This is a genomic window from Nostoc sp. (assembly GCF_036917515.1).
In the GTDB taxonomy this organism is placed as follows: domain Bacteria; phylum Cyanobacteriota; class Cyanobacteriia; order Cyanobacteriales; family Nostocaceae; genus Nostoc.
The window spans coordinates 1-57,671 of record NZ_JBALDE010000203.1; the positions used below are offsets into that span (position 1 = coordinate 1).

Annotated in this window: 42 protein-coding genes, 1 tRNA gene and 1 pseudogene (1 of these 44 running past the window's edge); 20 read left to right on the forward strand and 24 right to left on the reverse strand. The window is 41.4% G+C overall.

The annotated features are described in order from the left end of the window. From V7K89_RS26715 to V7K89_RS26725, 3 genes are all read left to right on the forward strand, one after another. The coding region (locus V7K89_RS26715) for a calcium-binding protein (RefSeq protein WP_335192599.1) at positions 1 to 661 on the forward strand (661 nt) is incomplete at its 5' end. A gap of 511 nt (positions 662 to 1,172) precedes the next feature. After that, on the forward strand, positions 1,173 to 2,069 hold the full coding sequence (locus V7K89_RS26720; RefSeq protein WP_335192601.1) for an RnfABCDGE type electron transport complex subunit D: 897 nt from the start codon (positions 1,173 to 1,175) through the stop codon (positions 2,067 to 2,069). Between the two features lie 18 nt (positions 2,070 to 2,087). Further along, the gene (locus V7K89_RS26725; RefSeq protein ID WP_335192603.1) at positions 2,088 to 3,464 is read left to right on the forward strand and encodes a DUF2330 domain-containing protein; all 1,377 of its coding nucleotides are present in this window, start codon (positions 2,088 to 2,090) and stop codon (positions 3,462 to 3,464) included. Between the two features lie 134 nt (positions 3,465 to 3,598). On the opposite strand, the gene V7K89_RS26730 is transcribed toward V7K89_RS26725, so the two are convergent. Next, positions 3,599 to 4,015 (reverse strand): diacylglycerol kinase, encoded by a 417-nt coding sequence (locus V7K89_RS26730; RefSeq protein ID WP_335192605.1) that lies wholly within the window; start codon positions 4,013 to 4,015, stop codon positions 3,599 to 3,601. 412 nt (positions 4,016 to 4,427) lie between these two features. On the opposite strand from V7K89_RS26730, the gene V7K89_RS26735 reads away from it, so the two are divergent. The 5 genes from V7K89_RS26735 (at position 4,428) to V7K89_RS26755 (ending at position 12,950) form a co-directional block, all read left to right on the forward strand. Further along, entirely contained in the window at positions 4,428 to 5,078 is a 651-nt protein-coding gene (locus tag V7K89_RS26735; protein WP_335192607.1) for a sigma-70 family RNA polymerase sigma factor, read from the forward strand. A 443-nt stretch (positions 5,079 to 5,521) separates the two neighbouring features. Further along, complete coding sequence (locus V7K89_RS26740) at positions 5,522 to 8,245, forward strand: CHAT domain-containing protein (RefSeq protein WP_442941770.1); 2,724 nt, start codon at positions 5,522 to 5,524, stop codon at positions 8,243 to 8,245. A 293-nt stretch (positions 8,246 to 8,538) separates the two neighbouring features. After that, entirely contained in the window at positions 8,539 to 9,507 is a 969-nt protein-coding gene (locus V7K89_RS26745; RefSeq protein ID WP_335192612.1) for a DUF1822 family protein, read from the forward strand. A 183-nt stretch (positions 9,508 to 9,690) separates the two neighbouring features. Then, positions 9,691 to 12,078, forward strand: a complete 2,388-nt coding sequence (locus tag V7K89_RS26750) for a CHASE2 domain-containing protein (protein WP_335192614.1) — start codon at positions 9,691 to 9,693, stop codon at positions 12,076 to 12,078. 71 nt (positions 12,079 to 12,149) lie between these two features. Next, entirely contained in the window at positions 12,150 to 12,950 is an 801-nt protein-coding gene (locus V7K89_RS26755) for a DUF928 domain-containing protein (protein ID WP_335192616.1), read from the forward strand. Positions 12,951 to 13,028: 78 nt separating this feature from the next. Here V7K89_RS26755 and V7K89_RS26760 read toward each other — a convergent pair whose 3' ends face one another. Then, the gene (locus V7K89_RS26760) at positions 13,029 to 15,134 is read right to left on the reverse strand and encodes a M3 family metallopeptidase (protein WP_335192618.1); all 2,106 of its coding nucleotides are present in this window, start codon (positions 15,132 to 15,134) and stop codon (positions 13,029 to 13,031) included. Between the two features lie 514 nt (positions 15,135 to 15,648). On the opposite strand from V7K89_RS26760, the gene V7K89_RS26765 reads away from it, so the two are divergent. Then, positions 15,649 to 16,602 carry a hypothetical protein gene (locus V7K89_RS26765; protein ID WP_335192620.1) on the forward strand — a complete coding sequence of 318 codons (954 nt, stop codon included), beginning with the start codon at positions 15,649 to 15,651 and terminating at the stop codon, positions 16,600 to 16,602. A gap of 434 nt (positions 16,603 to 17,036) precedes the next feature. Here V7K89_RS26765 and V7K89_RS26770 read toward each other — a convergent pair whose 3' ends face one another. The 4 genes from V7K89_RS26770 to V7K89_RS26785 all read right to left on the reverse strand — a co-directional run bounded on the left by V7K89_RS26770 (position 17,037) and on the right by V7K89_RS26785 (position 23,044). Continuing rightward, the gene (locus V7K89_RS26770; RefSeq protein WP_335192622.1) at positions 17,037 to 18,857 is read right to left on the reverse strand and encodes an ABC transporter ATP-binding protein; all 1,821 of its coding nucleotides are present in this window, start codon (positions 18,855 to 18,857) and stop codon (positions 17,037 to 17,039) included. An 88-nt stretch (positions 18,858 to 18,945) separates the two neighbouring features. Continuing rightward, a complete protein-coding gene (locus tag V7K89_RS26775; protein ID WP_335192624.1) occupies positions 18,946 to 19,749 on the reverse strand; it encodes a DUF6816 family protein in 804 nt (267 codons plus the stop codon). A gap of 164 nt (positions 19,750 to 19,913) precedes the next feature. Beyond that, positions 19,914 to 20,177: a DUF1579 family protein gene (locus tag V7K89_RS26780; protein ID WP_335192626.1), complete on the reverse strand. Its 264-nt coding sequence runs from the start codon at positions 20,175 to 20,177 to the stop codon at positions 19,914 to 19,916. 653 nt (positions 20,178 to 20,830) lie between these two features. Then, on the reverse strand, positions 20,831 to 23,044 hold the full coding sequence (locus V7K89_RS26785) for a phosphoketolase (RefSeq protein ID WP_335192629.1): 2,214 nt from the start codon (positions 23,042 to 23,044) through the stop codon (positions 20,831 to 20,833). A gap of 186 nt (positions 23,045 to 23,230) precedes the next feature. On the opposite strand from V7K89_RS26785, the gene V7K89_RS26790 reads away from it, so the two are divergent. The 4 genes from V7K89_RS26790 to crtO all read left to right on the forward strand — a co-directional run bounded on the left by V7K89_RS26790 (position 23,231) and on the right by crtO (position 29,225). Continuing rightward, entirely contained in the window at positions 23,231 to 24,613 is a 1,383-nt protein-coding gene (locus V7K89_RS26790) for a cytochrome P450 (protein WP_335192631.1), read from the forward strand. A gap of 477 nt (positions 24,614 to 25,090) precedes the next feature. Further along, positions 25,091 to 26,467, forward strand: a complete 1,377-nt coding sequence (locus V7K89_RS26795; protein WP_335192633.1) for a cytochrome P450 — start codon at positions 25,091 to 25,093, stop codon at positions 26,465 to 26,467. A gap of 98 nt (positions 26,468 to 26,565) precedes the next feature. After that, the gene (locus V7K89_RS26800; RefSeq protein ID WP_335192635.1) at positions 26,566 to 27,306 is read left to right on the forward strand and encodes an LmeA family phospholipid-binding protein; all 741 of its coding nucleotides are present in this window, start codon (positions 26,566 to 26,568) and stop codon (positions 27,304 to 27,306) included. Between the two features lie 224 nt (positions 27,307 to 27,530). Beyond that, positions 27,531 to 29,225, forward strand: coding sequence for a beta-carotene ketolase CrtO (gene crtO / locus V7K89_RS26805; RefSeq protein WP_335192637.1), 1,695 nt, complete (start codon positions 27,531 to 27,533; stop codon positions 29,223 to 29,225). Positions 29,226 to 29,469: 244 nt separating this feature from the next. On the opposite strand, the gene V7K89_RS26810 is transcribed toward crtO, so the two are convergent. Next, the gene (locus V7K89_RS26810) at positions 29,470 to 31,233 is read right to left on the reverse strand and encodes a trypsin-like serine protease (RefSeq protein WP_335192639.1); all 1,764 of its coding nucleotides are present in this window, start codon (positions 31,231 to 31,233) and stop codon (positions 29,470 to 29,472) included. Between the two features lie 640 nt (positions 31,234 to 31,873). Here V7K89_RS26810 and V7K89_RS26815 point away from each other — a divergent pair. After that, positions 31,874 to 32,617 carry a tetratricopeptide repeat protein gene (locus V7K89_RS26815; RefSeq protein ID WP_335192641.1) on the forward strand — a complete coding sequence of 248 codons (744 nt, stop codon included), beginning with the start codon at positions 31,874 to 31,876 and terminating at the stop codon, positions 32,615 to 32,617. 405 nt (positions 32,618 to 33,022) lie between these two features. Here the strand turns inward: V7K89_RS26815 and V7K89_RS26820 are convergent, their stop codons facing one another. Further along, on the reverse strand, positions 33,023 to 33,508 hold the full coding sequence (locus V7K89_RS26820) for a hypothetical protein (protein ID WP_335192643.1): 486 nt from the start codon (positions 33,506 to 33,508) through the stop codon (positions 33,023 to 33,025). A gap of 129 nt (positions 33,509 to 33,637) precedes the next feature. On the opposite strand from V7K89_RS26820, the gene V7K89_RS26825 reads away from it, so the two are divergent. Both V7K89_RS26825 and V7K89_RS26830 read left to right on the forward strand, forming a co-directional pair. Further along, positions 33,638 to 34,345 carry a TetR/AcrR family transcriptional regulator gene (locus V7K89_RS26825; protein ID WP_335192645.1) on the forward strand — a complete coding sequence of 236 codons (708 nt, stop codon included), beginning with the start codon at positions 33,638 to 33,640 and terminating at the stop codon, positions 34,343 to 34,345. A gap of 383 nt (positions 34,346 to 34,728) precedes the next feature. Further along, the gene (locus V7K89_RS26830; protein WP_335192647.1) at positions 34,729 to 35,601 is read left to right on the forward strand and encodes an SDR family oxidoreductase; all 873 of its coding nucleotides are present in this window, start codon (positions 34,729 to 34,731) and stop codon (positions 35,599 to 35,601) included. 357 nt (positions 35,602 to 35,958) lie between these two features. Here the strand turns inward: V7K89_RS26830 and V7K89_RS26835 are convergent, their stop codons facing one another. The 7 genes and pseudogenes from V7K89_RS26835 to V7K89_RS26865 form a co-directional block, all read right to left on the reverse strand. Next, the gene (locus V7K89_RS26835; protein ID WP_335192649.1) at positions 35,959 to 37,059 is read right to left on the reverse strand and encodes an LLM class flavin-dependent oxidoreductase; all 1,101 of its coding nucleotides are present in this window, start codon (positions 37,057 to 37,059) and stop codon (positions 35,959 to 35,961) included. Positions 37,060 to 37,301: 242 nt separating this feature from the next. Then, entirely contained in the window at positions 37,302 to 38,081 is a 780-nt protein-coding gene (locus V7K89_RS26840; protein WP_292871525.1) for a class II aldolase/adducin family protein, read from the reverse strand. Positions 38,082 to 38,518: 437 nt separating this feature from the next. Then, on the reverse strand, positions 38,519 to 39,052 hold the full coding sequence (locus V7K89_RS26845) for a putative molybdenum carrier protein (protein WP_335192651.1): 534 nt from the start codon (positions 39,050 to 39,052) through the stop codon (positions 38,519 to 38,521). Between the two features lie 385 nt (positions 39,053 to 39,437). Next, a pseudogene (locus tag V7K89_RS26850) lies at positions 39,438 to 39,659 on the reverse strand (IS630 family transposase); the annotation flags it as partial. A gap of 202 nt (positions 39,660 to 39,861) precedes the next feature. Continuing rightward, positions 39,862 to 41,706, reverse strand: coding sequence for a tetratricopeptide repeat protein (locus tag V7K89_RS26855; protein WP_335192653.1), 1,845 nt, complete (start codon positions 41,704 to 41,706; stop codon positions 39,862 to 39,864). Positions 41,707 to 41,830: 124 nt separating this feature from the next. Beyond that, positions 41,831 to 42,601, reverse strand: a complete 771-nt coding sequence (locus tag V7K89_RS26860; protein WP_335192655.1) for a WecB/TagA/CpsF family glycosyltransferase — start codon at positions 42,599 to 42,601, stop codon at positions 41,831 to 41,833. Between the two features lie 212 nt (positions 42,602 to 42,813). Next, a complete protein-coding gene (locus V7K89_RS26865; protein ID WP_335192657.1) occupies positions 42,814 to 43,881 on the reverse strand; it encodes a glycosyltransferase family 4 protein in 1,068 nt (355 codons plus the stop codon). 340 nt (positions 43,882 to 44,221) lie between these two features. On the opposite strand from V7K89_RS26865, the gene V7K89_RS26870 reads away from it, so the two are divergent. Continuing rightward, entirely contained in the window at positions 44,222 to 45,724 is a 1,503-nt protein-coding gene (locus V7K89_RS26870; RefSeq protein WP_335192659.1) for an acyl--CoA ligase, read from the forward strand. Positions 45,725 to 45,858: 134 nt separating this feature from the next. Here the strand turns inward: V7K89_RS26870 and V7K89_RS26875 are convergent, their stop codons facing one another. From V7K89_RS26875 to V7K89_RS26885, 3 genes are all read right to left on the reverse strand, one after another. Next, complete coding sequence (locus V7K89_RS26875) at positions 45,859 to 46,497, reverse strand: ThiF family adenylyltransferase (protein WP_335192715.1); 639 nt, start codon at positions 46,495 to 46,497, stop codon at positions 45,859 to 45,861. Between the two features lie 8 nt (positions 46,498 to 46,505). Continuing rightward, positions 46,506 to 47,336 carry a hypothetical protein gene (locus V7K89_RS26880; protein ID WP_335192661.1) on the reverse strand — a complete coding sequence of 277 codons (831 nt, stop codon included), beginning with the start codon at positions 47,334 to 47,336 and terminating at the stop codon, positions 46,506 to 46,508. 366 nt (positions 47,337 to 47,702) lie between these two features. Next, positions 47,703 to 47,870: a hypothetical protein gene (locus tag V7K89_RS26885; protein WP_335192663.1), complete on the reverse strand. Its 168-nt coding sequence runs from the start codon at positions 47,868 to 47,870 to the stop codon at positions 47,703 to 47,705. A gap of 167 nt (positions 47,871 to 48,037) precedes the next feature. On the opposite strand from V7K89_RS26885, the gene V7K89_RS26890 reads away from it, so the two are divergent. Further along, positions 48,038 to 49,114 carry an alpha/beta hydrolase family protein gene (locus V7K89_RS26890; protein ID WP_335192665.1) on the forward strand — a complete coding sequence of 359 codons (1,077 nt, stop codon included), beginning with the start codon at positions 48,038 to 48,040 and terminating at the stop codon, positions 49,112 to 49,114. Positions 49,115 to 49,449: 335 nt separating this feature from the next. Here V7K89_RS26890 and V7K89_RS26895 read toward each other — a convergent pair whose 3' ends face one another. The 4 genes from V7K89_RS26895 to V7K89_RS26910 all read right to left on the reverse strand — a co-directional run bounded on the left by V7K89_RS26895 (position 49,450) and on the right by V7K89_RS26910 (position 53,273). Next, positions 49,450 to 50,469, reverse strand: coding sequence for an AlbA family DNA-binding domain-containing protein (locus tag V7K89_RS26895; protein WP_335192667.1), 1,020 nt, complete (start codon positions 50,467 to 50,469; stop codon positions 49,450 to 49,452). Between the two features lie 41 nt (positions 50,470 to 50,510). Continuing rightward, entirely contained in the window at positions 50,511 to 51,944 is a 1,434-nt protein-coding gene (locus V7K89_RS26900; RefSeq protein ID WP_335192670.1) for a vWA domain-containing protein, read from the reverse strand. A 514-nt stretch (positions 51,945 to 52,458) separates the two neighbouring features. After that, positions 52,459 to 52,527, reverse strand: a tRNA-Lys gene (locus tag V7K89_RS26905). 374 nt (positions 52,528 to 52,901) lie between these two features. Continuing rightward, a complete protein-coding gene (locus tag V7K89_RS26910) occupies positions 52,902 to 53,273 on the reverse strand; it encodes a hypothetical protein (protein ID WP_335192672.1) in 372 nt (123 codons plus the stop codon). Positions 53,274 to 53,555: 282 nt separating this feature from the next. Here V7K89_RS26910 and V7K89_RS26915 point away from each other — a divergent pair, with 282 nt between their 5' ends. Further along, positions 53,556 to 53,702, forward strand: a complete 147-nt coding sequence (locus V7K89_RS26915; RefSeq protein WP_335192673.1) for a hypothetical protein — start codon at positions 53,556 to 53,558, stop codon at positions 53,700 to 53,702. A 46-nt stretch (positions 53,703 to 53,748) separates the two neighbouring features. On the opposite strand, the gene V7K89_RS26920 is transcribed toward V7K89_RS26915, so the two are convergent. After that, positions 53,749 to 53,949, reverse strand: a complete 201-nt coding sequence (locus V7K89_RS26920) for a hypothetical protein (protein WP_335192675.1) — start codon at positions 53,947 to 53,949, stop codon at positions 53,749 to 53,751. 334 nt (positions 53,950 to 54,283) lie between these two features. Here V7K89_RS26920 and V7K89_RS26925 point away from each other — a divergent pair, with 334 nt between their 5' ends. Continuing rightward, positions 54,284 to 54,433: a hypothetical protein gene (locus tag V7K89_RS26925; RefSeq protein ID WP_335192677.1), complete on the forward strand. Its 150-nt coding sequence runs from the start codon at positions 54,284 to 54,286 to the stop codon at positions 54,431 to 54,433. A gap of 247 nt (positions 54,434 to 54,680) precedes the next feature. Here V7K89_RS26925 and V7K89_RS26930 read toward each other — a convergent pair whose 3' ends face one another. Continuing rightward, positions 54,681 to 57,671: the 3' portion of a GAF domain-containing protein gene (locus V7K89_RS26930; RefSeq protein WP_335192679.1), read on the reverse strand. 1,680 nt of this gene lie beyond the right edge of the window; only the last 2,991 of its 4,671 coding nucleotides appear in the window; its start codon lies beyond the right edge, outside the window — the gene reads right to left on this strand; the stop codon is at positions 54,681 to 54,683.

Genomic DNA, 57,671 nt, shown 5'->3' on the forward strand with positions numbered 1-57,671 from the left:
TGTAGTTAGATTTCCGGGAAATTCCACTCTCACAGATACTTTAGTCAGCATTGAGAATTTAATTGGTACAGCTGGCAACGATACGATTGTTGGTAATGATGCCAATAATCTTCTCAGCGGTGGAGCAGGTAATGACTTCATAGATGGTGGCTTTGGCTTTGACACCATTGATGGTGGTGCTGGAACTGATACCACATCTTATGCTTTCTTTTCTGGTCCAATTGATGCCAATCTCTCCACTGGTGTAGTTAGATTTCCGGGAAATTCCACTCTCACAGATACTTTAGTCAGCATTGAGAATTTAATTGGTACAGCTGGCAACGATACGATTGTTGGTAGTAGCGCCAATAATGTTCTTAACGGTGGGGCTGGTGATGACTATATAAAAGGTGGCAGCGGACAAGATGTACTGTATGGTGGTGTTGGCGCGGATAAATTTGTCTTCGATAGCTTCTACGACGGCGTTGACATTATCAAAGACTTTGAGTGGAAAGAAGGTGACAAAATTCAGATTTCTAAGTATGGCTTTGGCGCTACCTCTAACAGCCAGTTCAGCTATGACTACAATAATGGAAACTTATCCTACAATGGAAGCCTATTCGCTACCATCGAGAACAAACCTTCTGGCTTTAGTACTAATCTAGACATTGTGTTGGTGTAACAACCTGTTGAAGTTATTAAATAGAAAAGGCGGTAGGGGATGACTATAACAGGGGTAAAACCCGAACAAGCATTTTCAATAAATAAATTCTCCAATTCGGTTATAGTCCGATGAAACACTTTCAAGTTCTGTGCGCTCTTGGTCTTGGTACAGCCATCTCAGCAAGCCTGAACCTGCTGACTTCTCTTCACCGTGCAATAAGTAATTAGATACTTTTTGATCTGGAAATCCCTAAACGATCAAGATTTTTTCTTATCCAAAAATCTTTCTGCTATTGAGCTTGTTCATCAATTAACATCAAATGTTAGAGTGCGATCGCACTCTATTTTTTGGCTATTTTGACTTGGGGCATTGCATAAAAATTCGGCATCAAAGGTTTAAACATCACAGCGATCCCTTTGCTCTGTAAATGCTTTATTTTGTAACAAAATCTGTAACAGCAATGCTGTTTTACCTAGTACTCGTCTAAATTGATGAGAAATCTACGGGTAATCCCGGAATTTAAGGGTTGATGTTACTAAAAGATATACGAGATTATCAGATTTTATTTTTGGGCTTGTTCCTAGTCTTGGGAATCGGTACACGAGATTGGACGCTGCGACCAGAATTGATTGGGGTAGCGATCGCCACAAGTCTTACAACTCAATGGATATTGTCATTAGTTATTGGTCATTGGTCATTAGCCAACAACAAAGGACAAAGTCTAAATTTGCGCAGTGCTTTAATTACCTCACTGGGACTGAGTTTACTGTTGCGGGCTGACCACTGGACGACAATGGCAATAGCCGCAGCAATTGCGATCGCTAGCAAATTTATTTTTCGAGTCGGCGATAAGCATTTCTTCAATCCTGCCAACTTTGGCATCATATCTGCCTTGATTCTCACCTCTGATGCTTGGGTTTCGCCGGGACAATGGGGTGAAGAATGGTGGTATGGGCTATTATTTCTCGGTACTGGCGGCATGATTTTGCAGCGCATTGGTCGCTGGGACACCACAGCAGCTTTTTTGGGTTCCTACTCTTTGCTAGAGGCGATTCGCAATCTCTGGCTGGGTTGGACTTGGGATGTTTACTGGCATCGATTGATGAGTGGGTCTTTGCTGCTGTTCGCCCTATTTATGATTACAGATCCGCGATCAATCCCCAATTCCCGAATTGGGCGCGTAGTTTGGGCAGTTTGTATCGCTGGATTAACTTTTATCCTGCGAAATTATTTCTTTGTTTCCACAGCCGTTTTCTGGGCGCTGTTTGCTCTTGCACCGTTGAGCATCCTGCTAGATGTTTTCTGGTTAGCCCCAAGGTTTGCTTGGCAAGAGAAAGATGAGGAAGCAGGGAAGGCAGAGGGAGTAGGGGGAACTTCTTACTCAGCATTCCTAACTCCTAACTCCTCACTCACCACTCAGCACTAAAAAAGATAGAGGTATAAAATGAAGTTTTTTCGACTTTTAACACCATTATTGTTGGCAATTGTAGCTGTTTTGTGCTTTGCACCAGCAGCTTGGGCATTTTGTGGATTTTATGTAGCCAAAGCTGATACAAAATTGTATAACAAAGCTTCTCAGGTAGTGATCGCGCGGGATGGCGAACGCACTATCCTAACAATGGCAAACGATTTTCAAGGCGAAGTCAAAGATTTTGCAATGGTAGTACCAGTGCCAACGGTGCTGCAAAAAGAACAAGTTCGTGTCACTGAACCGAAAATTATCGAGCGCCTAGATGCTTTTAGTGCGCCGCGATTAGTAGAATATTTCGACCCAGATCCTTGTGCCCCAGTTTATGATAGAGAGTTATCAGCAGCACCAGCGCCAGCAGCGGCGAGAAGTGAGGCGGGGAGTGCAACGGGCGATGCTAGCTTGGGTGTGACGGTTGAAGCACGTTTTAACGTTGGCGAATACGACATTGTGATCCTCAGTGCGAAAGAATCTGGTGGATTGGAAACTTGGCTTAAACGCAATGGCTACAAAATCCCCAGAGGTGCGAAACAGTTACTTCAGCCTTATATTCGCTCCTCAATGAAATTCTTTGTTGCTAAAGTCAACTTGGATAAATTCGAGCAATCTGGCTATCAGTTCCTCCGTCCGCTACAAATTTCTTACCAATCGCCTAAATTTATGTTGCCAATTCGTTTAGGCATGATCAATGCTACGACAGAGCAGGATTTAATTGTCTACATCCTCTCGCCCCAAGGACAAGCAGAAATCACCAACTATCGGACGGTAAAAATTCCCTCTGACGCGAATATTCCCTTATTTGTCAAAGAAGAATTTGGTGAATTTTATAAATCTATGTTTCAAACTATCTACACCAAAGAAGACAGGAAAGTTGGTTTTTTAGAATATGCTTGGGATATGGGTAGTTGCGATCCTTGTTCTGCCGAACCCCTGACTCCAGAAGAACTCAAGCAAGCAGGTGTATTTTGGCTAGATGATAATTCTACAAGTAATGTGCCAGTACCCCCCAGTTTTCGTCGTCCCTTTCCTAGAAGTAACGTTTTCATCTCTCGATTGCATGTTCGCTATACCCGCGACAAATTCCCTGAAGACTTGATATTTCAACAAACTGCCAACAGTGAATCTTTTCAAGGACGCTATGTTTTGCAACATCCGTTCCAAGGGGAACTTAAATGTCAGGCTGGTAGAGAATATAAGCAGTCTTTACCCAAACGTTTTGAACAAGAGGCGCAAACTCTAGCTAAACTAACCAACTGGAAAATTCAAGATATTCGCAACAAAATGAAGTTGAGTGTAGGTAATCTGCGGTATTCTTGGTGGGAAAATTTATTATCCTGGCTGAGATTGTATTAAGGAGGATGGGGAGTGAGGAGTAAGATTAATTCAAAAAATCCAATTTGATAATTTCCTTTACTTATTTTTTCTTAGCTAATAAGTCTTAGGATCTTGTTGAAAATACTCCTCACACTATCTCGAATAATTGATAGTTAAATTTTTAGCAATTGCCAGAGGTGACTTGCTTCAAGCATGAGTGTGACAGCCCACACAAAGATACTGACGCCAGCTGCGGCGGCTGCAATATCCTTAATCATCCCAATCCGGGTATCCTCTTGTTCTTCTACAAAATCACATAAGATTTCGATCGCACTGTTAAATAATTCGGCAACCAGCATCATCCCTGTTGCTAGTAAAATCAGAGTGACATCAACCCATTGCCGAAAGATAAATGAGAAGCCTAGAACTGGAACTGATAAAACAAGTTTGTAGGCAACGCTAAAGTCAGAGATAACAGCGACATAAAGACCTGTGAGAATAATCTTGAGCTTTTGGATGGGATGATAACCCAGTATGCGGTCTTTTTTATATTTTTTGCGATCGCTCATAGTTTTGTAACGAGAAAACATATATTTCACTTTCAAACTATTGTGTCAGAAATCAGACGTTTACTAGTGTAGTGATACTTGCGAAATAACTGTTTTATAGTAATCTGCCAGAAAAATTCTGATTTTTATCTAGTGGTGAACTCCTTACCCTGAATCTACTTATAGGGTGGAGATAAAAGCGGTAAATTGAGTGTATCACCAAGCTCTATGAGCAAACGTGGTGAGTTTGAGAACCTGAGCAACCAGGATATTAAGGCGCTCGATGTCTTAAGAATCTCTCTCACTGAAGCCAGGAAAGTGTCAAATCTCCCAATAGTCTATGCCCGTTCCCCACTTCCTTGTAAAAAATATCTAGTATCTTAAGGAAAGGTAATTCTTCGGGTATTGTTATACGCAATACTAAGATATTCTTGCTTTCTTCGCCAAGATTGTCATGGTTCAATTCGATGAACAGCTACGCCGCTTAGTTACAGAAGCCTGTAGACACCAACGTGGAAGCCCTCAGCGCCAGAAGCTGCTCACGCAAATTATTCGCTTGACAGCAAGTAGACTTTGGAGGGAAACTACTCCTTACTATCAAGACGCACTACAACAAACTTGGTTGTATTTCTGTCGCAATGTTTGTGAAGGTATGACAGGCCAAACCTACGATCCCAGTTATGGTAGTGTGATCACCTGGCTGAATGCTTACCTAAAACGGAGACTACAAGACTTTTACCTTAACCAGAACCGAGAACAAGCCACAACAGTCCCTTTGAGAATTCGTCAGTATACATCTGGTGGAACAAGTGAAACTATCGATCCTGTAGATAACCTACCGGCTAGCCCCCAAGCACCTCCGATTTTGGAAGACTTGGAGATATGGGCGAAGACAGATTCGGATGGAGAACTGCGCGGTACTTATATTAAAGGGCGTCCAGATGTAAATTGTCAGGTGTTAATTCTCAAACGCTTACCTCCAGAAGTTAGCTGGAAAGATTTATCTGAGGAATTTAGGTTGTCAATTCCGACATTAAGCAGTTTTTATCAACGCCAATGTTTACCGCGTTTGCGTAAGTTTGCAGAATTGGAGGGATTATTATGAACGGTGCTGTTAGCGAATAGCTAGGGTTGAGCCAGTGCTGAGTCAGAAGTATTACTGATGAATCTCCTTACTTTCAGCCGAGGTATTCATTCCTCGGAATTAATTTTATGCCTAAGCCTAGTACCGCAAGGCAAAAGTCAAAAGTCAAAAGTCAAAAGAAATACAGTGTAAACGTTTCGTTGATTTGAAATAGGTTGTTTATTTCCGCTGCGCTGTACTAGTTAATTTTACTTTTTACTCAGCACTATTTCGGTGGGTTTTTGTTTAAGGTTTGCGATCGCCTTTTAACTATACTTTGCTAATCAAGTTTCACTGCGATCCCAACAAATAAGAAGATTGTGGAAGCTCAAAGATTGGTGAGGGATGGGAATGGTAACATTACCCTGTTAGCCTAATAGTTGATCCTATGTGTTTCTGGTTATCACCTACCTCTCATCATGCTTATGGCTAAAACAACTAGGATTTTTGGCGCGAATTCTCTAAAGTTTAAAAACAGGGGTCGGGAAACGTCAAGGACGCGCTGGCTCACCCCCCTAGCTCACTTTTTACGTTTGCCTTTGTACTTCCTGGTCGCTTTGCTATGCATTGTCGGTTCACCAGTGCTAGCAAAAGTTCCTAGCTCAATCAATTCTTTATCCCAATTGCCAATAAACAGTCTGACATCGCTCGCTGTACCCACTGATGCCGCCTCACTCCTACAGCAAGGCAAAGTTTTATACAGTAATGGCAACTTTGCCAAAGCTGTAGAAGTGTTACAACAGGCTGTCCAAATATATAAGCAGCAAGGGGAGAACCTTGCACTAGCAGTGGTACTGAGTAATCTTTCCCTAGCTTACCAGCAACTCGGTGCATGGAGTCAGGCGCAGCAGGCAATTACAGAAAGCTTAAATTTACTCCAAGGACTGGATGAAAACCAAAATCTGCAAATATTTGCCCAATCGCTAGATATTCAAGGTCGTCTGCAATTAGCAATGGGACACTCTGAAGCGGCTTTGTTAACTTGGCAGCGGACAGAAGAAATTTACAAACAAGCAGATAATCAAAGTGGTGTGGTGCGATCGCTAATCAATCAAGCACAGGCGTGGCGCACCCAAGGATTTTACCCACGGGCGATCAAAACACTCGATCGAATAAGTCAGACGTTAAAATCTCAACCAGATTCTATAGAAAAGACAGTGAGTTTGCGATCGCTCGGTGATGCCCTTTTGGTATTGGGCGATTTGAAAAAGTCACGCCAAGCACTAGAAGAAAGTCTGATCATTGCTCGAAACCTGCAATCAAGTGCTGATATTGGGGCTAGTCTATTCAGTTTGGGAAATAATGCCCGTAAACAAAACCAAAAGGAACAGGCGATCGCCTATTATCAACAAACAGTCGCAGTATCTCCCTCACCTCTAACAAAAGTTCAAGCACAACTCAATCACCTGGGACTACTGATTAAAGATAAAGAATGGGCAAAGGTTCAAACTTTTTTGCCGTCGATTGAGTCCCAACTCGACCAACTTCCCCTCAGCCGTGCGAGTATTTACGCTCAGGTTAACTTTTCACAAAGTTTGGCAAAAGTCAAGAGTGGTGTATTACAAGCATCAAGTCAGAATTTTTACTCAAGATTAAGAACAAAAGACTCAGCAAAATTACTTGCTAGTGCCATCCAGCAATCCCGCAGTTTAGGGGACAAGCGGGCAGAGGCTTATGCTCTGAAGAGTTTAGGCGGCTTGTACGAAGAAACCAGACAGTGGTCAGAAGCACAAGACCTGACCCGGCAAGGATTAGCTTTGGCACAGAGTAGCAATGCACCAGAAATTACCTATAGCTTGGAGTGGCAGTTAGGTAGATTGCTCTGGGCAAAAAAAGATATTAATGGTGCGATCGCCGCTTATGATGCTGCTGTAGACACTCTTGAGTCTCTCCGCAGAGATTTAGTAGTAAATAAAGATGTAGTGAACCAGGATGTGCAATTTGACTTCCGAGACAGTGTAGAACCCGTCTACCGCCAGTCAGTAGAGTTACTGCTGCAATCTCAAAAAGGAAAACCAAATGAAAAAATATTGGAGAAAGCACGCCAGCGGATTGAAGCACTCCAACTAGCAGAATTAGACGACTTCTTTCAGGAAGCTTGTCTGCAAGGTCAGAAAGTAGCCCTCGATCGAGTAGTAGACAAAGATAATTCCAAGGCTGCCATCCTTTATCCAATTATTCTTCGTGACGAACTCCAGGTAATTGTCAAAATTCCTAAACAACCTCTGCAAAGCTACAGTACCAAGATTTCCCAAGCAGAAGTAGAGAAACTTTTAATAAAACTGCGAAGAAATCTTGTCAATCCAACTGCTACTAAGATCGTCCAAAGCCAATCGCAAGAAGTTTACAGCTGGCTGCTTAAACCCATTGAGTCACAACTGCAAAAAAGTAGCGTCGATACCTTAGTCTTCGTCTTAGATGTCCCATTACGCAATTTACCAATGGCAGCTCTCTACGATGGTAAACAATACTTGGTAGAGAAATATGCGATCGCCCTGAGCGTCGGTCTACAACTCCTCGACCCGAAACCGCTAATTAAACAGCAGCTGAGAGCGCTAACCGCCGGATTGACTCAGCCGCCGCCAGGATTTCCCAAGTTTGCACCATTGCTGGCGATCAAATCTGAATTTGACGGTATTGCTAAAGCAGGAGTTTCGACAACCAGCCTACTTGATAGAGATTTTAAGAAAAAGAATTTGGAAAGTGAAATTGGTGCTGCTTCATTCAACATAGTGCATTTGGCAACCCACGGTCAGTTTAGTTCCCGCCTTGAAGACACTTTTATTTTAGATTTTGATGGTCAGATCAATGTCAAAGATTTTGATACTCTCTTCCGCAGTCAGAGTAAAACCGTAGTAGAATTATTAGTCTTGAGTGCTTGCCAGACAGCAACAGGAGACAACCGTGCAGCACTCGGTCTAGCAGGAGCAGCTGTCCGAGCTGGGGCACGTAGTACCATAGCTTCCTTGTGGCAGATTGATGATGAATCAACAGCGATGTTTGTTAGTGCCTTCTATCGAGAACTCAAGAGTGGCAAAATCACCAAAGCCGAAGCAGTCCATCGTGCCCAGCTACAACTGCTGAAACATCCCAACTACAAAGCGCCAAGCTTTTGGTCTGCCTATGTATTGATTGGTAATTGGTTGTGATTTGGGGGAGCTAATCTTCCAATTGTTCGCTCAAATTGTCCGCTCAAAATTTGGCAAACTATCTGCTAGTTGATAAGCCGCTTTTAGCAGCTTGAAGCTATCTTGAGAAAAGTATAAATACTCAAAATCTCTATCTCATAGATCATTTCAATATACAATCTTTTAATTTTATGGGCTATTTTTACTTAATCCCCAGTCCCCAATTCTCTTTTTCCAGTATTCAATTTTGTGGCATAAATTTATTGAATGCGGGTGATATATACATAGCAGCATTGAACCCTAGAAATTGACTTATGAATAACTCCACCTATCAGCTAGATGATTTCGCTTTAACATTGCCGATTTCCCAAACAGCTCGCACAACTGCCCAGCAATTTGCTAACCAGCAACCAAATCCTGAAAAAGCAGAGCAAATCCGGCTGAATACTTTAGCTGTATGGGTGGTGAATGACTACTTGCAGATGATGGATATTCCTACTGACCTTCAAGCTAGTGACAGTTGGAACCCGATCATGCGTCTTTGTGGGGATGTGGCTGATTTAGAAGTGCCCTCAATTGGCCGTCTGGAGTGTCGCCCTGTGCATCTGCATCAACAGATATGTTCTATTCCTCCAGAAACTTGGGAAGAACGGGTGGGTTATTTAATAGTTCAATTTGATGAATCGCTTGAAGAAGCAAGGCTGCTTGGTTTTATCCCTAGTGTGGCAACTGAAACAGTTCCTTTAGCGCAACTGCAACCATTAGAAGCGTTTATTGACTATATCTGGCAACTACGTCAATCCCCAGTTAATTCATTAGTGAATTTGAGTCAGTGGTTTGCTGGTATATTTGAAACTGGCTGGGAGACTATTGAATCGCTATGGAACGTGCCGGAACTCAGGCCAACTTATGCCTTTCGCAGTATTGAAACTTTGGAATTAGATACGCTCAAACAACCAGAATTAATTACTAAACGGGCAAAAGTGATTGATTTAGGTATCCAAATCCACAACCAACCTGTGATGTTGATTGTGGAAATTAGTCCCGAAAAAGATCAACAAACTAGTATTCATCTCCAATTGCACGCTACTGGAAATCAAATCTACTTGCCACCAGGAGTTCATCTCACTGTTATAGATAGTTCAGGAGCAATATTTCTCGACGCTCAATCTAGAAAATTAGACAACTACATTCAATTGCGATTTCGTGGTGAACCTACAGAGCAATTTAGTGTTAGGGTAGCTTTGGATAATATCAGTATCACCGAATATTTCCAAATTTGAAATATGTAGCTATCTTCCCTCTTTCTCAGTAATTTATTAAGTGATAACTGATTAATTAAAAATTAAAAATTAAAAATCCAAGCCAGCTTTTAGGGATTTTGGAAAAAAGCTGTAGACGCATGTGAGACTTGCGATCGGATATAAGAACAGGGCACGATCTTGCACAGGGAGATAGCGACGGTTATGAGTAAATTAGTGGCGATCAAATTTGGAGAGGGTAGTTTTGAGCAGGGGTTTGCTGTCACCCTCCAAATTGGTGAAGAACACGAGCGTGCTACAACCGAAATCGCAGGGAGGCTACCTTCATTCCCGGAAATGCCACTCTATTATAGTCATTGGCAGTCTAGTTATCGGCAGATAGGCTATCGTTATCGCCTCCATGCTGACCAAATGCAGGTGACGAATGTATCGATGGTTCAAGACTGCGAAAACGCTTCTCATATTTTGCGGGCACGCTTTAATACCTGGCTGCGAGCAGAGGAGTTTCGCCCTCTGAGGGAAAAATGGTTAGAAAGATTATCGTCCAACGACGAAGTACGGGTGATTTTGCAAACAGAAAATAGCCAATTGCAGCTATTACCCTGGCATCTGTGGGACTTGTTAGAACGCTATCCCAAAGCTGAAATTGCCCTTTCTTCACCATCTTACGATCGCATTCACAAGCCACGCGCTCTCAATCAATTAGTCAATATTTTGGCAATTGTGGGCAATAGTCAGGGGATTGACACCCAAGCCGATCAAGCTTTACTGCAACAGTGTAGTAATGCAGAGGTGAGCTTTTTGGTAGAACCACTGCGTAAGGACTTGACTGAACATCTCTGGGGAAAAAACTGGGATATTCTTTTCTTTGCCGGACACAGTTCTAGTCATGTAAATGGAGAAAGCGGGCGAATTTACCTGAATAGAACTGATAGTCTTACCATTGGCGAGTTAAAGTACGCTCTCAAAAAAGCTATTGAAAATGGTTTGCAATTAGCTATATTCAACTCCTGTGATGGATTGGGATTGGCGCGAGAATTAGCTGATTTGCAAATTCCTCAAATGATCATTATGCGTGAACCTGTCCCAGACCAGGTTGCCAAGGAGTTTTTAAAGTATTTTCTCCAAGGCTTTGCTGGTGGCGAGTCTTTATATCAAGCGGTACGCCAAGCGCGGGAACGCTTGCAAGGACTTGAGGATAGATTTCCTTGTGCAACTTGGCTACCAGTGATTTGCCAAAATCCGGCGCAGATTCCACCGACTTGGGATGAATTAAGGTCTACAAAATCTGAAGATGAAGATAAAGCAAATTTACCTTTGTCTAACAGACGCAGATTTAAGAGAACTGTGTTATCCAGCTTGGCAGTCACAGCTTTGGTTTTTGGTGTGAGATTGTTGGGATTGCTAGAAAATCCAGAGATTCAAGCCTTTGACCTAATGATGCGATCACGCCCCGCAGAAGGACTTGATCCTCGACTGTTGATCATCACAATTGACGATGACGATCTAGCAATTCAAAGACAAAATGGCGAGTCCTTGATTGGAGCTTCTATTTCTGAAAAATCTCTTAATAAACTCTTAGCAAAACTGAATCAATACCAACCCCGCGCGATCGGCTTAGATGTCTACCGTGATTTTAAGGCCAAAGAGCCAGATTTAATTACTCGTCTCCAGCAAACTCAGAACTTGGTTGGCGTATGCAAGGGGAGTGATAGCACAGAAAATATCAAAGGGATTAAGCCACCGCCAGAAATCCCCCCAGGAAATCTGGGATTCAGTGACTTTATTCACGATCGCGATGGAGTTATTCGTCGGCATCTTCTGTTCATGAATCAGGAGACGACATCATTGTGTTCTGCTGAATATTCCTTCAGTTTACAACTAGCATCTCTTTATCTGCGCCCTTTAGGAATTCAAACAGAGTTCACCCGTGAAGGATATTTGCAGTTGGGTAAGACTATTTTTCCGAATCTGAAGTCTCGTACTGCTGGCTATCAAAATATTGATGCTAATAGCGGTCAAATCTTACTCAACTATCGGTCTCCAAAAGAAATAGCCGAACAGGTAAAGCTAACGCAATTTTTATCTAGTCCGGTTAATCCCAGCGCCATCAAAGACCGGATTGTTCTGATTGGTGTGACTGCAAAGGGTGATTCTCCAGACACCTGGCCGACACCTTATGGAATTCCTTTAGATGAGCAAATGCCAGGAGTACTGGTACAAGCTCACATGGTCAGCCAGATCCTTGGTGCAGTTCAGGATGGGCGGCCGTTGCTGCGGGCTTGGTCATGGTGGACTGAGGTCGCCTGGATTTGGGGCTGGTCTTTGATCGGGGGAATCCTGGTTTGGCGCAAGCTTTCGTTACCCTGGTTGGCATTGGCAATCGGTGTTACTTCTAGCGTTTTGTATGTAGTTTGCTTTGGTCTGTTAATTTCAGGTGCTTGGGTACCTTTTGTACCGTCAGTTTTATCGCTTGTAGCTATGGCGAGTTTGATGTCAATTTATAATAATTCAAAAATAAAAGTTCGGGCGGGGAATGGGGAAGAAGTAAGGAAGCAGAGGAGCAAGGGAGCAGGGGAGAAGTTGCTGTGAGTTTTTCCCCCTCTGCCCCTCAGCCTCTTGTGCCCAATCTAAAATCTAAAATCCTATGAGGTCAGGTTTCTATGAATTTAAATTCACAACCGATAAAACTGTTTTTAGTAGTAGCTTTTAGTTGTACTAATTTATTAGTTAACCTGATTCCAGTACTGGCGAAACCAACCCCTAATCGCTCTGACGCTAAAACAACCCTTGCTCAAGCCACAACTTTTACTCAACCTCCAATTCCACCTGGTTCCCCTCCTGGAGGTCGTGTTCGTGGTGGAGCAAAGCGCGGGGAACCTGCATGTCCTACACCTAAAATTGACTTGACTGCTTTAGTACCCTTTACTCTGGAAGCTAACTCTGTAATTAATGTCTGGGGACAAACAACAGTAGAATATCCAAGTTGGTTTTTCTATGTGCCATATACTAAAGATTCGCCATATACAGTTGAATTTGTGTTGCAAGATGCAGACGCTAACGAGGTATACAAAAAAGCGATCGCTCTACCGGATAAACCAGGAGTCATCCGCGTTTCTTTGCCTAGCACTGCTCCCACTTTAGCAGTAGGCCAACAATACCGCTGGTTTTTCACCATTAACTGTGACAAGCAGCAGAATGCTCCCCCAACTTTTGTTGAAGGGGTAATAAAACGAGTTAACCTCACTCAAGCAACAGTCAAAGAACTAGAAACGGCAGAACCTCTAAAGCGCTATACTATCTATGCCCAAAAAGGGATATGGTACGAGGCACTGACGACGTTGGCTGAACTACGTCAAAAAAATCCTCAAAATCCAGCCCTGAAAGCAGAGTGGCGAAATTTATTAGGCAGCATTCGCTTAGACGATGTTGCCGAAGAACCCATTCTTCCAGGAACACCTTAAACTAGGAAAATAATGTTTAGTTAAGCCAATATTTGATAGTAGAGACATTGCAATGCAACATCTCTACAGAGGTGTTGTTTAGTTTACAGCAGCACTCACTAAACCATTGTGCCTGAGCAAAGCGATCGTACTTGGTTCGCGACCCCGGAAAGTTTGAAACACCTCCATTGGATGCTTGCTACCACCGAGTGCTAGCACTGTATCCCGATAACGCTGACCTGTAGCTTTTATTGCTTCTTCATTTTCAAGCCCAGCTTCTTCAAAAGCGGCAAAAGCATCAGCACTAAGTACTTCAGCCCATTTGTAACTGTAGTAACCTGCTGCATAACCACCCTCAAAAATGTGCCCAAAAGAACATAATATTGAATCTTCTGGAAGTGGTGGTAAGACAGTAGTAGTCTTGGCTATACGATGACGTACATCTGCTGGAGTTTCATTGCTACCGGAACGATAGCGGTAGTGTAGTTCTAAATCAACACTGCTAAGGTGAATTTGCCGTAACATACCAGTACCACTCATATAATTACGCGCCGCTAGCAGCTTTTGATAATAATGCTCTGGCAGGGCTTCTCCAGTTTCGTAATGTTTCGCCATGCCAAACAAAGTGGGTCGCTCATAACACCAGTTTTCCATAAACTGACTGGGCAGTTCCACAGCATCCCATTCCACATTATTGATGCCTGCGGCTCCAGCATAATCAACCTTGGTGAGCATGTGGTGCAATCCATGACCAAACTCGTGGAACAAAGTCTCTACTTCATAGAAAGTCATCAAACTCGGCTTGCCATCTACTGGGGGCGTTTGGTTACATATCAAATAAGCCACAGGCAATCGGATGGCAGTTGCACCATTTTCAGTTTTGGCACGATTGATGCATACATCCATCCAAGCACCACCGCGTTTTTCTGTTGGACGGCTATAGGGGTCTAAGTAGAAGTAGGCAATGGGAGAACCAGTTTCATCGGCTATTTGGAAATAACGGACATCTTTATGCCATATTGGGGCTTGACCATCAGCTGGAGTTACAGTAACACCAAACAGTCGCTTAACAAGTCCAAACAAGCCATCTAGCACTTGGGGAAGGGGAAAGTAGGGACGTAATTCTTCAGCGGTAAAGGCAAATTTTGCTTCTCGTTGGCGTTCTGCCCAAAAACTGATGTCCCAATGTTTTAAATCCTGATATTCTTCTCCATAAGATGCAGCAAAAGCTTGGAGTTCTTTTAAGTCTTTGACAGCAGCATCGTAACTGGCCTGGCGTAGTTCTTCTAATAGTGCTTCAACTGCCTCAACATTAGGAGCCATTTTACTTGCAAGGCTCAACTCGGCAAAACTCTTAAAGCCAAGTATATCTGCGAGTTCTTGCCGTAACTCCAAAATACGCCCAATTAAAGGATTATTATCTAAATCACTGCTAGAAGCGCGAGTGATATGAGCTTTGTAGAGCTTTTCACGCAAATCTCGACGGGTGCTGTGTTGCATGAAAGGGCCGTAGCTAGGGAAGTCTAAAGTAATGCGCCAAGGGCCATTTTCTGATGTGGCATTCTCTTCTTTTGCCGCCCGTGCAGCTTGGGCGGCTAAACTCACCAAACTTGGTGGTAAACCGTCAATTTCCGCTTTTGTTATCAGGGTTAAGCTAAAGGCTTTTGTGGCATCAAGTACATGGTTAGAGAATTTAGTCGAAAGTTCTGCCAACTCCATCTGAATAGCGTTGAAACGCTCTCTTTTCTCTCCTTTTAAGCCAACACCAGAAAGTTCTGCATCTCGAATGGCGGCTTCTACAATCCGCTGTTGGGCTAATTCTAAAGTTACCCAACTATCACTGCTACGGAGTGCCTTAAAAGCATTGTAGATAGGTTGGCTTTGACCGAGTTTGTTGATAAATTGTACAACTAGTGGCTGTACAATTTCATGAGCTTCGCGCAGTTCTGGGCTATTTTTAACACCCATTAAATGATTTACCACCCCCCAACTCCAGGTAAGCCGTTCTGTCAGCTTTTCTAAGGGTTCTACTAAACCACTCCAAGTGGGCTGTACACTACCCTCTAAGGTAGCAAGTTGCTGGTCAAGTTCTGCTAGCAACTGATTGAAGGCTGCTACTACTCGTTCTGGTTTAATCTCTGTAAAGGAAGGTAAACCAGTGCCTTGGAGTAAGGGATTATCGGAAATAATGGTACTTGCACTCATGATTTTGTGTGAACTGCAAACGAAAAAAAATCATTGTTGATTTTTGTTTATATATCTTCTAATGTAACGATCACTGTGCTATTTAGTATCGCCATTGTGGCAAAAAAGTAAAAAAAACGATAATTCCTCACAAAAGTATCCCGATACGATTATTTTTTTTAGTTTATGAAGTTGCGATCGCATATCGTCGGGGCTTCGCATCGGTAGCAGGGTGCATTTACCTACCTGAATCTAACTAAAGGCAATCGCCAAAAGACACGCTCGCGTACTATGTCAAACAGGTAAATCCTCCGTCAGCATGGGCATTACCTTGAAAGCGCAGTTTCAGCTCAAGAATTCCGCGTTTTCAAGGTGTGGAAGCGTACAACAAATTACCTAAGCGTCAGCGAGTGTCCTTACCAAACCAAAAAGGAAGCTTCATATTTCCATATTTATGATATTATTTGGCAACTCATCTTTTTACTCGTAAAATCGAAGACAAGATCGAGGTCAGTAAAAAAGAGTCCCTAAATTAATGAATACGTTAATCAGTCAGGGTGGAAGAGCTATCACTAAATTTCAGGTGGTAGACCGGATAAACGATATCGCGTGGCAAGCTCACCAAGGCAGCGTTGCGGCAATTATTCAGCTATTGAACGAAAAGCTAGCCCAGTCTTGTGTCAGAACTAGAGCCATTTTTTCTGATGGTGTCTTACAAATTCTGTGCGAGGCAGCTAAAGTAGAGCAACTAGAGCAATCTCCCTTAGTAGAACAAATCCAGCAAATTCTTGAGTCTATCGCCCCACGTCACATTCGCCGCGTCAAGATCAACAGTCGGATTGTTCGAGAACAACAATTGCTATGGTTAAAAGAAATAGATAGCGATCGCGAGAATCAATTGCTTTGGTCACAGGAAATTACATTAATTCAGCCCAATATTGTCAAGCAATTAATTAAAGATATTACAGAAGCTCAAGCTGAACTAGGAAAACCAAATTATCCAAAAACTCAAGTCTCTCGTTCTTTAGTACTCATTCACAAAGAAAAATCCAAAAATAAACCTAAAACAAAGATATTAGCAGCGGCTGGTTTCTGCTCGCTATTGTTGTTTAGTTGGGTTGTTTATACCCAGCTAGGTAATATGAAAAATTTAATACAACCAGAAACTTCCAAATCTTTAACTACAGAAAATATTAACGGCAGGAAAGCCCAAACACCATCTCGCTCTCCTAACAACAGCTTTTCTGAGCCATCTGACGATCCATTTCAAATATCTGTGCGAATTGCCAACCAAGCTTCTGCATCAGGAAAAACGGCTACAACCTCAACTCAATGGTTAGAGATTGCTGCTAAGTGGCAACGGGCTTCAGATTTAATGAGTACTGTACCACAAACCCACAGCCGTTATCAAGAAGCTAAGATTCGTACTCAACTTTATAAAAAATACAGTGAGGCGGCACAGAAAGAAGCAGATAAGAGCAAATCTTAGTTTTTTTTGATTGGAATACGATTAGTGATTAGTATTCTAGCAGTAGGCAATGGATTATTTACTTCTCATGCTTCACCCAAGCGCATAAAATGAATTTCAATGGCTAAGGTTTTTTTGGGGAATAGGAGCAAATTCCCCACTTGATAATATTAGTTGTACCATTGAATAGGCGCGAAAGGGGTTTTGATAACATATATAGCAAAGTGCTGAGTGCTGTTAGCGTCAGCGGAGCGTTTAGCCCGTGCTGAGTAAAAACCCAGTTTTGTCAAGGCTTTGAGCGCTCAATACTGTCCTAACCTATGTGACTACAGCTATATTTAATTTCTGGATATGTCTATAAAAAAATCGACCTTATTGTGAATAAAGTCGATTGAATCAAACGGATTGATTTGTGGAATCAATCTAAAATTTAAAATCTAAAAAGTGTATATCCTCTAACTCAGGAGTTCTCCGGTTTCTTGCAGGGAGTGCAAGCGGCGGTAAATACCTTTGTGACGCAAGAGTTCATCGTGGCTACCCACTTCTACAATCTTTCCTTGCTCTAGAACGACAATTTTATCAGCTTCCCTGACTGTGCTTAAACGGTGGGCAATAACAATAGTGGTACAAGTGCCCTGGATTGATCGCATTGCTAGTTGAATTGAACGCTCAGATTCATAATCTAAGCTAGAGGTGGCTTCGTCAAAAATTAGTACATCTGGTTCCACTAACAACGCTCTAGCAATTCCCAAGCGTTGTCTTTGTCCTCCAGATAGCCTGACACCTCGTTCCCCCACAATGGTGTAATAACCTTTAGGTAAATGCTGCACTATTTCATCGACTCTGGCAATCCTACAGGCCTCTTGAACCTTTTCTAAACTAGCATCTGGTCTGCCATAAATCAGATTATCTAATATAGTACCGTTGAAAACGTCTACTTCTTGGTGAACGATTGCTAGCCTTCGTCTATACTTACCCACATCCAAAGTACGAATATCTTGACCATCAATTAGAATTTGACCTGCTTGAGGTTCAAAATATCGCAACAGCAATTTCACTAAAGTAGACTTTCCAGAACCAGAACGCCCTACTAATGCCACTGTTTGATATGGCTCAATCAACAAGTTAATATCTTGCAAAACTTGACGGTTGGCATTATATCCAAAACTAACGTGTGATAACTCAACTTTTCCAGTAAATTTATAAGGTGATTCTGTCTGATTACTCTCTTCTAAAAGACTAGCTGAATCAGATATAGTTGGCTCTTGGAGAAATTCGTGAAACCGTAGCATCGGAGAATAACGACGGGCAAAAAGTTCTGCCAAATCGCTAATAGGTTCTAATTCGGCATAAGCCATGCTAGAAAGAGTTAAAGTCATGACAAAGTGACCGAGAGAAATTCTACCGTCCACAGTTGCTGCTAGAGTCAAACCCAGGATAGTAAATACGCAGAATTGAATTACAGTCCTTTGCCAAGTAGCTAGTTTTGTATAACCTTTGTGGATACGATACTCAACCACCGTTAGTTCGCGATTCAAACGTTGCTTTTGCCGCTTTAATTCTTTAGCTTCTGTTGCAAATGCTTTTACCGTTTTGATGTTGGTGATCAGTTCAGAATTGCGGCTTTCCGTATTCTCTCCATATTTATCCAGAACAGTTTCGTGCCAAATCAGCTGCTTTAAATCCTTCAAAGTAAAGCTAAGAATAACTACAAAGGAAATTAGATACAAAATTGCAATTCGCCACTCAATTACTAAGATAAAAACGAAAATTCCTAGTACTCGAACTAGTTTAGGAATCAACTGTCCAGCAATTTCGGGGTATGTAAAAGTGTGGTTAGTAAGACCTCTAGCTATTCTTCCAGCAATGCGTCCAGGGTTATTTTCATCATAAAATTCCAGTGGAAGAGTGAGAATTTTTTCTATAGCTATTTGGGCTTTCTCCCGACGTAACCTTAAGGTTATACCCCAATGAAACCAATGGGTTAACCAGGGTTGTATTGGCGATCTCACTACGGTGACAAGGAATACTAAACCCAGTAATACACTCAAAGATAGAGTTTTAGTAACTGGATAATTGGTGATGTCCGAAAAGGTGGCGATCGCACTTTGAAGTGGTTTGTCCAAAGGTTGACCAGACAAAACGTTTAAAATCTGTCCGATCGCATAAGGAACAACCAAATCAATAATTTCGTAAATGCCGGATGCTGCGATACTAAAAACACTCAGCTTCCAATCAGAGCGAAAGTAATTGACAATATCTTGAAATTTGGCCATGATGCACACCGTCCAAGAGCGCGATCGTAAACTTGGAATCTAAATACTACAAATGTATTACAAATTTAGTCAAGAGCTAGATGACAAATCACTCTTTGGGAGTAGTTAGTAGTTCTTGAGGGAAAAATTCGAGGCGATAGCGGTAGAGAGCAACTGGTCGAGAACCAGCTTTAAAGTAATCTGGTTCTTGGGGTGAAAGATAGACAGCAGTAACTTGATCTGCTTCAATCGCCGGATTAAATGTTGAAAGTTTATGATAAGCCGTAGTAGATTCTACAGAGTTTAAATAAGGGCGTAAACCGCCTTTAAATAGTTGTTGAAACACTTCTGTGGTGATGAACTTGCTATCAGGGGTAGTTTCTGTGGCCCGTGCAGTCACAATGGAAACTAGTTGGCGACTGCTACGTAAGAACGTAATCTGACGATTAGGTGAATCTGGATCTACTTTGACTAATAACACTGCTTCATCCCCTAAATAAGCTCTTGCCAAATTCAAGCTATTAAATGCTCTATCTGCTACTAAAATTGGGGATTTGTAACCTATCTGAGGAAGTATTTTTAACAACCCAGTAATAGATGATTGCTCTTTTATAAATCTTACTACAAAACTCACAGGCTGATTTAATTGTCGGCGATTACCTTCAAATCCTGGTGTTACAATCTCTGGTGCTAAAGGCGCAGCTAAATCTACTAAGGTACTTGTAACTTTCCAGGTACCAGCCATCCATTCCGGGTAAACCAAATCACCCGAAGCTGGTTGTACTGAAGTTAATTTTTCCCACTGAGGAAAATTTGCTAACCGTTCAGACAACTCTCCTGCAATCGCTTCACTACCGCACGATAGGAAAAAAAACAGCAAGCAAAAACTCCAAATTCTCTTCATTACAAACATTAGCAGTTTTGTATTTAACGTTTATTATTTATCGATTAAAAACTAAGTAATTTTCTGTAAACAATTAAATATTTGTGGTAATATAATCAGCTTTATCCCGAGTTTATAGTGATAGCATGACATTAGCATTAAGCATAATTGAAAGGGAGCATCCCACTTTTTATTCAGCGAGCAAAGATTAATCCATTGTACAAATTTATCTGTAGTCTCCAATTCAGGAGCCAGTTTTGTGTGGGGGTTGCCACCGTTGAAGAAACACCAATTGATCGCACACTTTCCGTTCCTGTTGCTCTTTCAGACGGCTGATCTGGACTCATCATTGCCTCTGTTTCATAAGTCCACTCACCGACAAGTTTCTGTAGCCACTGATGTTTCTTTTGTGGCTCAGTATTCATTGTTGGCTCCTGTTGTGTTTTGGTTATCTCCATTGCTTTAGCTCCTTTTGATGAATCATTGAGAAATTGAGGAATGCGATTAGCGCGAATTGCAACACTGTCAGCAAAGCCACCCCAAGAGGCTAGAAACGGGGTAAAATGATGGAAATTCCTGACTTAATAGTACGTAAATACTATCATAGATTGGCTAATTGAGGTTTTTGACTCACAGATGATGCTGTTGGCGAAGTCAAAAGTAGACAGGAATTCCGTAGAGTGTCACCCTAAGATTGGGACGCCTTGTTGCGATCGCACCTTTCGTCAAGCCTCCACAGTTAATCCATTAAATGCCATGTTTCCATAAAAGTATCGCGCTTTGTCCTGGCTTGTAAATCAACTTTTGAACTCGTAAACTAACTTTTGCAACTCGTAAACTAGCTTTTGCGACTCGTAAACTAACTTTTGAACTCGTAAACTAACTTTTGCGACTCGTAAACTAGCTTTTGCGGCTTGTAAACTAACTTTTGCGGCTTGTAAACTAACTTTTGAACTCGTAAACCTGTTATTGTCAACGAATTTCAGCAAATTTACCCCTATTTCTCCTGTCTGCTAAATTCTTCTAAAAAAAACGCAAATATACGCATTGAACGCAAGTTTTTAGCGTTTATATACGTATATTTGCAATAAAATGAAAAACTATTCTAACTTTAATGTACTAACGCGATCGCACGTTTCGTCAACGCTTCAGCAGTTAATCCATTAAACGCCATCAACTCGCCAGCACTAGCTGTAGTTTCGCCACGCTTCCAAGCAAAAGTGTCGCGCTTCGCCCTACTCCGTAACAAAATTGGTTCGAGTACCGCCGCTGCACCACCCGTCACCGCAATTAACGCATCCCCATCAAATAATTCGGCAAATTTTGCATCATCCAAGAAACCGCCTTCAGGTTCAGAACAGGTATCCCACGCGGTATCATTGCTACGATACAATTGCCGAGGATTGATCACAGAAACTATTTTTACGCCAATACCTTCAGTTTCCAAGAAAGCAGCAGCTTCAAATACTGGCATTAATGTCATATCACCAATTACAGCAAATACAACTTTTTTATCGCCAGCGATTTCGTGTAATACTACTGCACCATCGCGTAACCCTTGACGAGTTTGTTCTAAAGTTGTGCGAATTTGCAACGGCGTTTTACTTGCAGTAATTACAATTCCCTTATTCTTACTTTTCAGTGCCCAGTCATAACAGACTTGGATACTGTTAGCATCGGGGGGAAATAATGGAAAAACATTTCCATTTCGCATTAACGAAGCAAAGTAAGCCTCAATTTCTGGACGTTGGTGAGTCCAACCGTTGCGTCCTTGCTCTAATGCGCCAGCTGTGAATAAAGTAATAGTCGAGGGTGTAGGACGGCGTAATTCTGCCATTGCTTGAGTCACAGTTTGCCAAATTGGTACTCCGTTGATGGCAAAAGATTCGTAGGAACACCACAAAGTTCTCGCACCCATTAACGCCAAACCCGCAGCTAAACCGGCACAAGCATCTTCACTCAATGGTTCATAAACTTGTCCGTTTGGTGCTTGATAATATAAATCGTCGGTTGTGGGGTGGATAATCTTTAATGCTTGGTTGATGTTAGCAATTCCAGATGCTTCATTACCATCAGCATTGGTGACAAGGAAATTCCGATCTTTATTTCCAACTATTCCTACCAATCGTCCCATCGCAGTTGTGGAAACTTTGGGTTCGCCACCAACTGCATATTCTTCTAAAGGTAATTCGCCTAATTCTGGCAATGGTAATTCAAATTCTGTCACCACAGTTTTCGCTGCTGGGCCACCACCGGCGCGTTCTGCATTTGTTCTGACTAATTGCCAAGCTTCCGCAGACAAAGCACGGGTTTGCAATGCACTGACAATATGCGGCGCGTCCAGCGTATCTTTAGGATAGAGGTTGTGAGATTTTGCACCCCGCGCGTGGACTCCTGCACCTTTAAGTTGTTTAATGATGAAGACGGTAAGTTTACCACCAAGGGCCGATCGCGCTGCTTTATCCACACCCGAAAGTACTGCTTGAGTAAATTCTAGCCGCTTCTCAAAGGAAAAGGCAGTACTATCAACGTAATCCCCTGGCTGGTCTTGATCATCAAAGTCTTTGGCATCAACTAACACAACTTCATCAAAACCGTTACCTTGCCAATATGCTTGCATCTCTGGGTTGGTTTTTAAAGAAACCATGCTGTGATGTTCTTGGCTGTAACCGTTCCACACTAATATCGGTAAAAAGTTGGTGACAGCAGGATAAGCAGTATGAAAGTGAGTGATCGCACTTACAATATAAGGCTCACCCAATCCACCATCCCCAACTGTAAAGGGGAATAATTTATCTTTGTGTAACAGTGCAGCCGCCATTGCAAAGTGTTGCCCTTGTCCCAAAGGTCCCGCAGGTGCGAGAATACCCGGAATGAAACCAGAAAGATGTCCTAATAATCCGTGTTTTTCTCGGAAGCGATCGCGCAATTGTTGGACTGTAAAAATTCCCATGTCCTCTAGCGAACGATCCAAGAACATGGCACTATAAAATCCGGGGGCGTGGTGTCCGACTTCGGTAATAATGTTCTTGTATCCCAGCATGACAAGAGATGCGTAAGCTTCTGCTTGGCTGGCGAATCCGCCGGGATGCCCAGAAGCCTTACTACCGGTAACTTGCAAAGTCAGGTAGCGTAAGGCATCAGCAGCAAGTAAAGTTTGATATACTGCTGCTTTGTCTGTGGGTGATGCGATCGCTACTTTGCCCGACTCAATAGCAGGAGTTGCACCATAAGTTTCAAAATCTGGTAAAACTTCACCAAAATATTGAATTCCTTCAGAAAAATTGGGAAGCGCTGAAGATGGCTTTGGGGAGATTGCAGTCATGCTGAGTACCTTTTGACGATGAGGTGAAACTGTAGATGCTCGTTGAATTTAACAAAAATTTTACATCTTTGAGGTTGTAACAGTTTATTGCTTTTTTACAACGTTAGAATAAGTACTTTAAATGGTTACGCAACCAAAATTTCAGTTAATTGAAGTAGCAAAAAAATATTAAGCAGCAAAAAATTTATGAGATTCCCAAATGGCCCGCAAACTCCAGCAGTTTCACAGATGCTACGCTGGATTGCTAATCCGATGTTATTTATGGAGGCTTGTGCCAAAAACTATGGCGAGATTTTTACTCTCAGATTTGACAAAAATCTGCCTCCTATGGTAGTCGTCACCAACCCCCAAGCGCTACAGCAAATTTTGACAACTGATACCAAGGAATTGGAAGCGCCTGGCGATGTGAATCAGCTGTTTGAACCTTTACTGGGTAAACGTTCTGTGATTACCATCAGCGGCGCAGAACACCAGCGTCAGCGCCAGTTGTTAATGCCTCCCTTTCACGGCGAAAGAATGCGGAATTATAGTCAGGTAATTACCGATGTCACCAAGCAAGTCATCAGCCAATACCAGATAGGCAAACCCTTCAATATTCGGTCTGCTACTCAAGCCATTACCCTGCGGGTGATTATGCAAGCTGTATTTGGGCTATATGAAGGGCCTCGCGCCGAAAAACTACAGAATTTTTTGAGCGAACTTTTAGAAAAAGCCAGTTCTCGGTTAAGTGTGGCTTTGCTTTATTTTCCAGCTTTGCAAAGAGATTTTGGCCCGATTAACTTCTGGGGAAAACAGATGCGCCTCCAGCAAGAAGCTGACCAGCTCATCTACGAGGAAATTCGAGAACGTCGAGAACAACCAGATTCATCACGCACGGATATTCTTAGTTTACTCATGGCTGCTAGAGATGAAGCAGGTCAACCTATGACTGATGAAGAGTTGCGCGATGAATTGATGACTCTGTTAGTCGCTGGTCATGAAACCACAGCAACAGCCTTAGCATGGGCATTATACTGGATTCACAAAATCCCATCAGTGCGCCAAAAGCTACTGCAAGAATTAGATAGCTTGGGCAATAATCCAGACCCCAGCACCATTTTTAAATTACCTTATCTCAACGCTGTTTGTTCCGAGACATTGCGGATTTATCCAGTAGCTATACTAACTTTTCCCAGGGTAGTAAGAACATCGATATCGCTAGGCGGTTACGAACTAGAATCCGGTACAGTCCTAATTGGTTCTATTTATCTGACCCATCAACGGGAAGATATTTATCCAGAACCTAAGCAGTTTAAGCCAGAACGCTTTTTAGAACGGCAATTTTCTGCCTATGAATTTTTGCCCTTTGGCGGTGGTGCAAGACGTTGTATTGGTCTAGCTTTTGCCCAGTTGGAAATGAAGCTAGCACTTGCTCAAATTCTTTCTAGTAAGGCATTAGAACTAGTTAATAAAGGTGAAGTGCGACCTAAGCGCCGTGGTTTGGTGACAGGCCCAGATCGTCCGATTGAGATGGTTGTCACGAGTCAACGTCAGGTGAAGTCTCCCATTCTACAGACAACCACTGTTTGATGCTGGGGGTTTGATAGTTGCGTTCAGTAAACTTACAACATCCATCTATATATTTAGATAGATTTTTAATACTTTTAAGTAATCCCCCATAGTCCTCTTTTAAGGAGATTTATGGGGAATTTTAATATACTAAAAGTGTAAAAAACGGATTTTAATACTGATTTTATACACTAATACAATAAATTTTAATATCACCAAAAGACGTAACTTTATGGAGTGTATTCCAATATAATTAAGTAAGTTTTTTCTATAAATACCTCTACAAATCAGAAAAAATATTATTATCCTTGTAAACTTAATAGTAATGATTTGCCAGAATAGCTAACTTAGTTACACAAATCCCAAATATCCCGCCAAAGTATTAAAAAGACTTGCGATAATTCCCTCTTTAAAAAGGAAGTTAAGGAGAATCAAGGTTGACCTCAAGCTATTGGATTATTTGCAGCTTATTGAATTATAAAGGTATAGAAATAAACAGTGAAAACACTTAATAATCTAAGCACACCAGCATTGCTGCAAACTCTGCAATTAATTGCTAAACCCACAAAAACTTTAGAAAATTATGCTGCCAAGTATGGTGGCATTTTCACAATGCGGGTAATGGGTTTAAAGTCGCCACCGATAGTATTTTTTAGCCATCCCCAAGCAATTAGCGACTGTTTTGCCATCTCTGCACACAAGTTAGATTTTAAGAAAGCAACCCATGTATTTAAACCCTTGTTTGGAGAGAATTCTATTGTATTTCAAGAAGCGCGATCGCACCAACAACAACGGCAGCTATTACTCCCAATATTTCATGGCGATAATTTAAAGTCTTATGGACAAACAATCTGCCAAATTACTAAAGAGCTTACACAAGCTTGGACATCAGGTACAAATATTTGTATACACAAATCAATGTCAAATATCACTTTAGAAATTATATTACAAGTGGTATTTGGAATTACTCATGGTGTGCGTTACCAACAATTAAAAGAACAATTGAGTTCTTTATTAGAAGACGTAACTAAACCTTGGTATTCCAGCTTATTTTTCTTTCCGTTGCTGCAAAAAGATTTAGGTGCATGGAGTCCTTGGGGAGTTTTCTTAAAAAGACGAGAGCAAATTGACAAACTTATTTATGCAGAAATTTCTGAAAGACGTTGCCAAAAAGATGCTGCGTGTACAGATATTCTCAGTCTGCTGATGTCATCGCATGACATAAATGGGCAACAGATGACAGATGAGGAATTACGCGATCAATTAGTTTCATTATTGTTGTTGGGTTATGAAACTACATCTGGTGTATTAGCCTGGATATTTTATTTAATTCACTCTCACCCAGAAGTGAAACATCGGCTAATGCAAGAACTTAACACTTTAAATGATCTTCCAAATCCAGAAGCAATTACACATTTACCTTATCTTACCGCCGTCTGTCAAGAAACACTACGAATTCATCCTATTGCTTTAATTTGCACACCGCGAATGGTTAAAGATAAAGTAGAAATTATGGGGCATAAATTTACATCAGAAACAGTTTTAGTTCCCTGTATTTATTTAGCACATCGCCGAACGGACACTTACCCAGAACCAGAAAAGTTTCGTCCAGAAAGATTCCTCAACCAAAAATTTTCACCTTACGAATATTTACCCTTCGGTGGAGGTTATCGCGGTTGTATTGGTGGAGCATTTTCTATGTATGAATTAAAATTAGTAACAGCCATAATCTTATCGCATTTTCAACTAACGCTTACTGATAAACGTCCAGTACATCCAGTCCGTCGTGGTATTACTATTGTCCCTAGCGGCGGTGTAAAAATGGTTGTTACCAAAAAGGCAAAAGTTAAAAGAGAAACAATATCCTTTACTTGATTACTCAATTCTCTGACTATATACCGAAATATAGATTCGCTCTCTAGTATCTAGCCTTTACAGTAAGTAGTAAGAGGATAATTAGGAAATACTAACTCATGCAAGACGAACATAATCTGGAAGAAAAAGTTCTATCTCAGGGCGCTGAAATGATGGTATCCCAAGGGTTAGATGAAGTAGAAAAAATAGACATAAATGTACAAACTGATTTAGTCAAGATAGTTCAGGGACAGGCGGATGGAGTTTCCTTCGCAGGTGAAGGATTAGTTATACAAGAAGACATCCGCGTGCAGGAAATCAAACTACAAACAGATAACATTGACATCAATCCGTTAACTGCTCTTTTTGGTCAGATAGAACTAAACCAGCCAGTAAATGCTGCTGTTCGGGTTGTACTCACAGAGTCAGATATTAACCGTGCTTTAGCTTCAGATTTTGTTCGCAGCAAGCCGCAAAAGTTTGATTTGAAAGTAGATGAGGAAATAGTGAGTTTTGAGGCGAAACAAATTCAGGTATTTTTACCTGGTGAAGGTAAGATGGCATTTCAAGGAACAGTGCTGCTACATGAGATTGGCAATACTCGGCAATTGAGTTTTACTGCAATGGTTCACCCACGTACTCATTCGCAACCTATAATACTGGAAAGTTTCAACTGTAACGAGGGTGAAGGCATTTCATTAGAAATAGTTGTGGCATTAATGCAGAAGGTTAAAGAACTAGTAAATTTACCCTATTTGCAGTATGAGGATACGGTATTTAGCATCAAAAAATTAGAGGTAGAAAAGGACAGAATGATACTTTTGGTAGAAACGAAGTTGAAGCAAATACCTTCATTGTAAACTGTAATCCGTGGTTATTAATTTGTCAAAAAAGCATTAAATTAGATAAATATGAATCCTAGCCATAAAAATAAAATAGGTGATTTTTCCTAATTTTGATTTTAGCTGCTAGGACATACTTCAATACAGATATTAAACAGTTACTTTTTATAACTGCCGATAGGTGTAAATTTTAAAAATACTTTCTAAAATCTAAGAAGCTATCTAATCGAAACACTTCGACTATGCAAGAGTATGATATTGTGATTATTGGTGCTGGACACAATGGATTAGTTTGTGCAGCTTATTTACTGAAAGCTGGTTATAGTGTCCTGTTACTAGAAAAGCGTTCTGTACCAGGTGGTGCAGCAACAACTGAAGAATGTCTACCCCAAGAAGCTCCAGGATTTAAATTTAACTTGTGTGCTATTGACCATGAATTTATTCATTTAGGGCCAGTTGTTGAAGAATTAGAACTAGAAAAATACGGCTTGCATTATCTGGAGTGCGACCCAGTTGTTTTCTGTCCTCATCCTGATGGGAAGTATTTCTTAGGACATAAATCAGTGGAAAAGACTTCTGCAGAAATTGCCCGTTACAACGAACGTGATGCCAAAAAATATGTAGAATTTGTAAACTTTTGGCAGCGAGCACTAGGTGCAATGATTCCCATGTTTAATGCACCGCCAAAATCAGTTATAGATATCCTTGGTAACTACGACATCACCAAAATAAAAGATTTAGTTTCAGTTATTGGTTCCCCTAACAAAACGCTGGATTTCATTCGCACGATGTTAACCAGCGCTGAAGATTTACTTAACGAGTGGTTTGATGAAGAATTTCTAAAAGCACCACTAGCCAGACTAGCAGCAGAACTTGGTGCACCACCATCACAAAAAACCCTTGCCATTGGTGCAATTATGATGGCAATGCGTCATAATCCAGGGATGGCCAGACCTCGCGGCGGAACAGGCGCACTTGTGCAAGCTTTGGTGAATTTAGTCACAAGTAAAGGTGGTGTTATTCTCACAGATCAGCATGTTGAAAAAGTTTTAGTTGATGATGGCAAAGCTATAGGTGTGCGGGTTGCTGGTGGTAAAGAATATCGTGCTAAACACGGGGTTATTTCTAATATTGATGCCAAGCGGTTGTTCTTACAAATGACTGAAAAAAGCGAGGTTAATGCAGCCGACCCAGAGTTATGGGAAAGATTAGAACGCCGCATCGTTAACAACAACGAGACTATCCTCAAAATAGATTTGGCTTTAAACGAACCACTGCACTTTCCACACCACGCTCACAAAGACGAATATCTCGTCGGTTCTATCTTAATTGCTGATTCTGTAGCTCATGTAGAACAGGCTCACAGTAAATGTACTTTGGGAGAAATTCCTGATGCTGACCCATCAATGTATTTGGTGCTGCCTAGTTATTTAGATCCGACATTAGCACCACCAGGTAAGCACACTTTATGGATTGAGTTTTTTGCCCCTTATCAAATTGCTGGTGCAGAAGGTACTGGTTTAAAAGGTACTGGTTGGACGGATGAATTGAAAAACAAAGTTGCAGATAAGGTGATTGATAAATTGGCAGATTATGCACCCAATGTCAAAGATGCAACTATCGCCCGTCGAGTAGAAAGTCCAGCCGAACTAGGAGAAAGATTAGGTGCGTACAAAGGGAATTATTATCATGTTGATATGACTCTAGATCAAATGATATTTTTCCGTCCCTTGCCAGAAATAGCCAATTACAAAACGCCAATTGATAATCTATTTTTGACTGGTGCAGGGACTCATCCAGGTGGTTCAATTTCGGGAATGCCGGGACGCAATTGTGCGCGGGCATTTTTGCAGGCGAAACATCCCATTAGCCAAACTTTGAAAGATGCGCGGGATTCGATTAAGTCAACTGTCGAATCAGTGTTTGGCATTAATTAAGCGTTGCACAGATAGATTTAGGACTTACGCATAAGTATCATCCCAATCATCCCAACCCCTTAATAGCCAGCCATATTTGTAAGGGTTACAGAGAATCTATTTTCAGGTTTTCAATGCGTAATAGCAATTCTGCATAAAGATGCATGGAAAAGACCTCTGGTAACTTTCCCGAACTCGCGGGGAGGTTGCCAGAGGTCAAAATAATGTGCAACTTTATAGATAATTGGTATAAGTTTTGGATTATTTAGGCAATCACGAAAATATCTGTATTAGTCATGGCTAGACCTGTTGCTAGTTGAGCAACTTGGATTTGACCAGATGAGCCTGTACCATCAGCATCAAAAAACAAACCCCCTGTATTCTGGTTATAGATAAAGCGATCGCTGCTATTTTGTGCTACTGAACCGATAAAAAATTGCGTGGCTTGAAGTATACCTTCACTAAGTCCACCTCCAAATCCTATTTTAGAAACATTGATCGTGTCATCTAAGGGTGAAAAATCTGTAATATTATCAATACCCTCAGAAGGGGTATTAATAGTAAAAATATTAGAACCAGTTCTTCCCGTTAGGTTATCGTTACTTAAATCTCCAACTAAAGTATCGTTACCACTTCCTCCGATAAGGATATCATTGCTATTTCCACCAATTAGCTGGCTATTACCACTATTACTAGTAATATCATTATTAAGAGAGTTACCAATCTCATTAATATTATCTGTACCTGTCAAAGTGAGATTTTCTTCATTGGCTGATAAAGGAGAGCTAACGGTTGAAGAAACGTTCAGAGGTGCCGTACTGGGCGTACTATCGGTAACAGTGAGTAAAGTTCTAAATACCTTTTGGTTGCTGGTTAAACTTTCATCAAACTCTTGGATTGAATTAGTTGGGTCTAGAAATGAAATAACGTAGTAATTTCCAGTTGGGATATTAGGAAACGCACCACTCCAAGTCGCTGTTCCGGAATTGAATGGATTAATTGAAGAAGTAGTTGTATTACCAATTAAGTAATGAGAACCAATATTATTAGTGACGTTGGCATCAGTAGAAGCGTAAAAAGAAACTGAGAAAGTGCCTGTTGCGGCCGTACCATTGTTACGAGGATAGACTGTGATATTGAAATTTTCCCCATATTGGATAGTGTTATTATTAAAATTTCCAAGAGTGGTGTTAAACCACACGTCAGAATCTACTAAGTCAGGTTTGTCAATGGGTTTGCGGGCGGTAGTGTCTTCGTCAATCCAGTTTTGAATCTCGTTATATCGAGTGCTTGTAATTCGGGCAAACTCGTTGTAAAGCGGAGTGTTGTTGGTGGTTGTCTCATTAGAAGCTACTCCATAAATAGTTGGTTCATTTGTGTTGGACTTATTAAGCCAGAGAGGACCTCCACTATTTCCAGGTATAATATCTAGCTCATTACTACGCAAGGTCGAGTCAGTTATACTTGTGATTTTTCCACTCTGAGTCCAAATATCATAGTTGTCTGATTTTCCATCGTTGTTGGAATCAAACTTATCAGCAGGGTATCCAGTGACATTCATTAAAGTTCCACTGCTGAGATTATCGTCATATCCATAGTTAAACCAGCCAGTGAAGTTTCCAATATTGCGGTCAAGAGTAACCAATCCTATATCGTATTGAAAAGTTTCGCTTTTAGTTTGATCTCCTTGAGTCCATCCTTCAAAAGAACGTGTATAAGCAGATTTGGCTTCACTATAGTATTCATAGTCAGCCCGGTTTGTACCAGCAATGATATTTCCTTTAGAACCAAGCATCACCTCAATTTTATCTGCCCAACCCCCATATCTCGTATCATACACACAGTGTCCTGCTGTTAAAAAATGGTAGGGATCAATCATTGCACCAGAACCGTTGACGATAATATCATCAGCAGTATCAATAATCCCATCTGGCCCTTTCCAACGTATTCTTATCTTTCCTATAGCACTAAACGGAAAAGTTGTCGTGTTGCTAACTTTTGTCCGACCATCAGGGGAGAAAATAGACATAGTTTTAGATCCTTAATAGAAAATAATAAATACAAAATATACAAATTTAATGCCAAAACTTATCTCATGGCATTAGCAATCCACTAGCAATTTTTATGAAAAATATTTTCTATTATTAAGTTTTTAAGTAATCTTAAACCTATAGATTTTCATATATTTAACATAAATTATTTCTACGATTTATCATTAATGTAGAGTTGACTTTCAGTTTTATTTTGAAGAAAAATAAAACTAATTAATATAGATAAAGGTTAGAAAAACTAGCGATTCTGATATTACTTCTGTCCTCATCCCTGTGATACTGACTGATTTATACCGTCGGCATTGGCGGATTGAAGAAGCTTTTCATTAGGGTAAACTACTACACAAGTGCGATGTTTACGATGGGTAACAGCTACGCAATATATATAGCAACACAAATAATTATTTTTTAAGTAAAGTAGGTTTTAAGCGATTGCTTTCTGTGTATTTAATATGATAATATCATATACGCTTGCTTTTTATAAAGTTTTATGCATCGTCAACAAAACTCTTTCTGAAAAAAATATAAATAAATTAATGGGTAAAAACTAGTGTATTTTGATAATACTCAAAAAACTAACAAATTTTAATACCATCTAATAATTTTTGTAGGTACAGCATGGTTTTTAGGCACTGCTTCCTTGCATCTGGCTTAATAGCTTTCTTGACATTTAGCTGTAGTAATGGGGCAAACTCATCGGCAGAAAATACTACACAGGTTGTCCAAGAAAGCAATGTAACCCAACTTTTCATAGAAGCGAAGGCTACGCAAAAAGCAGAAGATTTTTTTCATCAAGGTAATAATTTATTAGATAGACAAAATTATGAAAATGCCATAAAAGCTTATGATAAAGTGATCGCCATCAAAGTTGAGAATCCTGAAGCTTGGATTAACCGTGGCATCGCCCTAACATCGTTGCAACGCTACCAAGACGCTCTTGCATCCTATGATAAAGCGATCGCCATCAAACCCGACAAATATGAAGCTTGGTATAATCGTGGCATCGCCCTAACATCGTTGCAACGCTACCAAGATGCTCTTGCATCTTATAATAGAGCGATTGCCATCAAACCCGACAAATATGAAGCCTTAATTAACCGAGGCATTGCTCTGACAAAGCTGCACCGCTACCAAGATGGTATTGTATCTTATGATAAAGCGATCGCCATCAAGCAAGATTTGCACCAAGCATATTACAACAAAGCTTGCTCTTATGCTTTACAAAGCAATCTGGAATTAGCAATTGAGAACCTAGACAAAGCAATCAAGCTTGTTCCTAATAAGTACAAGAAATTAGCAAAAAGTGACCCAGACTTTAGCAAAGTGCGTAGTCAAAAGCAGTTTCAAGAATTACTTCAATAGCATTTTTTAACCACCACTCAGTGTAGAATATAAACTTGCTGTATAGCAATCCTAAATGAGTTGTGAAAATCTCTGATTTCTCTCTCTGCACGACGGACACTTTCCTCAAGTCGAGCCAGCCGCTTGCGTATTTTCCCCCCGTTGTGCGGACTGACGTAGGAAACCCGCCCACGGAAATCTCCTCCTCTACGGTTAATTAATTTTTATAGAACCCATTTGGGATCTATCTAACCAGTTGCCAGTCTTTTAAGTATCAGTCGGACAAAACAGAGATTAACTTTAGTAGTGGCATGATCAAGAGTTCTTTTAAGGTCAATATGTCGAAGTTCGATCCGCGCAAAGGAGATCATCTTTGCCCATCCTTAAAAGCGCACAAAGTTATAATAGGAATTGCGAATAGTTTAATTAATATGGGCAAGAGTAAAAATTTAATAAATCATGTTCAGAAATCCCTACTATTTTTCCTGCTTCCTTCATAGCTGAATCAACTTCAATAAAACGTTGTTGAGATTCTTTTGGATGATCATTCTCACTTGCAAATTTATCCGCACTTTGACGCTCATATTGAGCAGCACCAAACAGGTCAAAAGCACGACAAAATGGAACAGTAGTACCTTTTGGAGCAGGTTTATCTGTATCGTTAAGAGCCCTTGCCTTTTTAAGGATATCGTATGCTTTGTTATACTTTTCAGCAGATATTCGTTTTGGATATTTATTTTTTGCTAGAACAAATTGAGAAGAAGGTTTAAGGTTTAACTCGCTCTGTGTAACCGAATTTGGATTCAAAGAAGTAGTAGGAACTGATTGTTCTGCCAGTGTCTTCGGTATAGATGATAATAATACTAATGCGGAAACACTTAGTAAAGTATTAAACATAAATCGTTTTGTCATTGGTTTTAATACGAGATTTAAACTACCTGATAAATTTTTACAGCGATAACCATAACATGATTTCACTGATAACACAATACCTGCTAACGGATTATTGTTATCATGGTTAGCATGAATAGCAGTACTGATATGAATCCTCGCGATCGCATCTTGGAGGCTGTGGCGCGTCTACTGACCGAGGGGGGACGCGAGGCAGTGTCCACCCGGGCTGTCAGTAGTGCCGCCGGCGTACAGATCCCAACGATCTATCGTCAGTTCGGCGATATGCAGGGCTTGCTTGACGCGGTCTCCAGCCAGGGCTACGCTACCTACCTTGCGAGCCATCTTAAGGGCGAGACCGATGAAGACCCTGTGGAAGACCTACGCCGAGGCTGGGACGTGAACGTTGATTTCGGGTTGGCTAACCCCGCCCTGTACACGCTGATGTACGGCAATCCCCGCCTGGGTATGCCGCATCCCACTGCTGTCAAATTGCAGGATGTACTTCTTGAGCGAGTGCAGCGGGTAGCCGAGTCCGGTCGCTTGAGCGTCAGCATCGAGCGTGCGGCGGACATGCTGTATGCCGCTGGGACCGGTGTCGTCCTCGTACTGATTGCGCAAGGCGGTGCGAGTCATGACCGAACGCTTTCGGTCGCCACCCGTGAGGCGGTCCTTGCGGCGATCACCACCGACCCGCACACTGAGTCCGCGCATACTTTGCCCTCTCCCCGCAGCGATGCAACCCGCTACGCGGTAGCTCTCAAAGCATCCTTGTCGCAGGATGCACGTCCGTTTACCACTGCGGAACGCGCCCTCTTTGATGAGTGGCTCACGCGGTTCATCGACACGAAACTTTGATTTGAGGTGATCCTCGTCAGTTGGGATGCATTACCTTTGACTTGCTTGGCATTAACTGAGCTTTAAGAACGCGATGCCCCAGCGCTCTATTTTTTATAGGACTTACATAAAATTGTCTCAAAAACCTGATTTGTCGTAGCTTAAATTCATGAATTACTGCTAGAACTTTTTTGCGTAAGTCATGTTTTATATTTACGACGGCATACCTTACAGATAATGATCAAAATCCTTCCTCAAAAACCTGAGCCTATTTTATTGACCAAGATTTTCTACAAACTCACCTCTTTAGGTTGTATTCACTCAGCTAAACCTTATTCCCAAGCCTCGTAAATTAGCTAAGGTATTGTTATAGCAAGGATTTTTTGAGCGATTTAGGATTAGACATGAAAAAATTGTTAATCACCGGAGCAAGTGGTTTTTTAGGTTGGCATCTTTGCCAGCTTGCAAAACAAGAATGGGAAATTTATGGTACTTATTTTTCCCATCCTTTAGAGATTCCTGGCATCAAAATGGTAAAAGTGAACTTAACAGATTTTCAGGAATTGCAGCACATATTTAGTAATGTCAAACCAACAGCAGTTATTCATACTGCTGCACATTCGCAACCAAATTTTTGTCAAACCCACCCTAAAGAATCGCATGCAATTAATGTGATCGCATCTTGCAATATTGCCGGACTTTGTGCGGATAATTCTATTTCTTGTGCTTTTACCTCAACCGACTTAGTTTTTGATGGCTTAAATGCTCCATATCGAGAAACAGATGCCGTGTGTCCTGTCAATCTTTATGGTGAGCAAAAAGCGATCGCAGAAGCAGATATGCTAGAAACATATCCCATGACCGCAGTGTGTCGAATGCCGTTAATGTTTGGTGCAGCAACACCCACAGCTAAAAGCTTTATTCAGGCATTTATTCAAACTTTACAAGCCGATAAAGAACTAAGCTTATTTATAGATGAATTTCGTACACCAGTAAGTGGAACATCTGCTGCCAAAGGACTTTTATTAGCATTAGAAAAAGTTAATGGTATCATTCACTTAGGTGGCAAAGAGCGGATTTCACGTTATGATTTTGGACAGATATTAGTAGAAGTATTTCAACTTCCCGCCACTAAGCTCAAATTCTGCCGACAACAAGATGTGAAAATGGCAGCCCCTAGACCAATAGATGTTTCTTTGGATAGTTCCAAAGCTTTTGTATTGGGGTATCAGCCTTTATCTGTAAGGGAAGAATTAGAGGCAATACAATTTAGTTAAGGCTAAGTGTTAAAACTAAAAAACGCAAATAGGCTATTTTGGGATGCGATTACCTTCGGTACGCTACGCGAGCGCAACAAAAAAACTATTTTATTGAGAATTTAGTGATGTAATTGATAATTTATCCTGCTCCTACAAAATCGCGTTGCTCCCTTCTTACCAAGATTTTTAAACTAACAACAGAATGTGGGATTTAATTATTTCTATCTGTATTTTCATTTTCAGAATTTAGATGTGTTTGTTCTGCAAAGATAAGGAAAAAATGGTGTTTCAGAATAGAAATATGAATTTGAGCGTAGGCGTAGCCCGTCGTAGACATCGCGATGAAATGTCCAAGGTGTGCCGTTAGATTGATCGCTAAACCCCGACTCTCACTGTTTGCCGTTCTCGTCGCGCGACTTCTGCACGTACTAAAGGTATGACATCACGCCCATAAGCGATCGCATCCTCTAAAGGATCAAAGCCCCGGATCAACAAAGTAGTCACACCTGCATCGTAATAATCAACCAAAGCCTCTGCTACTTGTTCTGGTGTACCCACTAGAGCTGTGGTGTTGCCTGTTGCACCAGTAGCTGCTGCGATCGGTGTCCATAGACGCTTATCGTAAATCTCATTTTTGGCTGCAAAATCCAGCAGACGTTGCGATCCTACCGCCTGTGGTCTAGCTGGGGCAGCTAATTTTGCGCCTCCTCGCAACTCTTGAATTCGCGCTAAAATGCTATGTGCTTTCTCCCAAGCCTGTTCTTCTGTATCACCAAGAATCGGTCGCAAGGAGACGCTGAAGCGAATGGAACGACCAAGCGGTAAGGCAGCACGGACCTCTGCGATTCGTTTTTTAACTGCGGCAATTGGCTCACCCCACAAGGCGTAGACATTACTGTGTTTAGCTCCTACCTGTACGGCTGGTTCAGATGCACCACCAAAGTAAAGCGGGATGTGGGGCTTTTGCAACGGCTTGATCGCAGAGAAAGCACCCTTGATGCGGTAAAATTCACCTTCGTAATCAAAGGGAATGTCGTTTGTCCAGACACGACGAACAATTTCTAAATATTCATCGGTGCGACGGTAACGGCTGTCATGATCCAGCCAGTCGCCATCTTTTTGCTGGTCAGTATCGCTGCCACCAGTAATGATATGTATTGCGATCCGACCGTTGGTAAAATGGTCAAGAGTAGCTGCTTTGCGAGCTGCCAAAGTTGGTGCAACAAAACCCGGACGATGAGCAATTAAAAAGCCCAATCGCTCGGTTGCTGAAGCAGCGAAACTAGCAACAGTCAAACCATCAGGGCTACTAGAACTATAGCCAATCAATACTTTGTCAAAGCCTCCTTCTTCATGGGCTTTGGCAAATTCACGAACATAAGCTGTATCAATGATGTCATCGCCCAGACTGCCTGATGCACTATTTAATTCCGAAGTCGGTTTTGTCCGAATCAATCCAATAAATTCAATTGGCATAATTAATTGTCCTGAAAATGTTGGGGAGTGGGGAGCAGAGGAGTAGGGGAGATGGGGAAGCAGGGGAAGCAGGGGAGAAGAATTAATAACCAATATCGAATGCCCTATGACGCCACTTGCTCCACTTGGGGAGCCACCCCGTTGGGCGGGCAATGCCCGACTTGAAGGGAGTGGCGTGAGACCCCTTGGCGCTAGTCTCTCCCTTTAGGAGAAAACCGCGGTGGCTCCCCCATGCCCAATCCCTAATCAAATAAGTCTGGTTGGTCGTGGGTAATTTCATCCCATAAATACTGGAATCCACCCCAGCCTGCTTGGTGAGTACCACCGCGTTGTTGGATCTTTAAGGCGATGTCATGGTCAATTAGGACGGGTTTTCCTACGGCTTCTGCTAGCAATTGCGCCTTAGCAGTATCCTCTAACCTGATGTACCACCAAGCTGCTTCATCTACACTGTGTCCCACGGTCAATATTCCGTGGTTGCGTAAAATCGCAGCTTTGCGATCACCTAGTGCCTGAGCAATGCGTTTTCCTTCACTTGTCTCCAAGACAATGCCTGTAAAATCATCAAATAGAGCATGATCTTGGTAAAAAGCACAGGAATCTTGGGTAATCGGATCGAGCAACCGACCCAAAGATGACCAAGTTTTACCATAGAAAGAATGGGCATGAGCCGCTGCAATGACATCGGGGCGGGCTTCGTGGATTTGAGAGTGAATGGCAAATGCTGCTTGACTAACTTTACCTTCACCTTGGACTACCTGACCTTCACTATTCACTAGTATCAGGTCTGATACCCGAATGCGACTGAAGTGTATCCCAAAGGGATTTACCCAAAAATGATCGGTAAGTTCGGGATCGCGGGCAGTGATGTGTCCTGCCAATCCTTGAGCAAAACCCAAACGCGCAAATACCCGAAAGGCTGCTGCCAAGCGTTCTTGGCGATGGCGACGCTCTGATTCAATGGAAACGAAGGTCGGTGGTTGAAAGGGATTGCTGGGGCGGACGAGAGAAGTTTGCACCATAATTTTCAACTCCTACGTATGGATTAAGTAGACCTATGCTGCCTCACTGCTGCTAAAAGCCCAAGGTTTATCGATAAAACCATTAAATTAGCGATAACAATAAAGGATTATGGCTCAGTGGGCGATGCTTACGGCGGTAAACTACGCAGTTTTTATCACTGCAAATACGTATTGTTCAATCATGTCCAGTGGACAATGCTACAAATAACTTTTGGTGGCTGATAGCCATAAATACCTTACTATTTACAGTTTTTCAACTACCTAGTGAAAACAAATTTCTTAACTAGAGTAATGATGCTGTCAAGCAAACTACGGCAAGTCAATCGGTTTAAAGTATTTAAATTATAATGAAGCTACCACAATTCATTTAAATAAGCAAGCTCAATATGGAGTTATGCTAAAAAAATATACTGGGGGAAAGTTTTATCTTTTTCTTTTTACGACTCCAAGAGCTGCTTAAGAACATATCGGGCACGGTTATAAATAACACCCGGTTGTGAGCTTTCTCGTGGACCAGCAACATTCAAAATGCGAATGTTGTGCTTTTGAATCCAACTTGAGAAACGAGCAGCGTCATTTCCACTGAACGACAGCGCATTAATGATGAGGATGGGGCGATCGTACTTATGCGCTAGGTCAGCCGTAAGCTTTGTTCCTCCTTCAAGTGATCCATACGCTAGGACGAGCGTCCCATCTGAATCTCGAACATTCCACTCGGTACGTAATGCGTAGTCTGTACTTGTTGTCTCTTGAAGCGGGTATACAGGTGGTATCTTTCCATCCTCTGCAAGCCGCCCCTTTGGACACCATCCACGAACTGGTAACAAAAATGACAAAGCTGTATCGAGTGCAGCTCTATCAACTCCTGTCTGACCTCCGGTTACAACCCAAAGCCGTTGATGAGACGATATTGACTCTCCTTTCTCGGATTGTGTGGCGATCAAAAGTGCGTAGTTTACCGCCGTAGGCATCGCTTTACCCTGCATAAGTCCTCCAACGATGAGCAATGCAAGTACAACGCCTTCGCTCATAATGACGTTGTTAACTTCCATGAGTAATAATTTTCCTTTGACGTTTGGTCAGGATCTTTAATGACAAATACTTCTATTTTCAATATCTGACTGTTATACGGAATGCATCTGCATTATCAGAGAAAAACACAAGGGGCAATGACCGCAAATGGATTTTATTGTCACTGCGATCGTCACTTACTTTTAGTTCTTCCGAGGCTTGTTTTAGAGCCTCATAGTAGTCTCTTGCATTTTTTGATAGTGAATGTGGTGAAATGACAGCTTCATTAACTATAAAAGTTAGCCAGCCGTCTTGTTTAGCTTGGAATTCTGTGTTGCTATAGGACTAATATTTGATTTCTGAAAAAGCTCCGTACATTTGAAGAGTGGAAAAATCACTCGTTTGTGTCGGATAAACCACTCAAACATCCACTTTAGATGAGAGAACGAAGGAATCAAAGCATAGAGACACTGCACTCATGTTTTAGCTTGTAACCAAATATCCTAAGCGTGGATTTTGTGATGGGCAATTAGGGGCAAAGTGGACACAGTGGATTTTCCACTGGTCTTGAGAGAAACCTTAGTTTATCTGGCCTATAACATTCATAGCGCTAATTTAGGCTGTTTAAAATAATAAAATAATTTCACGCACACGATCAGAAATTGTCCCTCAGTTGAAAGTTGAGCGATGTCTACGACGGGCTACGCCTACGCATTTCTTGCTTCTCTTTTCAAACTTGGGAGCAGTTAAACCTGAATGCTTACCTTTCTTACATATCTCGCTGATATTCTTCTAATAATTGCGGAATGTGATCGTACCCATCCACACCGATAACCGCAATAATTTTCGGGCGATGTTGCTGTAAGAATTTTTGAAAAGCTTCTGCCCCAATTTGTCCTTGTAAAATTGTCAGTAACCCTGCTGCTTGACGCCACTCATTAGAAGCAATTTGCTCTAAAAGATACATTCCCAAGCAGCCCGTGTAAACAGTTTTTTCGGAATTTTGCAGATGATAATAAGCTTCTGCTAAATAAGCTAAGTTCCGCCCTTGGAGATACAAATCACCAGAAATTTGCGCTGTTTTAAAACCATCTTCAAGATATTTAATTGCAGTTTGGTGTTGTCCAATTACCAGATAGGCAATTCCTAAGCTGCTGACACATAAGGCTTTACTTTGAATATCGCCTAATTTTTCTGATAATTTTAAACCTTGTTCCAAATAATTAATTGCGGCTTCATAAATTTCTGGTTCTAGGTTTTCCAGTTCTTGAGCTTGCATGACTTCGCTGTAACCTAAATTTACCAGCGCGTTTGCTTCTCCTGTCCTATCGCCTGTTTGCCGACTTAGTATTAATGCTCGTTGACTGTAGTTAATTGCCTCAGCATAATTTTGCTGTTGCACGTAGGTACGGCTGAGGTGATTGAGATTGGCAATTTCACAGGCGCGATCGCCTGCATTTTTGGCTATCTCTAGCGCCTGCTGATGAAAATCAATAGAACGCTGGTATTGTCCCAAAGCTCGCTGGGAATAGCCTAAAAGGGTCAAAATCCGCGCCTTTTCTTGGGTTCCTTCGCCTCGTCGCAGCGGTTCATCCAAATAATCTAGGGCATCTCGTAAATAGGTGCCAGTAAAAGAGGCAAAAATCCCACCGTAAAAGGGAAAATACGGACGCTGGGCAAAGGTTCGCAAAATCTGGAGCATGATTTGAGAACAGGCATCGCTGTATACTGTGCCAATGCTCCTAAAACCACTTGCTAACTGACTCCAAATCACCGCAAAGGTCAAAAAAGTGGAAATGGACAACTTTGGCCCCGCTTTCACATCGTAAGCTTGTTGGTCAAACCAGTTAATTAATCCCCGTTGCAAGAACTGTAAAATCAATGCCATTTCCACCCAATCTCTCAAGGTGATTCCCCATTGTCGCTCGGCAAACTCTATTGCAGATTCTTCCATAGCTAAGGTGCGAAGCAGTGCTTGGGGTAATTCACTATTAAGTTGTTTCGCCCAACTTGCCCAAGGGCCACGTTCTCCCGGTACGCCGCCAAACCCCAGAGATTCTTTTTGCTCGTACATCCAACTGAGCAAGTTGTCTTGCAATCGCTGCCAAGAAGCTAAACCACGGGTAATGCCTTCGGACAATTGTTGTAAATCAGCATCTGCCTGAGCAAATTGCTGCAATGCCTTTGACAACTGCTGTAACTGTTGTAAATTTAGCGGATACTTCTGATTGGGGTCAGTAACCTGGATAAATACCGCTAGACGCTCCTCAGCAGGGGCTGTGGTGATTTCTATAACTGCGGAGGCGATCACTTCTGTGGCTTTGTTTTGCTCTTGCCATCGTTGCCATTGACTTTGAATCGTCTTAACGGCTCTCAAACCGCGAGTTGCTTTGGCTTTCTTGAGTTCGTCTTTTTCACTATCTACTTGGCTTTGGAAGGAATTCAGGCGAGCGCTTAAAGCTAGCTCAAAGACTTCCCCTGTACCGGAAGTAATTCCTTTAAGCAGCATTTGATACACCTGTTCTACAGAGCTAATTTTGCCCTTGAGGGTGGTTTCGACAATTTCATCGATTAAGGCAAGATAGCGATCGCTTAATGGCAGAGAGTCTGGCACTTTGGCTACTAGGAGAATGTCACATCAACTCTAATTCTAGTCTTGGCAGCAGAGGTAGGGGAAACAATTGGCCGCTTTTAGGCAGTCATGGTCATAACAAATGCGAAATTTAGAAAAAATTTATTTAGCGATTTGTTATCATTCCTTGAGTGATTCGCTGTTTAACTACACGATAAAAAAATAATGGAATGCCTACAATATAACGGTCTGCTAGACGAGTAGGTTCAGTAATTAAGCGTGTTAACCACTCCAGACCATTATCAGTCAGCCAACGCGGCCCGCGATATATAGAGTCAGTATAAAAATCTAGACAAGCACCCAAAGGTAAAAATACAGTAGTTTCAATTTTTTTGAAGTTATCTAAAATCCAGCGTTCCTGCAACGGCATACCAAAACCAATATATAAAATATCTGGTTGGAATTTATTAATTTTTTCTATTACCAAATCATTCTCTTTTCCTGATTTGTCAAAATAACCATGATGTCCCTGTACGCGTAAATTAGGCGCAATTGATACTAATTTAGTAATTGCCTTATCAACTACGCCAGGTTTTCCAGCTAACAAAAATAAAGAAAGGTTTTCTTTCTCACACTTTAATGCTAAATCTTCTATGTAATCTGGTGCTGTCATTCGATGTGCAGATTGCATTGAATAACCATTGAATCTAGCTCCTACCATTACACCAAACCCGTCACAAAATACTAAATCAGCCTTATTCAAAAAATCTCGATACCAAGATTTTTCATAAGCGAAATTCATGGCTCTTATATTCACATGTCCTACAACTGTCTTTTTTTGGTTTTTTGATGCTTCTATTAAATAATCAACTAATTCATGTACTTTAAGTTGATGGAATCTTGTATTAAACAACTTAACTTCAGGAAAAGTTTTCATTTCTGTACCTCCCTTATTTATTAGCCAGTATACCAAGTTTAGAATAATGTCAACAACAAAAGAATAATATCTTTATCGCTACTTGACTTTTTATAATATTAAATTTATACCTTTTCAACACCTATTATCCTTATACAGAATGAATTATGTCCTTTGTAAGTTCGGTATTTAATACATAGTGTAAGTCACTTAAACCTATTTTAAGATGGTTATCAATTGATAACTGCTGTATAAATGCATTTTAAAGATGTCAGGTAATTGTTTATATCCAAGTGTTTAACTCTAACTCGTGCATTATTTCCTAAAGATATTCTCAAATTTTTGTCTGCAATTAAAGATTGCATTGCCTCTGATAATTGTTGAATATTCCCCGGATTAACTAATAAACCATTCTGATTTTGAGTAACTATTTCGGGTATTCCTCCCACTGCAGTAGTGATAACTGCCAAACCCCAACTCATTGCTTCTAGTAGTGCCATAGGCAGACCTTCGTTGTAGGAAGGTAATACAAAGATATCAGCTTTAGTTAAAAGATCGTCACGTTTTTCTTTATCTACCCAATCAAGAATAGTGATATAGTCAATAAGATTTAGAGTTGAGATCAAACTACGAGCTTGTTCTACATCTCCATCACCCGCTATAACTAACTTGGCTTGGCTTTGTTGAGCAACAGGCATAGAAGCAAATGCTTTAATTAAATCAAAAGCACCTTTGCGCTCACCAATGCGCCCTAAAAATAAGAAAAATATCTGTTTAGAATCTATTCGCTGTGGAATTTGTGCAGGAGTTTTTACTGGGTTAGGGAGAACAATAACTTGCTCTGACTTCAAGCCAAGATTCTCAATGTAGAATTTTTTCCAGCTATCTGATAAAACAATGAAACGGGTACATTTACAAAACGACCAACTTAGCCACTGCTTAAGCCATTGGGGTAGTTTAGAGTAAAACAAATGAAAATCAGCACTATGAGTATGAATAATTACTGGTTTTTGAAATAGCCAACCAATAAGAGTAGTGATTGAATGACGAAAAGCGCTACCTCTATCTGAGACATGGATATGAATTATGTCAGTCTTTTGGTTTAATAACTTCCAAAACAACTTACCTATTGCCTGCAAAAACACTAACACTTTATGAACAGCAGAACCATTCGGTAAAGTAGTAATGTGTTTAATTTGAATATCAGAGGTAGTTTCTTCAAGAATGAGCTTTTCCACAGAAACTATTCCACCTTGGCGCTCCAAGCTTTCGCCCAACATAGTAATTTTTATGGGACTCATAACTGCTATTAATCTGTTTTGGAAATTGAGTACACGGCTATTTATATAAACTATTGAAGGAATTTCTTCTAGTTTATATCCAAAGGTTTACTCCAAGAGCATTTTGAGAGCTAATGCTACTAACTCTATCTGCTTGATCGCAGATCCACAAATTTATTTAATCTACACTTTTATGATTTTACAGGATGATCTCCATAACAAAATTCTGCCATAGGGATTGTTATGAGGATATTTAAAATATTGTTGTTAATAACAGCATTCTAGCATTCTCTCATAACTCAAAGCTAAGTAACAATTTTTTGTTTAAGCTAAATCATGTATTTACAGGTTGGAAAAATCAATGAATTTATTTGAGCTTTTAGTAGGAGAAGACAATCATCCAGCCCTAGTTACTCCTGATGGGCGATCGCTAACCTATAAGCAATTGCGCGAGAATGTTATTGAACTGGTATCTCAACTCAACAGCTTTGGATTGAAACAGGGAGAACGCATTGCCATTGCCATGACTAACGGTTCACCAATGGCGATTACTTTTTTGGCTGCTGCCTTATGTGGCACTGCTGCACCCTTAAATCCTAAATACAAACAAGAAGAATTTGCCTTTTACTATCAAGATACCCAAGCAAAAGCACTGATTATGTTGTCTGAGGGGCCAGAAGCAGCCATTGCTAATGTCACACCCAATATGATGCTGATTAATGTCAAAGTAAATACTGACGGCACATTAAGCTTTGAATTAATCAAAATAGGCTTAGAACCAGCAGAATCCGCGAATCCTTTAGCCCCCAACGCTGATGATACAGCGATGATTCTCCACACTAGCGGCACTACCAGTCGTCCCAAGCGTGTGCCGATTCGTCATCGCAACTTAATCGCTTCAGCCGGCAACCTGATTAGTGCTTACTCACTCACAGCAGCTGATACTACACTATGCCTAATGCCCCTATTTCATGTTCACGGATTGGTGGGCTGTTTGCTGGCAACTCTGGCTTCTGGCGGTACATTAGTTTGTCCCAATGGTTTTAATGCCTTGGAGTTTTGGAAACTGGTAGATACCTACAAACCCACCTGGTACTCCGCAGCACCAACCATGCACCAGACAATTTTGGCGCGCGCTAGCCGCAACCCAGAAATTGTCAAAGCTAACCGCTTTCGTTTCATTCGCTCTAGTAGCGCTTCTTTGCCGCCGATTATCATTGAACAGTTAGAGGCAACTCTTAATGCTCCTGTCGTGGAATCTTACAGCATGACTGAAGCATCTCACTTAATGACCACTAATCCCCTACCGCCAAAAGTCAGAAAACTTGGTACTGTAGGTTATGGCTTCGGTGTAGAAGTGGGCATTATGGACTCTGAAGGCAACCTGTTATCTAAGGGAAGCTTGGGCGAGGTAGTGGTAAAAGCACCCAATGTTATAGATGGCTACGAAAACAACCCAGAAGCTAACGCCACTGCTTTTGTGAACGGTTGGTTCCGTACAGGGGATCAGGGTACAGTTGATACAGACGGCTACCTCCGCTTGACTGGACGGATTAAAGAATTGATTAACCGGGGTGGAGAAAAAATTTCTCCTTTAGAAGTGGATGATGTCTTGCTGCGCCATCCTGCTGTCACCGAAGCTTTAGCCTTTGCCGTCCCCCACAAATCTTTAGGAGAAGATATCCACGCGGCTGTGGTTCTGAAAGCAGAAGCTGATGAAAAAGAACTTTTAGCTCACTGTGCAACTATGCTGGCAGACTTCAAAGTTCCCAAGCAAATTCACATTTTAGATCAACTACCTCGTGGTGCTACTGGTAAACTGCAACGGTTGACGATGGCCAAATCGCTGAACATAGGGGAGTAGGGAGTGGGAAATAACGGAAGTTTCCTCTGGAAGATTTGAACAGCCAAAGTCACTCCCAATTGTAGTTGATTTCAACCGGGCATAAATAACATCTGTGCATTCCATCTTGGCAGGATAAAATCAGTCTACGCAATCTACAAAAACAGAGATTGAACAGTCAGATCCTTCTGCGTAATGGTGAAGTTACGCTGTTGTGCTGTCGCAATGAATGAAACGATCGCTTCACACGCGACAGCAACGGTTAACATCACCAGGTTTCGTGCCAATGGATAATCACAGACATCATCATTAACCTTGGAAGGAACGCGATAAACCTCATTCCAAATCACTTCTGCATAATCTGCTGATAGTCCAGCATGAAGACAAGAAATGCTTAATTGTTCTGCATAATCTTTCACTGCTTGACGTGCCACGCTATTATCAAAAACATCGACAATTAACTGGCTGTCTTTAAGTAATTGAGTTGTATTTGCTGGTGTTAACTCTTTTGTCTTAGCATCAACTTTAGTACCAATTGCTCGATATAAATTATTCGCCAAAATCTTCGCCTTGAACGCTCCTACATCAGAACGGTAGTAAGGCTGAGTCGAAAGATTGCGCTCCTCAATGCGATCGCGATCTATAACTGTAAGTCTATCAAAACCAGACCGAGCTAAGTTTTCCGCAATGTTAGCTCCTAATGCTCCAGCCCCACAAATTGTTACAGGATAGTTTTTTAACTTTGTCATCACAGCATTGCTGCGGTAAAGCTGTTCGTGAAAAAAGATACTCATCATTCTCATCACTCTTGTTGTTCCATGACACCCACTAAGGATTGCAAGTCAAAATCGCGATCGCGTCCACTTAGGCAAATGCCAGAACTGACAACAGTCAAATCAGTTTTAGCGATCGCACTACTATGGCGAACACCATCAGCAGTTGTCCAATCAACTGTCCAGTAATCGCTGTGATCGTGGAATTGCTGTAAAATACCGTCACCCATTTGCAATGCCTTTCTCAATCGCTTTTCATCCTGTTGTGGTTGAGTAAATCCCTCAATGCGCCGAGTTGCTAACTCATACACTGTGCGAATTTCTGGAGTAATGCCCTTAAACTGTAATTCCTCAGCAGGAATAAGTTGCTTAACAGCAGATTGCAGAGTTTCAACAATTACCGGATCGGTACGGCGATCTACTTCCTCAAACCAGCATGACTGTCCATTCCATCGGGCAATGATTTGCTCAAAGGCAACACCCTCGGTAACTAAGTGGACTGCGATCGGCTTAATCACATTTAACCGTTGACGCATATCTGCTTCATTTACAGGGTATGCTAACCAAGTTTGTCCCCTCAGTTGGTGTGCTAACCGCAGCCGTATTTGGGAAAAGTGTTGCAGGTATTCCACAATTTCGGGTAAATCTGCTTCTTCTATAACCGTTGCTGTTTTTTCATCCACAGCCTGAAAGATGCCCCAACCTTCAAATTTATTAGGCTTTGGCGTGAAGGTGTAAATCATCCCGGCTACCCGTGTGCGAACTCGTCCACCTTTGACGCAGGGTGCAAGGAATTGCGTGGTATATAACTGTGCTTGGGCGATCGCAATTTGGTTGATTAGCTTAAATATGTTAGTCATAACTAATACCAATTTTTTTAAACAAGGTTACAGATGCAACCCTATAAAATCTGATTTTCTTAATTACGAATTACGAATTAATATAATTCTGCGTGCAAGTTGGTGGAGCATTGCGTGTTCTCAGTTACTAGAGGAACTCCACTGGTGAGTTGTTACACACTCTTTTAAGGATGGCTACTTTTAAGCCTACCTCCCAGGTTCTTTGTACTCCCCGTTCACACACGCCCACTGCATTTGGCAGTGTTACCTTTCCTCTCGTACTAGTATGTAGGCTCCACGAGTTGGGGCACGCAGGATATTATTATAATACACTATACTACACAAAAAATGCTATTTTCCCGATTACAAGACAAGAGGTAAAATTATCTACTGCGTCAGCGATCGCTCATTTGCACCTGCCATGCGTAAGGGCAATGGTACGGAAGCATCCTTCACATAGGCAATCATATTCACTGTGTATAAATAAATATAAACCTTGTTACTATAAATCAGTACTAAAAATTTGCAGCGATCGCAGTGCAGTAATGGTATCAACGTTATTTTAATGATTGGGAAAGGACAGGGTTTGAGTTTCCAAAACCTCTTGGGTTACACCCTAGCATCTATCTACAGGAAAAAAATTAAGGGTATAAATACTATGGTAGTTTAAACAGAAGTATTATAATCAATACGTCTTGTTGCTTAGAAAGGGAGTAGCTATTTTGTTGAATATCAAAACTTTGTCAGTAGTTTGTACAAGCACATCGTTACTCGTATTGGGTATTAATGAAATAGCGTCTGCTTCTTCCTTTAATCCGACACCTGTGTTTGACAACGTTGCTAGCTACACTACTACTATTACTGGAGATAATAATCTAGCTGATATTTACTATCCTAATCCAACAGACTTAAAAACAAGCAATTATTCCTTTCCAGTAGCACTATTACTACAAGGCGCACTAGTTGACAAATCAAATTACTCTAATTATGCTCAACAAGTTGCACGCTATGGATTTGTAGTAGTGGTGCCAAACAGCAAGCGTACAGATCCAATATTTGGCGAAGCATTGTTACCCCAAACTACTCAAATTGATACAGCTTTACAACAAATTGTAGTTGAGAATGAGAATGCTAATTCACCTATTGTAGGCAAGCTGGATACAGAGGAAGTAGGATTATTGGGTCATTCGTTAGGCAGCGCTGTAGGATTATCTGCAATTGGAAATTTATGCGTGACACCAACACTTTGTCCGAGTTCTTTCTCACGACCTAAACAAATTGTAGCAGGAGCATTCTTTGGTGGTGGTCTTCGCGATGAGAATGATATTTATCTTCCTATTAACAATGATGAAATACCAGTTGCACTCTTGCAAGGGGATCGTGATGGTAGAGCACTGCCTTTCCGGGCTAGTTTAACTTATGACAAAATTAAAAATCCACCCGCTGCACTGATTAATATCAAAGGTGCCAATCATTTTAGTATCACAAATACAAATAATCCTGCTGGTGCAATTCCTGACCCGATAAACTCTACACTTAATCAAGATGTAGCTATTGAAACAATTGCCCGGTGGAGTGGTTTGTTTTTACGTGCAAGTATTCTTAATGATAAAGACGCTTTTGATTACGTTTATTACACAGGTGATGCAGCTGACTCCAATGTGACAGTAAAGAGTAAACGTGTTCCTGAATCGGCATCGACTGTTGCACCTTTAGGGATATTGTTTACTTATTTTACGATTACTCAACTACGAAAAAGAATAAATGAATCAAAACGTTATTTTAAAAGCAATGCCTAAAACAGTCCTCGTTACTGCAATATCCAAAGGAACTCCGCTAGTGAGTTGTTACACACTCTTCTAAAGATGGCTACTTTTGAGCCTACCTCCCAAGTTATTTGCACTCCCCATTCACATACGCCCACTGCATTTGGCAGTGTTACCTTTTCTCTCGTACTAGTATGTATACTCCAAGAGTTGGGACGCGCAGGATATTAACATATTACAGCATAATATAAAAGTTTCAAAAGATGAAAAGAGAGATTTTGGAGTAGAGCGATCGCTGCTACTTCATACGCCTTCTTCATGTCGCTCATCAGTATCACGTCCTTCGGTTGAGCGATCACTGTATTTTGTCAGCAGTATTCAAATAAAAGTTTAGTTACTGTCAAACAATTATTCTTGAGGACAAATGCAAAATAACCATTATTAGCCATCCCAGGTGAGGTAATTTGCCATGCACAGATATACTCTTTTTCTAAATCAGCATGTTCTTTTGGAATAGCAAGCTTAATGGGTATATCTGTAATTCTAAAATTAGTTCCCTTGAATATAGGTAATTTTCCAGGAATAGCCCAGTTTTGACTAAGCTGTGTAAAAGACACTTTTTGCTCATCCTTTAACTTAAGAAAGATATTATCTGCAATTGTTAAACCAGCAGAGTTGGATAACTTTAGAGCAGAATCTACCAAGACATTCATTACAGCATAGGATGCAGGTTCTTCTGCTCTATTCTCTACAGCAATAATCAAATCCACTTCTTCAGAGAATGGCTGGTCTTCAGAAAACTGAATTGAAGCAGTATCTTGACCACCAAGAAAAAAATGAAAGTGTAAATCAGGTGTTGTTGCTCTACGGAGAATATCTCTGATTTCATAATCCTCCATTGTAACCGACTCAAAATTAAAACGTTTGTAATATCTTTTATCAGCAGCTTGATGAGGTGCTCTTGTTGTAGCTTGAGGGATTGAGATTACATACAATACATGAGCTGGATTAGTAGTAACCAGTTCTATTTGTTTAATGAGAAGTCCGTTGAGCCGAGGATGAATGTTTGAATTTATAATCTGTTCTAATCTCTCTTTTGAAAAGTCATTAGGATTTAATCCTGTATCAATCTTAGTAGGAATATGCCCATTTTCTTTTACACCATAGATAATTATGCCTCCAGCAGAATTAGCAAAAGCTGAGACATCTTTGCTAATTTCTGTTTTCTTTTTATCAGTAAGTGGAAAGATTGCAGTACATTCCTTATAATCAAGTTCAAGGTTTTCCTGAACTCTATCCTTAATCATAGAGAGAATAGTGTCTTCAGACCATTCTTTGAGTGGTGTCGTCATCATTATCTTAAAAACTCGTAAACGAATGAAAAACATTGCTCATCATTTTTACTGGCAAGCAATGTCACATTCTAACCTCACTTATCCGATCGTAGAGGCAACGGCATGTCCAAAATCTCCATCAGTAAATCCAGACGAGAGGGGCGTGTCAGGAGTGGGACGATGTTCGGCAAACTGTAGTAGTCACCCGCGAAAGTGAACGTATCTACAGGTGCTTGCTGCTGTTTCAGTTGACTCTCTACCCAGTTGTAATGAGTACCTACACGGACAATCACCACATTAGGCATTATCGCCAACTTCCGGCAGTAGTTCTTGTAGACTTCACCGAAGTAAGGAGCCGCATTCTCACCCTCATCCGTTACCAGAATTATCTGGTCAACTACCTGCTTCTTCTTCCGCATTGCTTCCAATGCACAGCCGATGCTAGTACCACCGCCTGCCTTGATGTGCTGGAAGGCACGCTCCCAGTCGCTCAACTCCTCGCCCTTTGCCGTAACAGCGTAAGGAATGGTGTCAAAGGCATAGACAAACAGTTCTGCCTTAGTGATACCAGAGATTAGGGCAGCGAGTTGCAAACCCGTCGCGATCGCATTTTCCATTGAACCAGACTTGTCCACCAATAAAGCAGTTGGACGAGCGATCGCACCACGCCGTTTCACCTGTTCGTTTGTCACCTTTTCCAGTTGGGCAACGGTGTCTGCGTCAAAATCGGCTGCGTCTGTGGCAATCTGTGCTTTGAATGCTGAGACACGCCCACTCTTAGACGCTGCTTCCAGCTTAGAATCAATCAGCTTCTTGACTTCTGGGTGATCCATTGCACCTCTAGTCTGGAGAGACTTGAGATTGTTGATCGCTTCCTGTGGAGACATGCTGTTGATTAACGCCACCAATACAACTGGTGTAAGTTGGTTGATTGTACCAATTGCGATCGTATATGGAATTTTGAACTCCACAATCAGCCGTGCCTGTTCTGCGGCATTTTCTGCCTTGGCAAGCTGCTTCAGCACATTTGCTAAGGAACCCTCTGGAGGAGTATCGCAAAAAAGAATCGCATTTGCCCGCTCATTTGGCTTGATGTGCAGCGAAGCGTATAAGTGCTTCATTGCTTTACGACCTCTTAGTGCGGCGCGATCAAACAGAGCCGGATTACTCTCCCGTACCTTTAAATAACGCCGTACCGCAGTCCGGGCGGAACGAGGCAGTTTATTCTGCTGCTGCTTCATGAAGTCCACCACACGAGCCACTTGATAGGGAGGAAATTCTTGCAGCATCATAAATCCAGCATCTCGGTGTTCAGTCAAATTGCTGGTTAACAAATGAGCAACAAACACCTCTTTGTGGTCGCGGACATCACCATGACGTTGATACCAAACTGCCAGGTGTCCGTAGAAGATGGGATCGAGTTCAACAATTAACTGATGAATTTCTGCTACTTGCTCAAGCTTGCGGTGAGGAGTTGTGAGCAAACTGTTGAGTATTTCCAAACGCAGGTCACGTTCTGCGGTGTTCATTATGAACCTCCTCTAGTTGTGATGGATGAGGAGGCAGATGTTGCACGCGGGGCGATCAAGTCACCGCACAAGTTGTAGAAGCATTGTGTATAAATTTTTCAGACTTATGTAAACTTCTGCGATCGGGGCGCGGCAACAACTGCCAATTGAGAAATTTGATCTAAAGTATCGAAATCGTTGGTACTACTCCCTAAAAGTAGTAACTGCGTAAGCTGCCATCATATCTGCCGCTATTGCGACAGCACTTTTTGAAAGCAACGACCAGAACCACAAAGACAAAGGTCATTGTTAGCAAACTTTTCTTCTAGTTCCTTGTTGCCATGAACAAGGCGAACGCCACGTTTAACAGCTTTTTCAGATGGATAGCCACGATGACGTTTGCTTGATGGTTCAAAAGCAGAAATCGTCGAAATCTTCAGGCTCGATGTTGAAAGAACTAATCTTTTTCATCGTTTTCACCTCCATATTGAAATGAAATAAGATCACCTCGTGCAAGTCGAAAAAGCTGTTGATTCACACACGGGATTTGAACCCGTAGTTGCTTGATTAAAAGTCAAGTGCCTTACCATTCGGTTAGTATGTAAGCTTTTTCAGTTAGGGCACGAAGTGAAAATTTTAGGTTTCAGAAAGTTGATTTAAAATAAATCGAATTTCCTTCTTATTACACTGCTGTTTCCTAACAGCGTAAATCATTCGACCTCTATAGATTGCCGCAGAACGATGAATTGTACCTTTGATAACATCCGTCACATAATGAGTTGGTGGCGGTGGAAAATCTTCAAAGGTAATTAAATACCAAATTTCGTTTAGCTTCTGGTATTGATAATAATTATCAATGATGACAATATCAGTTTGCTTCTGCTTTCGAGGTACTTTCTCGGCTGCACAAAGAATTTCAGTTTCCGGATGAATATAGAAGCGATCGCGATGGCTTACATCTAGCTGAATCTGATACCCTTAGTAAGGCTTGCTATAAAAACCACCATCAATTATTTCTACATACCGTTCAACGTAATCCCACACATGATCGATAACATGCTGTCCTGCCATTGTACTGGGATCTAGTCGTTGACACAGTTGGCTATAAACGTCATTCCAAGGCTGTCCGACTTGCGATCGCAAAAACCGACGCAGAGGGCCGAGATGGTCTGAAAGATACTTAGATTTATTTGTTGGTTTAATCAGGTAGGGATTCAACAATCTATCCTGAATTGCATCCTGGGTGATTTTGTATAATTGCTTCTTAAAGCCAGTCACCTTTTTGAGGCTAATTCTCCTGCCACCGCGAGGACGCTCAATCACAATCTCGCTCAAACGATGTTCGCTCATATCTCACGTTGTTTAAATGCAGTTGTACTAATTGAGTTGTTGTTAAACATGAGTTAGCTAACATCATTGAACTCACCTCTGTATTGAGTAAAAGTTATAGATAAATCCGACGATTTAAATAATTGAAATTCCGCACAAGTTAGCAAAGCAGTTTTCACAATTGCCCATACCAATTTGGCTACGCTCCCATGAACGGGAGCGGCAGGATTTGAACCTGCATTCCGTTGCCGGAGTGTGTAGGCTTTACAAGTTAGGGTGCGGAATTAATTCTTAATTCATTCCGTGCAAGTTCAAGAAGGTTTTTACAGCTATGGCCGCTCTTACCAAAAATATTGGCAGTGGGCACGCACACTAAATCTGCGCTCTTACTTAGAAATCATGCTTCGCTTATTTGATCGCTCGAACTTTACTACCGAATGGCCTTTATGAATGTGTATGTATGCTTCTTCTGTTAGAGCACGGATGACTAGGAAATTTAACCATAGACAGCTTCAGGGCGGACGATCAAATCGCCACTAGGACGGTGATCAATTACGTAAGTAGAAAGGCGATCGCTATTCACATCTAAATGCCGAGCAACGCGCTCCTTCACTGCCACATCATTCATCCCTGCTGCAATTCCCAATTGTGTTTTTGGCACATCAACAGAACGTCCTTCAAATCGAATATGAACCATTACAATCACCTCTTGTTTTAATCACGAATTGATATTAATGGATCTGATCGGGATTGAACCGATACCCTCCCTGTGAGAGTTACACTCACACCTCATGCAAGTTGAAAAAGCTGTGGTAACACCGCAGGAATTGAACCTACACTTATCGTTTTAGAGACGATCGCTCTACCATTGAGCAAGTATGTAAGCTTTTTCTGTCAGGGCACAAGTGACATTTGGGAACTCTACCGTTAGAGCTACAGACCCAAGAAAGCATTATTGCAATGCTTTTGAGGAGGCTGTTCTTGTTATACTACAAGTGTAGTACTTTCTTTACATAGTGTCAAGTGTCAAGATGGATCGGGCAATTGTTCTTGATGCAGTGTCATGGAAGTTATCGCCCGACAGCATTGCCATGTTGGGCAATTGCACTACCCAAACACCCTATCCACGCAAGCGATTCCCCATTTTCCCCATTGCCCAAACTTCGCCAATAGTTTTTTAATCACAATCTGTAAAGCAGGATCATCATTCCAACACTCGTAAAGAAACTCTTTTGCAGGTTTTTCCCCCAAAAATCTCCACCATTTTCAGCTTCTCCATCCACTCTTGTCGCACATTTTACCTTGCAACTATCACCTCATGCGACCATTTTTCAGCATTTGGCACGAGCGCGGCAAAACCAGTACCTTCTCTACGAAACGCGCTCGCGTTCGCTCAGTACAAGTCAAGGCAAGTTGCTCAGTGACCACCTACCCCCTGCCTCCTGCCTCCTTCACGACTTTGTTTTTAATTAAAAAGTATTGAATGCAGTTGACAAATTCTTCTAATTCTAAAATTAAATTAGTAGTACCTTTAAGGTCTTGATCGTTAGCTAGTTGTTCTAGTTTCTCAGCTACTAAATACATAGCTGTGGCTCCGATGTTGGCACTAGCACCTTTAAGGTGATGAGTTTCTCGCACTATTTGCCCAAAGTCATCAGCCGCGATCGCTGCTTTAATTATCTCTAAACGGGGTTTAATATCTTCAACGCATATTTGCAAGAGATTTAATTCAAATTCTTGATCATTTCCCGATATCTGATGCAAATGTTCCCAATCAATTAGTAAGTCAGTAGAAACTGTCTGTTCATATACACCTGCCTCTTGTTTTGAAACGATCGCACCTGTCCAATGCTCTAAAGTCGCAGCCAATTTTTCTTTAAATACTGGCTTACTCAAATAGTCGTCCATTCCGGCATTTAGACACGTTTGTTCGTCTTCTTTCATCACATTAGCCGTCATTGCAATCACTACAGGACGATGACCCAAGGCAAAAGCATCCTCTTGCCAACGATGAATTTCTTTTGTGGTTTCCAAACCATCAAGAATTGGCATTTGACAATCCATTAAAATCAAATCGTAAGGAATTTTTTCTAATAGCTGCAAAACTTCCTTTCCATTAGCAACGACATCAGCTTTGTAGCCCAAACTCTGGAGTTGCTTTAGTGCTACTTTCTGATTCACTAAATTATCTTCAGCTAACAGAATTCTTAACTTAGATTTAGTAGAGGGGTTAGGGGAAGAAGTAACAATACTTGAAGTTTCTGTATTCTGAATTTCTTCTGTAGCCTCTAGCTTCCTGCCTCTACACCCTTGTTCTGATTCCGGCTGAGTTTCTAAAATATTTATGATGGTATCAAGAAGTCGTGATGGCTTAATGGGTTTGAATAAATAAGCAGCAAATCCGATTTTGAGCACCTGTTGTACTTCATCCCGTTGATTAGTAGAGGCGAGCATAATCAAAGGGATCTCAGCAATTGCAGAATTGGCTTGAATTTGTTCTTTTATTGTCATGCCATAAGTTTGGAGTATTTGCAGATCAACCAAGGCAACATCATAAGATTTCCCCTGCTCGCTAGCTTGCTGAATAACTTTAAGGGCCACAACAATATTGTCAGCTCGATCTACCTCCATTCCCCAATGAGTAGCTTGATGGGAGATAATTTTGTAATTAGTAGCTTTGTTATCCACCACTAATAAGCGGCGATTGTACAAAAGTCCGCGTTCGCATTTTGGCTCAACAGGCTCAACTTGCTTGGTAAAAAGTATCTCAAACCAAAATTTAGATCCTTTGTCCATCTGACTTTCTACCCCAATCACTCCTCCCATCAAGGTTACAAGTTGTTTACAGATGGCTAATCCCAAACCAGTACCACCATACTTGCGAGTGGTCGAAGCATCCACTTGGGTAAATGGCGTAAAGAGTTTGCGTTGGTCTTCAGGGCTAATGCCAAGACCTGTATCTGTAATGGCAAAATGGATGGTGGCTGTAGTCGAGGAAAACGTAAGCAATTCGGCTTGCACTAATACTTCGCCAGCGCTGGTAAACTTGATCGCGTTGCTGATTAAGTTCATCAGAATTTGCCGCAGCCTACCAGTATCTCCTTTGAGTTGGGTGGGAACGTTGTGATTAATTAGTACAGCAATTTCTAATCCCTTGTTATGGGCTGAGGGAGCCAATAATTCCACCACTTCTTCCACACAAGTGGATAGATCAAAATCTAGAGTTTCGAGAGCCATCTCTCCAACTTCAAGTTTGGAAAGATCCAAAATCTCGTTGATTAAACTTAAAAGGGCGTTTCCACTACTCCGAATTGTTTCAATAAAATCTCGCTGTTCTTCGTCTAAGGGAGTATCTAACACTAAACTGGTCATTCCCAATACAGCGTTCATCGGTGTGCGAATTTCATGACTGATATTTGCCAAAAAGGCACTTTTCGTCTGAGAAGCTAATTCGGCTTGGCGACGGGCAATTTCAAGTTCTTGTCGCTGACGAGTTTCTGCTGCTAATAGTTGGGCTTGGGTTAAGGCAATACCTACTTGGTCGGCTATTTGCCGCAAAAGATGAGTTTCAAAGCTAGACCAGTGGTGAGAATCGTCACACTGATGAACTATGAGCAAACCGCGAAGTTCTTCTTTGACAAGAATAGGCACGACCAAATTGACTTTTACCCCAAACTGTTGCATTAATTCCAGATGGCTTTGTTCAACTTCCAAAAGCTCCAAGTTAGCTAGTCCGAAAATCTTTCCTTGACGGTACTGCTGTAGATAGTACTGTTGGAGATATTCCGTTTGGAAGTAGGGGGCGGTGTTGTTTTGCTCTTTGATTGCTGGTAAGCCAGAAACTACTGCTTCAATAACGGTGTTTGCAGACTGATCTGGCAAAAGCTGATAGATCAAAACTCGGTCAGTCTGGAGAATTTTTTGTACTTCCTCGACAGTGATTTGGAGAATTTCTTCGATATGCAAAGACTGACGAATCTTCAGGGTGATTTCGGTAAATAGTTGCGATCGCAAATTTTGACGTTGTATTTCTTCTTCAGCCTGTTTACGCTGGATAAATTGCCCCACTTGCTCGCCGATAGAATTCATCGCTTTGACTAAATCTTCGTCAAGCGGCTGGATTTCTCGATTGAAGCAGGTAATCACACCGAGGATTTTGTTACCACTGCGGATCGGAAAACCAAAAGCTGCGTGTAGTCCTACTTGAGCAGCAATTTTGAAGTTAGGAAAATTAATATCTTTAGCGATATCAGCGATCCAAACAGGTTCACAACTAGCCCAAACCCGGCCAGGTAGTCCAATTCCTCGTGTAAAGGTGGTTTGGCGCTTCAGTGTTTCAAATTCTTGCATCTCAAGGGATGGTTTATGCCATATATCGAGAAAACGCAACACATTTGCCTGTCGATCGACCATCCAAAT

Bases quoted from the DNA above. Each gene is read 5' to 3' on its own strand.
- V7K89_RS26720 (WP_335192601.1), top strand. From the start codon at position 1,173: ATGTTACTAAAAGATATACGAGATTATCAGATTTTATTTTTGGGCTTG.
- V7K89_RS26725 (WP_335192603.1), top strand. From the start codon at position 2,088: ATGAAGTTTTTTCGACTTTTAACACCATTATTGTTGGCAATTGTAGCT.
- V7K89_RS26730 (WP_335192605.1), bottom strand. From the start codon at position 4,015: ATGTTTTCTCGTTACAAAACTATGAGCGATCGCAAAAAATATAAAAAA.
- V7K89_RS26735 (WP_335192607.1), top strand. From the start codon at position 4,428: ATGGTTCAATTCGATGAACAGCTACGCCGCTTAGTTACAGAAGCCTGT.
- V7K89_RS26740 (WP_442941770.1), top strand. From the start codon at position 5,522: ATGGCTAAAACAACTAGGATTTTTGGCGCGAATTCTCTAAAGTTTAAA.
- V7K89_RS26745 (WP_335192612.1), top strand. From the start codon at position 8,539: ATGAATAACTCCACCTATCAGCTAGATGATTTCGCTTTAACATTGCCG.
- V7K89_RS26750 (WP_335192614.1), top strand. From the start codon at position 9,691: ATGAGTAAATTAGTGGCGATCAAATTTGGAGAGGGTAGTTTTGAGCAG.
- V7K89_RS26755 (WP_335192616.1), top strand. From the start codon at position 12,150: ATGAATTTAAATTCACAACCGATAAAACTGTTTTTAGTAGTAGCTTTT.
- V7K89_RS26760 (WP_335192618.1), bottom strand. From the start codon at position 15,134: ATGAGTGCAAGTACCATTATTTCCGATAATCCCTTACTCCAAGGCACT.
- V7K89_RS26765 (WP_335192620.1), top strand. From the start codon at position 15,649: ATGAATACGTTAATCAGTCAGGGTGGAAGAGCTATCACTAAATTTCAG.
- V7K89_RS26770 (WP_335192622.1), bottom strand. From the start codon at position 18,857: ATGGCCAAATTTCAAGATATTGTCAATTACTTTCGCTCTGATTGGAAG.
- V7K89_RS26775 (WP_335192624.1), bottom strand. From the start codon at position 19,749: ATGTTTGTAATGAAGAGAATTTGGAGTTTTTGCTTGCTGTTTTTTTTC.
- V7K89_RS26780 (WP_335192626.1), bottom strand. From the start codon at position 20,177: ATGGAGATAACCAAAACACAACAGGAGCCAACAATGAATACTGAGCCA.
- V7K89_RS26785 (WP_335192629.1), bottom strand. From the start codon at position 23,044: ATGACTGCAATCTCCCCAAAGCCATCTTCAGCGCTTCCCAATTTTTCT.
- V7K89_RS26790 (WP_335192631.1), top strand. From the start codon at position 23,231: ATGAGATTCCCAAATGGCCCGCAAACTCCAGCAGTTTCACAGATGCTA.
- V7K89_RS26800 (WP_335192635.1), top strand. From the start codon at position 26,566: ATGCAAGACGAACATAATCTGGAAGAAAAAGTTCTATCTCAGGGCGCT.
- crtO (WP_335192637.1), top strand. From the start codon at position 27,531: ATGCAAGAGTATGATATTGTGATTATTGGTGCTGGACACAATGGATTA.
- V7K89_RS26810 (WP_335192639.1), bottom strand. From the start codon at position 31,233: ATGTCTATTTTCTCCCCTGATGGTCGGACAAAAGTTAGCAACACGACA.
- V7K89_RS26815 (WP_335192641.1), top strand. From the start codon at position 31,874: ATGGTTTTTAGGCACTGCTTCCTTGCATCTGGCTTAATAGCTTTCTTG.
- V7K89_RS26820 (WP_335192643.1), bottom strand. From the start codon at position 33,508: ATGACAAAACGATTTATGTTTAATACTTTACTAAGTGTTTCCGCATTA.
- V7K89_RS26825 (WP_335192645.1), top strand. From the start codon at position 33,638: ATGAATCCTCGCGATCGCATCTTGGAGGCTGTGGCGCGTCTACTGACC.
- V7K89_RS26830 (WP_335192647.1), top strand. From the start codon at position 34,729: ATGAAAAAATTGTTAATCACCGGAGCAAGTGGTTTTTTAGGTTGGCAT.
- V7K89_RS26835 (WP_335192649.1), bottom strand. From the start codon at position 37,059: ATGCCAATTGAATTTATTGGATTGATTCGGACAAAACCGACTTCGGAA.
- V7K89_RS26840 (WP_292871525.1), bottom strand. From the start codon at position 38,081: ATGGTGCAAACTTCTCTCGTCCGCCCCAGCAATCCCTTTCAACCACCG.
- V7K89_RS26845 (WP_335192651.1), bottom strand. From the start codon at position 39,052: ATGCCTACGGCGGTAAACTACGCACTTTTGATCGCCACACAATCCGAG.
- V7K89_RS26860 (WP_335192655.1), bottom strand. From the start codon at position 42,601: ATGAAAACTTTTCCTGAAGTTAAGTTGTTTAATACAAGATTCCATCAA.
- V7K89_RS26865 (WP_335192657.1), bottom strand. From the start codon at position 43,881: ATGAGTCCCATAAAAATTACTATGTTGGGCGAAAGCTTGGAGCGCCAA.
- V7K89_RS26870 (WP_335192659.1), top strand. From the start codon at position 44,222: ATGAATTTATTTGAGCTTTTAGTAGGAGAAGACAATCATCCAGCCCTA.
- V7K89_RS26875 (WP_335192715.1), bottom strand. From the start codon at position 46,497: ATGAGTATCTTTTTTCACGAACAGCTTTACCGCAGCAATGCTGTGATG.
- V7K89_RS26880 (WP_335192661.1), bottom strand. From the start codon at position 47,336: ATGACTAACATATTTAAGCTAATCAACCAAATTGCGATCGCCCAAGCA.
- V7K89_RS26895 (WP_335192667.1), bottom strand. From the start codon at position 50,469: ATGTTTTTCATTCGTTTACGAGTTTTTAAGATAATGATGACGACACCA.
- V7K89_RS26900 (WP_335192670.1), bottom strand. From the start codon at position 51,944: ATGAACACCGCAGAACGTGACCTGCGTTTGGAAATACTCAACAGTTTG.
- V7K89_RS26910 (WP_335192672.1), bottom strand. From the start codon at position 53,273: ATGAGCGAACATCGTTTGAGCGAGATTGTGATTGAGCGTCCTCGCGGT.
- V7K89_RS26920 (WP_335192675.1), bottom strand. From the start codon at position 53,949: ATGGTTCATATTCGATTTGAAGGACGTTCTGTTGATGTGCCAAAAACA.
- V7K89_RS26925 (WP_335192677.1), top strand. From the start codon at position 54,284: ATGGATCGGGCAATTGTTCTTGATGCAGTGTCATGGAAGTTATCGCCC.